Source organism: Cytobacillus sp. Hm23, assembly GCF_051842895.1.
In the GTDB taxonomy this organism is placed as follows: Bacteria; Bacillota; Bacilli; order Bacillales; family SM2101; genus Nanhaiella.
Window position 1 is genome coordinate 1 of sequence record NZ_JBPXRQ010000039.1, and the last position, 47,903, is coordinate 47,903.

A 47,903-nucleotide genomic window follows, 5' to 3' on the forward strand; every position below is an offset into this window, starting at 1 on the left:
ATGATGGACATGGAAGGCAATATCATTGTTTTGTAATTTTACTTCTAAATCTAAAGGCAATACTAGTTGATTCATGATATAATTTTTAAACATAAGGACCCTTCTTTCGGATGAAATTTTGTGTGGTAACTTTATTTTATCAGAAGTGGTCCTTATGTTAATTCAAAAATAAACAAAGCCGTTGAAATTTTACTCGTGTAAAATTTCAACGGCTTTTTCATTTCAGAGGTGGGTTTTGTCCCAGCCCCGCCATTTTGTTGAAGACTCATTTTCAAGATATCTAAAATTAAAGAATTGATGCGCCATATTGCTGAAGAATCAAATGGGGGTATTAACGGTCTTCAAGAAAAGACCCTGTTAGCTAATTAACATTATATTTTGCGAGTTTAAATAACAACCTTAGATATAAATTTCTTAATCCAAACTCGATCCCTTTAGAAATGTGTTTTACTTGAAGTATACTTGGTGCAAAATATCACCAAAATGTTTATTAACTTCAATTACCACTATGATCCTACTTTTAATGATTTATAGTCAAATGTAGATTAACAATTCTTAGTTCTATAATCGCTTTCTTCACATTTAATACAAAAGAAAGTCTTATTATAATTTAAATCATTGTCAAATTTCCTTCTTCTTTCTGAACAATCTCAATCTATTTTTCATTGATGTGGTCATGAACCCTCCCTTGAATGATCTAATTTCATAAGAAGTTAAGAATGCTTTTGGAGCAAATTTATTTATTAATTGCAAAAGTTCTACTTCCCTAGAACGTTGTGAAATAATGTCCAAACGATACCTTATACTCGAGTCTATTCCCTCACCCTCAAATACAGTTACTCCGAATCCTGATGTCCGTAATATATTTACTAGCTTCTCATTTTTATCTAACAAACTGACTTGATAGGTTATATAGCCAAAAGCTAATTTCTGTTCTAAAAATCCTCCTAGTAATAATCCAACACTAAACCCTATAACATATGAACCAATATTGTATATGTTAGTTAAATCATTAAAAACTATTCCTAAACTCACTATATAAATAACTGCTTCCAATAATCCCATTCCTGCAGCTGTTTTTGTTCGATTTTTTACTAGAAAAATAGTTCTCAGTGTGAGAACTGGTACATAAATAATTTGTAGTAAAAAAATCAATAGAGCAGTCAACATTTTTCTTTCCTTCTTTCTTCTTTACTTTATTCATCTTTAAGCTATATCAAAATTCTTATATTCATGCTTCCTTTTGTTCGTTTTCACCAATGCTTGTGTTACTAATTTGATAAAACGTATAGAGGTCCTTTGATATTTCATAAAGGTTATAAATATCCTGACCTAGATTTAAATTATCCAACATAGCTTTACGTGACTCATTAGTAAGTGTTACATAAGGTAACTTTAGTGCAGCTTGATTCGAACGAATATTCATTTTTCGGATTCTTAAAAAAATGTATTCAAAAGATAATTGATAAAATAGTTCATTAAAGAAAGCTTCTTTTGCAGGTTCATTATAACCTTTACCATGAAATGGCTTACCCAACCATGTACCCAAAAATCCACTATTATCTTGAATATCAAAAAGAGAAATTATCCCAATCGGATTTCCCCATTCATCTATAATAGTACGAGATATCAAGTTACCTCGTTCTTCCTCTTCTATTACTTGACGTGTCAAAAATAAAAACTCCTCATACGAGTCTGCTTTTTGACGTACAAAAGGGAAGACATCTGGGTGAACCATCAACTCGAACAATTCTTTACAATCCTGTAGCTCTCGTTTCTTGAGCAACATTACCCCTCCTAGAGGGTAGAATTGACCTGTCTGTGTAGGTCATCCCACCCTCGAAATTTTTTTATGATTCGAAAAAAATTCCGGGGTGGGAATCGAACCCACTAGAACCAGACATAGCTGGTGGCTCACCATTTGCCTTCCCATTGAACGCAAATATTCATTTTTTCTGCTAATATCATACTTCATTTTGATAGTAAAATAAATAGCTAAATTATTATTTTTTTGTTGAGAATAAATTCTAATTTAATCCCCTAACCACTAAATGATCTCAATTAAATTCAATTACTAATTTATTTAAATTTACCAATGTTTCTAATTTTAATTGTTGAATCTATACTGACATCAACTTCTGGATATACTTTATCCCATTCAAGATTTGTCCACTCATCATAAGTAAGACTATTCCTTATTTTTTGTCCTATCCCTAGCGTATCAACATTATTCTCTTGGAGAAATTCTATTACTGCTGTTGTTTCTTTATCCACAATTTTCTTGATTGTTTTCTCTAATTTCTTTTGCTCATTAGTATCCTCTATTTTTAAATCTCCAGTATATTCTTCAAGAGAGCCTGTTACTTTAATGTCAATCTTCACAGAAAACTGATTTTCCCCATCTCTTGTAACATGAATTTTATGTTTGTTTCTAACGTAAGATAAATGTATATGTTGAGCAATATCACCTTTTTTCAAATCTACATCTAATAATCCCTTTTTGAAATTTTCTCTTAAAAAGAATAAGTAAACAGCTCTTTTCTTATCAATTGTTGTTATAAGTTTATCGTCATCAAAAAGCGCAAAACTATCGAAATCAATACCATCTGATGTAGAGATAAACACAGGTAAGTAGGGGTCAATACCATCATCAAAATAAGACCTGGTGAATTGATATAAATTAACAGATGGAAAAACAAATGTCTTGTCGAACTTAGTTAACATTGTATCTAAATATAATCCGATGTTTGGCTCTTTTTCTAATTGTGTTGTGAGTATACTGCTGGATTCCTCTCTAGCCATTGCAAATTTAACTCTTGAGCCAATACTAGGATCACGCAAAGCAGTTTGAACGATTGGAAAGATTCCTTGTTTTGCCAGTTCTTCGCCAAAAACCATTATTTCAAGTTGACCATTTACTATCTCCAAACTTGATTGACCCATATTATCAATTTCAACATCTTTCATAGAATTACCCGTAGCTGATAAAACTTCATAAACACTACCCTTCTCAGTAGCACGAGGATATACTGCAGTTACACTTAAATACGCCTCTTCTTCATCAGATAAATCAAAACCTATTGCATTGATCATCGCAAGATCATCAATTCCATAGCTAGTATAACACCCAGACAAAACGAGAAAACATAATAATAATATGAAAAGATGTTTATACATACTCACACCTCAAAATGATTTAATAATAAAAAAATTACCAAATAATCACTTTATTTTTTAGATAATGCATTAAAGAAATATCAGCAATAATTAGGTTAAATAATCAACATGAAAATTTAGCTTAACTGTGGAACTTCTTAAACGTCATTTTTTCTAGATTTATTTTTAGGCCAAACAGATTTTGGTCTAGTATTGAATATTGATAAGGGGCCTCGAATAATTGTATCCTTCCATCCACTTGGGTTTGTCGGTGAAATAGGCCAAAAATAAGGTGATTTTAAGTTGGTAAGCCCTGTAAGGTGGATAAATAACCAGGCAAGACCTAATACTATACCTAAGTTACCTAGTACTCCAGCTAATATGATAAATCCAAAACGTATAATTCTCACAGAGTTGCTCATTATATAACTTGGGACAACAAAAGATGAAATAGCAGATATAGAGACAGCTATAATTAATATATTACTTGTAATACCTGCATTTACTGATGCTGAACCAATTACAATACCTCCGACAATACCAATCGTTTGACCAATTTTTGTCGGTAACCGAGCACCGGCTTCCCTTAATAATTCAATTGTAAATTCCATTAGTAATGCTTCCATTATTGGAGGAAACGGGACATGGCTTCGTGATTGAATTAGACTTTTTAGAAGAAGATTAGGCACCATTTCATAATGATAGGTAGTTATTGAAACGTATAGTGAAGTAAAAGTTAATGTTACTATTAAAGCCATGAAACGAAGAATTCTTGATGCTGATCCAACTAGCCAACGTTGATTATAATCATCTGATGACTGAAAAAAATCAAAAAAACTTGTAGGTGCACTAAACGCATAAGGACTATTCTCCATCATTCCAACTATTTTTCCTTCAGTTAATTTTGAGGCTACTACATCAGGTAATTCTGTAGTATAAAATTGAGGAAATGGGGAATTTGGAAATTCATCTATAAGCTGGACAAGCATATTAGTATCAAAGATAGCATCTATTTCTATATTCTCTATTTTATCCTCAACGTATTTCACAAGCTCTTCATTAGCAATTCCATCAATATATAATACATAAACTTGTGATTTACCTATTTCTCCTACAGTAAATTTATGTACTTTTAAGTGAGAACTCTTTACTCTCCTTCTGATAAGAGACAGGTTTGTATCAATTTGTTCATTTAAGGCATCATGAGGCCCTGTAATAATTGTCTCTGATTCAGCTGTTTGGATTGCTCGAGATTCTAATTTACTGGCAAAGAAAATATAAACTGCAGTATTATGAAAGAAAACAATATTACCATCCAGTATAGCCTTAACAACTTCTTTACTATCAAAACTAACTTGAAATTGACTTTCTTGAAAAAATGAGAATACTTCTTGAACATCTAATTCCTTTAATCTAGAAATAATTTCACTCCAAAGCATTTGTTTATCAACCATATATTCAAAAAACAGTACCTTCACATTGATAGAAGGATAAGAGTGTTTTGTTATATCAGCACAATTGGTAAACTGTTGGTCAATATGAGAATAGGTGAGTAAAGGGGTATTTTGAGTTAATTCTACCTCATTCTTTTGAGAAGCATAATTGTTATTTGGACCTTTTCTCAACCATTTTTTAAGTATCTTAAACATCATACACCCTCATTATTGAATTCTCTTTAATACATTCCAAATGGACTTTTACACCAACCCCTACGAAGGGTATGTAAACATTTTTTTATTTGTATAATATTCCATTATAGTCAAATTTACACTTCTTATTCTATGCGGAGAATTATAATATCTTTGTCTTTCTTATTTGTTTTTCAGTATCAGAATATAATTTATAAAGTCTTCATTCTGAGTTATGGCTTATTAACTTTAAAACGAAAAAATGACGCATTTCTTATCTAAGAAATGCGCCATATTGTATAAGAACAAAAGCTATTAAAGCTATGCCACAATTATTGAGTTCTATTACCTTTCGTTAAACAAGGACTATCATTTCTTTGTGTAAAACCTCACCTTGTTGATAAAATGAAATACCTTTAAAGTAAAGTATAATCATCTCTTAGATGTAATGAACATATCCTTAGTGTATCTCCTCCAAATCATGTGATCACGTCCCTGGCCCCAATAATCTTTCATTAAATAATCAGGCTCACCAAATTTTTTCTTCCATACCTTCTGTGAATTTATATATCCACTATTCAAACAAAATTCTTTGATTCCCCTATTCAGAAACGTCAGAAATATTTCGTTTAATAGTAAAGTCCCTACACCACGTTTTTGATAGTCTGGATGTACATATATAGTTCCAATCTCATACAAACCTTTCAACACTCTGTCTGTGCAACTATTAATCAGATCACTAGATGGACCGTATTCAATTGTACCGATAACTTTACTGCAGTTTTTATCTAAAGCAATTAAAAAATATCGATTCTTCCCATCACTACCAAAGTCACATTTCAAGTATTCTTCCTTAGTTTTTATTTCATTTTCTATATAATCAAGTAACTCCGATAAACCCTCCCTTGCAAAGGTATCCTTAATGACCATACTAAAAAGTTGATTTAGTTCATTAATGTCCTCACTTCGTGGTCTTCTTATCTCAATGTTGTGCATCGAGATCACTCCTTAACTATCAATTTCTGTTGAAAATTGAAATTATTTCTACATTTAATAATTAACTCAAATCTTTTATTCAGTAAAAAACACTTTTCGTTTTCATGAAAAGCGCCATTTCATATTTTAAAATCATAGTTACCTGGTTGACGATTATTAATATATTTTATCATTTTCCGGGCAGAAGACTCTCACCTCAAGGAATGAGAAGGGCGAAGCCCAATGAGTAGGTTTGAGATGAATGTCGGTTGGCGTCAGCCAAAACTATTGGTAGAATATACTTGTCAGATTGCTCTTTGAAAACTGATGATATGAGATTGTTGTAGGAATTTGTCTGCAACGTAAAATCTTCAACGTTCCATCGCCCACGCTCGCCGAAGTTGCGAAAACCAAGCTAAAGTAGGGAGCGTATGAGTAGACGTACAAGCTTTGCTTTCAGGGTAGGGACTACCCCCGTTGAACCTGCTAAATAACTTGCGGTTACGCTAGTGTTCTCAGGAATCTCCCACTTCAAGCGAAGCTAAATAGTGAGTAGTTCAATACAATGATTTTAATTCAATTAAAAACTATTAACCTTGTTTGGATTATTAGTTTTGGCGCTTATTATATGGAATGCAAACTGTATCGCCTATATTAAAATCAGTACAACTACTAACAGAGGATAAACTATTTACACATATCTCAACAATTTCATATAACATTTGACATTATTCTTTTGTTTCAGCACATACAATAGGGTGATAATCAATGGTTAACAAAAAACTTAATCATTTGTTCATTTACAAATTCAGGTTTTTCTAAGCTCAATAGATGTCCTGCTTCTGGAACAAGCTCAACTTGAATATTTTCCACTAAATTAGATGCTCTTTGATAGGCTTTTCGGACATCACAAATAACTTCTCCTTCTCCTAACAACAATAGAATAGGTATCTTTATTTTTCTTAATTCTTCATCATTTATAACAAAAGGAGGTATCTTACCTTTCATCATACCATGTTTAAATCCTGCATGAAATTGAGATACAAAAAGATCATCCAATGTCTTTTTCTCAACCAACAACCAATTCATGAAATTCTTTACTACAAAGTGATAAGGAAATTTAGCCAAGGTTAAGATTCGTATAATAAATAGAGAATAGATTTGTGCGAAAGTCCCGGCTGGATTCATTAATACCATCTTTTTTATTCTTTGTGGAATGAATAAAGAGAATTGAGCAGATAAAAATCCACCATATGATAACCCTGCCAAATAACATTTTTCTATATGTAAACAATCCAAAACCTGCTCAAACCACATCGTACATTCTTCAATTTTTGATGGATAGTTTTTAGGAATACTTTTATTAAGGTCCCCAAAATAGTCAACTGCGTAAATTTTAAAGTGCTTGCTCAACTCTTGAATATTAGGATACCACATTGTGGAACTGCATCCCATCGCATGTATTAAAACTAGGGGTTCACCATCCTCAATTCCGCACGAAACGATATGTGTTTCACCTTGCTCAGTTGATACATAGTAAGATTCAAAAGGAACCTCCCAAAGTGATAAACTATCTACATAGCTTTTATAGTATTTTTTTTGCTTCAGGTCGGTTTTAAATTTAATATAATCTCTCAAACCGCACACCTCCATCAACAGGTTCAAATCACAAATCATTCCTTTATTCACTAGTTAATACCATATATTTAGTTTATGATAATTTATTTGTCCAGAAAGCTATATTGTTATTATAATAATGTTCAAAAAAATATCATGTATCTTAAGTCACTTATGATGGTGACTCAAGTAATAAATTATCAAGCACGTTATTACTTCATATTTATGGATATTTCCTAGAGAAGGTTGAACTAACGCATATAATGTGAATTAAATGTATAGAAGCCTATAAATTGAAAAGTGGGAAAGGGTGCTAGGTAACTATATACCGCATAATAGATTCCTAATTATATAAAATAAGAAAAGTTCCAATTTTTCATTTCTGAAGAACTGGAACTAATCAACTAAATAATCATTGTGTTACGTTATTAAGCGGATTGTATAATTTCAAGTGGATTATCACTACCTTGTATAGGAACGAATGCTGTATTTTGAGTTGATGCCTATCCTTCTGTTAATTAGAAAAATCATCCATAATACAGGACTCAATTGACTAAATTTCTAATATTTTTACTTACTAAGAGCCACAAGATTTAAATCTCTACGCTCCACGGTAACACCTTGACCATTATTTGGGAGAGGAATTGATTCGGGGTTATCATCATGAAAGACCCTCTTGAACCAAGAGGGTCTACTGTAAAATCTGCTCTATCATTTGATGGATTAGAAAACCTGATGTTGTTTTATCTTCAATTAATTATTTTTTTGTAGTTCTTCGTTTCCATCTTCATTCAAAATCCATTGGTGTTCCTGTGCTGCCTCTTCAATTTCATGGAATGCCCAATGAGTAAGTGGTACATCAGTAAATGTTGGTACCTCAACAGCATATAATGGTCCACGTTTAAATAATCGATTAAGTACCTTCACTACTTGGGCACGTACGTAATCAAAATTTCTCACAAGGTGTAATCTATGGAGAACACTAATCACACTTCTACCAGATAAATGTTCAAATAAACGCTTAAATATTGTCATCTCTACTGCAGGATCTACATTAGAAGTAGGTTCATCTAGTAGAATAATCTCACTATCTTTTATCTTTTTCCGGCAGAAAACTTTCAAACAATGGAAAAACTACCTTTTTGTTCTATTATATCAATTTCTAGTCTTAATGTACTAGGATCAATTTCTAAGTCTCGCAACCTCAAAAGGATCGAATCCTGTATGTTTTATTATGTGCAAATGGGAAAAGATTTTTCTTTAATTAACTCACTCTATCTTGTGTTTACTAAAATTCATTGTTAAATAAACGTTTCAATTTTTTTTTTAATCTTTGTATCATTGAAGTAATTGCATCATATCTTTAGAGTAACGATTTTTTGAAAAGAGGTGCTTTGCTTGGCTATCATTGTTATTGATGTGAAAACTCATTCAGTTATAGCATCATTACCTGTTGGTTTATCTATAGGCAGTTCACCTTTAGCCGTCACACAGGATGGAAAATTAGCTTATGTTGTAAATGAAGCTAATGGAAATCCATTTGATAATACCGTCTCCGTTATAGAAACGACAACAAATTCAATTATTGCGACTATACCAGTTGGGTCTCCAAATAATACCTTTATCACTCCTGATGGAAAACTAGCTTATGTGACTAGTGCTGGTTTTTTTCCCCCAATACCTAATGATACGGTTTCAGTTATCGATATAAAAACTCATTCTGTCATTGCTACTATCCAAGTTAATGAACGTCCATTGGATGTTACCTTCACACCTGATGGAAAATTAGCTTATGTGACTAACCAAGGTACTTTTGGTAGTCCAGGTAACACTGTTTCCGTCATCGATGTAAAAACTCATACAGTAATTGCTACTGTTATTGTTGGGAATGAACCATCATCATCCTCTATAACCCCGGATGGAAAATTAGTTTATATAGTTAATTCAGATGAAAATAGTGTGTCCGTCATTGATACAAAAACTCATTCTGTTGTTGCTACTGTCACAGTCGGATCTAATCCATCTTTTATCAACTTCACTCCAGATGGAAAGTTGGCTTATGTTTTAATTAGAACGGGATCACAACAACCTGGAAATGTATCAGTCATTGATGTAAAAACTCACTCTGTTATTACTACTTTTCAAGTTGGAGAGAACCCAAGTAAAGTTCTTTTTACCCCTGATGGAAAATTGGCTTTTGTAACAAATTTCTTCGATGACTCAGTATCTGTCATTGATACAAAAACTCATTCAGTTATTACCACTACCCTTGTTAGTGGTATTGCAAGTGATATTGATATTACTCCTGATGGAAAAATTGCTTATGTTACGAATTTTAACGCTAATTCAGTTTCTGTCATAGATGTAAAAACTCACTCTGTTATTGGTACAGTTCCCGTTGATATAAGTACCATAGGTTCTGTTATCTTTACACCTGATGGAAAATTAGCCTACGTAGTTGAATCTACAACATAGACTTCTATGTTGTAGAACACAACTATCATTAAGGTTACAAATCCCAAAAAATAATTATTATGTAACTTGATGAACTGCATTGTTAATGGATTAACACATTTCATCAAGGGTTCACACATGTTTTAGAAAGAACCTTCCTTTATATTCGAAACATCGCACAACAAAGCTACTTCTCTTTCTCCGTCGGCATTTCTACCAACTAACAATTTCCCTCCAATGAATCTATAACAAATACAGTACCCTGACCGCTATTGAACGTTATGGCAACCTCTGTAGTTGGAGGGAAAAGTGTTAGTACATTTGCTTGCCAATCTCTAGTACAACAATCACAGGTTGTTGGATTCTGTCCCGCATGGAAAATATATTGTTTGTTTTTTTCATAACTGTCCATCCATTTGCATAGTAAGTATCCATATCGAAAGGCTCTACCGATTGATCGGGGATGTGCGATTTTTGAATACCCTGTTGGGTGGTTCCGTTGCTAGAATCTTTTCCTAATTGGATTTTCAGCCATTTAGCCACAAATAAAGGAGCAAATATTAGATCCAATTGGAATGAAAGACTCGTTTGTTGGTCTTCATCAACTTCAGTCAACTGAGACAGCTTCTGGTTATCATTTGTATTGCTGATAAGATATCCAGCTGGTATGTTCCCGCGATATACGGGCGGTGTGTATGACTGCTCTTTCATAAACCCAATCTTATTTTTAGTAACCACAATGTCCATTGTGGTTACTAAATAAGTCAGCACTTTACAAGGTGATATTTTATTCTTATTATTTATAGAGTAATCTTGAGATTAATTTAATTGGAGACATAAAGATGAGGATACTATTAAACAATTACTCCATTGCATTGCTATATATAACAATCACACCAGCAGTTATATATGTATTTTTCAACCGAATTATTCTTCTGATAACCAGGCAAACAGAATCATTCCCATTTGTACAATTAGCATTATATAACTTATTGTTATTTATTATCATCTGGATAATTGGTAAATCTCTAAGATGGTATAAGAATCACATACTCTCAAATAGTAAACAAGAAAAATTAAAATTCATTAAACTCATACTACTTAGTTCATTAATTATCTTGCTTATAACATTAAGATCAGCTTTCTATTAAATTGAAAGGTATCATTTTCACTTTGGCTAGTGTTGCTAGAGCGGCCTTAAACAAAAATTATCTTTTCTTTGGCGTACAATCATATTTTCAATGCAAAAAATAAAAAAGCCTCCACCCCGAAAAGTAGAGGCTATGTGAGGTTATGCTCATTGAATAATAAGTTATGTAACCCCTTCCCTTTTGGTGTGGGCAGGACTTCAATTCGTGGCAGTCATTCGTGATGTATTTTATATTATGCAATTGGACTTAAATACTTCTGGTCTAAAATTTGTCGTTCGATTGAATCAACACTTTGTTCTAGAGCACGTTCTATTTGTTTATACTTTAATTCATTCTCAGCTTCGGATTCAATAAAGATGGGAATAGACCTTCAATACCTGCTGCATCTTGTTCTTTTTTATTTTCCATCTTGACTTAAAGTGCTCGATAATTCCTTAATTTACTTATTACAATATCTTGTAATTCTTTTTCATTAATCTGTTTAAATAATGTCAATCGTCTAGCTCCCACCTTCCCTTTCATCCCTTTCTATCGCTTTTTACAAAACTTCAGTAAGAAATCACAACCACAGCTACAAACAAATTTAATTCGCCTCCTTTTTTGCTGAACAATGTGTATGTACATAATGGACATTTAGCTTCATAAACCTCACCATCTTTTTTCATATAAACATTCTCCTATCAAACAGAATCTATCTTGTGTTTACTAAAAAATAGAAATTTAATGTAACATTAATATAGAAAAGAAAATTAATCCTACCAAAATTGAACCTATTATTGTATGTCGAAATGTTTCTCTACCATTTTTTATTGCTTTGACTAAATCAACACAAAGGATAAAGAATAGAATTGGTGGTATGAAATAAAATATAGCAAACTGAAAAGTCATCTAATTCCTCCAATATTATTTTTATTTAGTTAAATTTTACTAAATAAAAATAATATTGGTAATCACAACTTACCTTCTGTATTATAAAACAACTTCCTTAATATCCAAATAATACATATTTAATCATATAAACGTGAATCACCACCACAAATCTGTCATACAATTTTAAGACAACAAATTCTAAGGAGTGATCTGTTTTGACTACAGCAGTAATCGATGTAAAAACTCATAGTTTGATTTCTATTCTATCAGTAGGATTTGGAGATCCAGATACAACCACCCCTCCCTTATCATTTTCCCCTGATGGTAAATTGTGTTACATAGTTACTAGAAATATGGACAGTATTTCTGTTATAGATGTGAAAACCCATTCAGTTATTACCACGGTACATGTTGGGAACGCACCCGTATCTATAGCTTTTTCCCCAAACGGGAAATTAATTTATATAGTTAATAGAATAGGTAATTCTGTTTCTGTCGTTGATGCCAAAGATCATTCGGTTATTACTACTTTACAAGTTGGCGATGGACCGCTAGATACTGCTTTTACTCCTAAAGGAGATATTGCGTATATTTCCAATGGCGGAAGTCAATCTGTATCTGTTATTGATACCAAATTTCATTCGGTTATTACTACGATTAACGTTGGTGGTTTTCCACGGTCTATTGCTTTTACTCCGGATGGAAAAGTTGCTTATATTACAAATAGCAACGATACTACTGTATCTGTTATTGACGTGAAAACTCATTCAGTTATAGCTACAATACAAGTTGGTGATGCTCCATTTAAAGTTGATTTTACCCCAGATGGGAAAGTTGCCTATATAAATAATAATAATGAAGTTTCCATTTCTATTATTGATGTAAAAACTCACTCAGTTATAGCTACAGTTCAAGTTAGTGGTAATCCAAATTCATTTTCTTTTACACCTAACGGGAAAATTATTTATGTTGTAAATCAAGTTAGTGATGGAATCATATCTGTAATAGATGTAAAAACTCATTCGATAATTGCTACAATAAGAGTTCTTGATAACCCTAGGTATATTACTTTCACTCCCGATGGAAAACTTGCCTATGTAACCAATTCTGGTGTGATAGGGCAACCTAAACAGATTTCAATCATTGATGTAACGACTCACAGCGTTATAGCTACTATAGAGGTTGATTTATTCAGTGATCCTGGTCCTGTTTCATTTACGCCAGACGGTAAAGTAGCTTACGTAACTGATATCTTTATTTCTTAAAGATTAATTATTTCTATGCCACACAACTATCATTGTGGTTACTAGTCAAAAAATTTTTTTATGTAACCTGATGAAATGCATCTTAATAGATTAAACACATTTCATCACGGGTTCACTGGTTTTAAAATGTACTTTCCCTTATATCTGAAACATCGCACAATGAAGCTACTTCTCTATCTCCACCACCAGTTGAAGCAACTAATAATGTCCCTATTAATGAATCTACAACCACTGTCCTACTCTCACCGTTTTTAAACAGTATTTCAACAACTGTATTTGGAGGGAAAAGTGTTAGGACATTTGCTTGCCAATCTCTAGTACAACAATCACAGGTTGTGACTTCTGTTACAATTTCCCTAATTTCTTCTTTAACTAAAGACTTACAACCACAAGGTGAAGTGGATACCTTATAGTTAGCCATTTGAACACCTCCTAGCAATTAATACTCCATATTATGCTGTGAATATATGGTTGTATAGGGATGTGTGTATTTATCACAGTAGGCTAATGTACAATTTCATTTTCTATGCAAAAACACAAACTCATAAAGTTAAATTGCATACACTGTATTCTATAAGTTGATACCTTATATCCAGCCATTTGGCGCCTCTCGAAAATATCGGGAGGATACATAATTGCTACTAAGTCTTATAAAACTTGTATGTATTACCTAGTACATACATAAATAATTTGCATAACATAATGTACGGCCAACTACACTCATATAAACCTCCCTGGGCATCCCTCCTTTACTAATCGAAACAGGGAGGTTACATATTTTAAACGCTATATGACAAATATCCAATCTCCCAGTTTTATATTTACATAAACATATAGTGTCGTATCTCCTTTTTTTCGAATAATGCCTCTCTACTTCCTCCGCGTCCACCGGTCAAGGATAGAGAGGTTTTATTGTTAATCGATTCCATGCTTATTAAGTCTTATAAAAATGATTTATTTGTCTTAGCACATTAATACAAGCTTACGTAAGAATCTTACATAACATAGAAGTACACCATAACCATCACTCTCTTCCTGTATCCTCCTTTTACGAACAAACAGGGAGTGTTATGGCAATTCCTCTGTATTCTCCTTCCGCTTCTGAGTATGGAGGAATTTTTTCTTTTTCCACAATGCTTATTTGTTCTATAAAATAATTTATCTGACTAGTACATACGCACGTACTTTATACTTAAATTCCGAATAAAGTATTGTGTACGGTGACTCACCATTCCACTTAAGCCTCCCTTTATAGGTATACCCCTTTATATGATCGGATCAGGGGAGGTTACATAATTTCTTTACAAATGTATGAGATGTGTCCAATCTCCTTGATATATTGTTTCATATAGTGAAATACAGGTGCTTTCCTGTAAGTTCAAATATCTCTTTCCCTATCCAGTCAATAGGGAGAGAGTTTACATAATTTTCGATAATCGACTGAATTATTCTTGAGTTTCCTAAAATCTTCATTATCTTTAATGGTAATCAGTCTAAATTCCAATTTTAATTATTGTTCAACAACTCTCCTCATATTATGGTAATAATAATAATTTTGAAGAGGTGATTTGGTGGCTACTGTTGTTATTGATGTGAGCACTCATAGAGTTATCGTTACTTTGTTACCAGCAGGCAAATCAAGTGTTTCTGTAACGCCAGATGGTAAGCTGGCTTATGTTATAAATCTTGATGATGATATTGTATCAGTTATTGATGTGAAAACTCTTAAAGTGGTTGCTACTATTCTGATTGAGCAAGGTCCAATTGATGTCGCCTTCACACCTGATGGAAAACTCGCTTACGTGATTAATAGTGCCTCTGAACAAGGTAATACTGTTACAGTCATCGATGTGAAAACTCATAGCATCATTGCTACTATTATGGTTGGCCTCAACCCAAATGTTGTCGCCTTCACACCTGATGGCAAAATCGCTTACGTGATTAATAATGACTCTGAACAAGGTAATACTGTTACAGTCATCGATGTGAAAACTCATAGCATCATTGCTACTATTATGGTTGGCCTCAACCCAAATGTTGTCGCCTTCACACCTGATGGCAAAATCGCTTACGTGATTAATAGTGACTCGAAACAAGGTAATACTGTTACAGTCATCGATGTGAAAACTCATAGTGTCATTGCTACTGTTATGGTTGGGCAAGCTCCTTTAAATGTCGCCTTCACGCCAGATGGGAAACTCGCTTATGTCACTAATGCATTTAATACCACAGTATCAGTCATCGATGTGAAAACTCATAGCGTCATTACTACTGTTATGGTTGGGCAAGTACCATTTGATGTCACCTTCACGCCAGATGGGAAACTCGCTTATGTCACTAATGCATTTAATGCCACAGTATCAGTCATCGATGTGAAAACTCATAGCGTCATTGCTACTGTTCAAGTTGGGGAAACTCCATTTGATGTCGCCTTCACACCTGATGGGAAACTCGCTTATGTTACTAATGAAGATGATGTTAAAATATCAGTCATCGATGTGAAAACTCATAGTGTGATTGCTACTATCCCTATAGATCTCCAATTAGGAAGGATTGCTTTCACGCCCGATGGAAAATTGGCTTTTGTAGCAGAATTAACATAAACAATCTAATTAATTTTTAGTAACCACAATACAAAATAAGTCTTATAATCTAAAATCATTCATTGTTTCATCCAGAAGATCTTAGCTAATTCCTATATACCATGCCATGATGAATACTTATCCTGCGTATAGAACTTTAAAAATCCCTCTCCTATAACGGAAATGGGATTAATATGTTTTTATATAGTCTGAGTCAGCTAATTAAGCCAGTTCCTACAAGTTATAACCTACTAAATGATTAATCAAAAAGACTTGTTATTCTACAATATCGCCATAAAATGAATAATGGCACATATCTATATTTCAGATATGCGCCATATCTTATTATAAGGTCATCTAGATTGATATTATATCTGGTTGGCCATCTTTTTATAGGCAATTCTTTAGGTAGTCGGGGTAGGACGTATGCGCCAGTGGGACTTGATCCCGTCCACAATACTGTCCACTCCCTATATGTAGAAGCATGTTTGAGGCTGGGTAGGGCATTGACCCTGTTTTTCAGGGTCGTAAACAAAAGAATTGGGTAATCTTTTGTTTAATTCATAAGTGTATGTTGTTTTTCCTGAGCCAAACGCTCCATTTATCCAAATAATCATTTTCACACTTCTTTTTTCCAACTAATAGAATACCGCCAAAACAAATGCCTTCGAATTTTTGCATTTGGTAAAATAGTATCGACTATTTCATGAATATCTTTTAGTAGAATATAAATGTCTTTTTTTATATGCTCTTTCATTGCTTAATCTTCCTTACGCCTTAGAACCGTTTTTTTCAAAAAGCAAAATGACATCCCTAGATTCAAATCTAAAAAGAATAAAGTCCAATCGTACACAACCAAATATACAAATTGAAACATAGCCATTGTCGATAATAAAATTAAATTACCTAAACTTGGACTTGTTAAGTTTGCAAAAAGTCGAGATGTTGACGGTCGTATTATCAATGCGACGATTAGACATAATCCGAGTGGGAAATACTTTGTCTCTCTTTTTGCAGAAGTTAAAGTTCAGTCTTTAGAAAAAACAAACTCAGCCATTGGCGTTGATATGGGACCTTAGCAACTAATTAAGTCTATTATATATAGGAATCTTCCTACTATTTATAATTAATAAAAGATTAATCAAAATTTTGTTATTCCACAATATGGCCCAATTCAGGAATAAGAAAGGACATTACATATTAGTCATAAAATATGTAATGCCCCTTTATTTATTTTATTTAGTTTAGGTCTTGATAACGCCTTATCCAAAGGAGAATACCTTCGCATTTTTTTTTGAACATCGTGACTTAATCTCAATTCTACAATATCCACTGAATAGACTTTAAAACTCTAATTATCTTATAGTATCACTTCTTACATTATCGGTATAAATTTTAATTTAATCTCCTGAAATTGGATCACCAGCACTCGCATCTGCAGGAAATATTACTGTTTGTAGAGTAGCTTGATCGGTCCCCTTATCCCCGTTCCCCAGCTGACCATAATAGTTCCTTCCCCACGCAAGAACAGTTCCATCACTTGTTAGCACCGCTGTGTAAGAATTCCCTGCCGCTACTTGTTCGATAAGGACACCTTCGGGAATTGGCATCACTGTAGGACTAACTAGATTAGTTTCTATATTCCCAGCTCCAAGCTCACCATAAAGGTTCAATCCCCAAGTAAACACTGTTCCATCACTTGCTAATGCCATTGTGCAGCAAACTCCTCCCGCTACTTGTTCAATGGTGGCTCCTCCGGGAATCGGGATTGGGATCGGACTAGCTTCAATAGTTCCCATAGTCCCGTCTCCCAGTTCGCCGTCATCGTTAGATCCCCAAGTAAACACCGTTCCATCACTTGCTATTGCTATTTTGTGAGAGGCTCCTGCCTCTATTTGTTCGATGGTGGCTCCTCCAGGAAATGGGATCGCTGTAGGACTAGCTTGAGTATCCGAACCTACCCAATTTCCTTTACTGATCATTCCCCAAGTAAACACCGTTCCATCACTTGCTAGCGCCATTGATTGGCCAGATCGTGCCGCAATTTGTTCGATGGTGGCTCCTCTCGGGAACGTGATCGTTGTCGGACTAAGTTGATTCGTTCCCCATCCGCTATTCCCGTCTCCCAACTCACCCTGTCTGTTATCTCCCCAAGTAAATACGGTTCCATCACTTGCCAATGCTATTGTGTGACTGCCCCCTGCCGCTACTTGTTTAATGGTGACTCCTCTGGGGAAGGTGATTGCTACCGGACTAAGTTGATTTGTTCCCCATCCGCTATTCCCGTCTCCTAACTGGCCATCTTGGTTATTTCCCCAAGTAAACACCGTTCCATCACTTGCTAACGCTATTGTGTGAGACATTCCTGTAACTACTTGTTTGATGGTAACGTCTCCGGGGAACGTGATCGCTGTAGGACTATCTTGATCAGTCTTACTTCCATCTCCCAGTTGGCCGTTACCGTTATCTCCCCAAGTAAACACTGTTCCATCACTTGCTAACGCTACCGAATGGCTATATCCGAGTGAAATTTGTTTAATATCAGATAATTTATCTCCAGCCCCTATTTTCTTTTTCATCGTATATTCCTCCAAAATATTGATTAATTTCTGTAATTAGTACATTAAAATACTTCCTTCAGAATTCTTTTATGAATTTTTAGCTTTTTGACATAAACGTATATACGTGACCAAGGACTATCATTCCTAACAAAGGCCACTCAAACACATACATAGTGTTTATACCTTCTTGCTTTAGCTAGATTCTAAAAATTAATAGTCAATTTGTCTATCATGACCTTCTTTTTAATAGATTCTTAATCGATTTATATTTAGTTTCATAGCATTTTTCAGATTTTATCACCTATTTCCCCAAAACTAACAATCGAAGAAAGTTTTGCTGTTTCTTTAAAGTTAAATGTTGGTTTATAGTTAACTGTTAATTCTATACCTTTTTGCAGATCTAGTGGTAAAACACATATTCTCTGTACTTGATTAAGATTAATTACCTTATCATAAAATAATCCGCCTTCTTCTTTTAAGGCCTCAACATTATAACTATCACTATTGGCATGCACCTTATGATTTACCTTACAATAAATTAGTTCATCAATAGTTGTTTTAATTAATACAATCTGTCCTTTATAGTAATCAAGGGAATTAGTCATATTCTCCATAATTTCACCTGCCTACATATCAATGTATTTTCATGCTTTAATGTTAGTTTATTTAGAAACCTAAATATCACTTGTGTTTACTAAGAAAGCCTCATTTATGAGGCTTTACAAGGTTAAGTTAATTAGCAACTTCAAAGATTAATACAGAATCAAAAATAATGTAATCAGTTTTACTTCCGTCACTAGTAGTATCAATTGCAAATGTTGCTGAGCCTTCTTCTTCATTTGCTTTACTTTCATACCAATCTATAAAATCATTTACTGTTGTCATTGAGACAACATATTCTTTTTCTAGGCCAGTAACCAATGTTATTGTTAATATTGCTCTATCTTTGTCATCAATACCACTAGCTTCAGGAGTTGCATATGCTTGGTTGGAATATTCACTTTCGCCTATTAAATTTACTGCTGTTATAACATAATAATAAGTTGTATCATTTTCTACGTTTGTGTCTATAAAACTTATATCTTGAACTTCATCCTCTAGTATTTCGTATTCCAAATCTGATGTTGTAGAGCGTCTTACGATATAATAGTCTGCATCTGCAACTTCATCCCATGTAAGAGTTACTTGTGAATCTTCAGCAGTTGCTACTAGGTTGGTCGGATTTGTTATAACTGGTATATCATAATTTGGTGTATAAACTTCTACTGAATTATGATATGTATCCCAACCATCTCCTCCACCAATAGCATAGATTTTCCCGTCTATTGTTGTAACTCCTATTCCATCTCTATTTGTAAGCAAACTCGTCTTTATTTCCCACGTGTCTGTTTCCGGATCATATTCTTCAACAGCATCTAAAGATTCAAAAAAAGATTTCAAGCCTCCAATTGCATAGATTTTCTCATTAACTGTTACAATTTCAAATTGGTATCTATTTGTAGGCATACTCGTTTTTGTTTCCCACGTGTTTGTTTCTGGATCATATTCTTCAACTGTATCTACAGATCCATCGGTAGTAGTATTATAGCCTCCAATTGCGTAAATTTTACTATCTACTGTTACAGCTTCTAATAAGGCTCTATTTGTAGGCATACTCGTTTTTGTTTCCCACGTGTCTGTTTCCGGATCATATACTTCAACAGTAGCTAAAAATTCCTCGGTAGTAGTATTATAGCCTCCAATTGTATAAACTTTACCTTCTACTGTTACAACTTCTAAACCGGCTCTATTTGAAAGCATACTTGTTTTTGTTTTCCACGTGTCTGTTTCCGGATCATATTCTTCAACAGTATCTAAAAATTCCCCTGTAGAAGTATCATAGCCTCCAATTGTATAAATTTTACCATCTACTGTTACAACTTCAAATGACGCTCTATTTGTAGGCATACTCGTTTTTGTTTCCCACGTATCTGTTTCTGGATCATATTTTTCAACGTTATCAAAAACTTTCTCAATAGTATAATCATAACCTCCAATTGTATAAATTTTACCATCTACTGCTACAACTTCAAATGACACTCTATTTGTAGGCATACTGGCTTTTGTTTCCCATGTGTTTGTTTCCGGATCATATTCTTCAACAGTACCTAACACTCCGGTATTATTAAAGCCTCCAATTGCATAAATTTTTCCAGTAACTATTTCGACCCCAAAAGCCATTCTTTCAGTAGGCATTTTAGAAACATTGTCCCAGCTTCCTTCAGCAAAGGCAGGTAGCAATGATACTGATAACGACATTGTTATTGCTATGACTAACGACATAAGTAATTTCTTAGTTAATTTCATTTTATTAAAGATCTCTCCTATAATTTATTTTTGAAACAATAGACTATTCCTATGGTGTGAAATGGGAGTATTCATAGATTTGTTCCCTCTTTCATCAAAGACATTTCATTAATAATTGCAACTAATAGACTCATTATTATCATTTAAATTGATCAATAAAATTGATTTTATGTAAGTATATAAAATACTATTGAATCTTCTGAAATATTTATTGTGCAAAAAGCTATATTGTTTATCATAAGAATGTTTTGAAAATTAAACATGTGGCTTAAGTCATTTATGATTGTGACTTAAGTAATAAATTTTCAAGCTATTTGTCGTATATCGTAGATAAGCTCCTTAAATATAAATCTGTAAAAGTATTTTGAGTCATATCCATCAATTAATATACCATAATATCCCTTTATAAATGTGTATTCTAAAATGAATACTATTAACTACAATGTCCATTGTGATTGATAGTGTTGCTAAAACGCACTCAGAAAAATTATCTTTTCGTTAACGTACTGTCTATAACTAAATGCAAAATAAAAATCCTTACTTGAGTAGCAAGGCATTATTTATCTAATAACGTTATTGTTTTATGTCTTTTTGACTCCTAACTTAATACACCTTTTTGTTGCAATCGCTTTAGAGCATCGTACACAGTGGCTAACGATTTAATTTCAGTCATTCGCCCGATCTCTCTCATGCACGGTGTACGATTATAAAGATTTAGATATTTTTCTATAGCTTTTAACACTTTCTTCTCTTTGTCCAACATTTTTATTTCTGTTTTTGTCATTCCATCTAACATAATTTATGCTCCTTATAACTGCATTTAACTACATTGCAAACGAACATACATTCTTTTCGCTAGCCAAAAAATGAAAAATAAAAAAAGCCCTACTTTAAAAAAGTAAGGATTTGAGGTGTAAGGTGACTAATATACTCTGCCTCGGATATAAAATATGTACTCCCTATCCATTTGGTGTGGGTAGGGAGTGAATTCGTGAAGGCAATCATGGTATGTTTTATCCTATGCAACTCTTACATTTGGTGTTCACTTTTTAAGAGGACTGCCTTAAATTTGGCACCTCTTCCCTAGATATTGTAAGGTTAATCTTTATAAAATTTTTCACTTTAACTTCTCTTATCTATACACTATTATTCATAAGTACATTTTTCATAACTATTTTACCCACTATGAATCTAATTACTTCTATTTACAATTATTTAAGAACGCAAGGACTTTTTTATCACAGAATCGAGCTAATCGCACCAGTTTGTGGAAAAACATTTTCACGTTTTCCTTTATTTCAACTGAATAACAATCGGATCGAGCTCAATTTCGATATGACCTTGTCCAGACATTAGACTTGCGATTTCAACTGGTTGAATGATAAGCTGACTAGCACCTTCTTGTATTGTACCGAATGTTGTCATTCCTTCAAAGGTCTTCCCATTATCAGGTGAAACACCACTACCACCAGTTTCATTCACGTACACATTACCTAGATTATCTGAAACTCGGAATACAGGTGTTACACTTGGCCATTGTTTCAGTAATTCGTCGGTCACAACTTGCTCATAAGCAATAATCGTCGAAACATCTGTGAATTCAACTGATTTCAGTGTGAAGTTTACATTTTTGTCCTGGACAGTATCATTCACGAGCTGAATATCTCCCTCTATACGATCTAATGAAAAGTCGAATGACCAATCCCCCTCAACCTCCAAATCATTAGACATACTATAAAAGGTATGAGGTGACCAAGTAATTTCCACTGTTTCTGGGTATTGTTCATCTTTGAAATGTGGAGTGAATGTTGATAAGCCAACATAGTGTGTATCACTAATCTTAGTAATTTGATAACTACCACCACTACTGGTTGCACTAATGACATTAAAATGGTTTCCCCCACTCATTTTCATCGCTTTTCCAAAATCATGATTTGTTTCAATCGCAAACGACACTGTAATGTTCGTGCCGTCGTATACCGCGTTATCAATCATGACCGAAACGTCATTATCCGTCTGCGTAAGACCAATATCAGTAGAAAAGGTTTCAAAATTTTTGTAATGTTGTTCTTCATCAATAAAATAATTAATTACATTATCCATAAACGGAATTTGTGATGCAAGAGACGGGAATGCAAAACCTGTTGCCGTACTAGCTCCAACAATGATAACAGCTGCAACAGCAATATTACGCCAAATCGGTAATTTTTTGCGTCTTTTTAGTAATTGTTTTTTGACACGTGCCTTTTCTATGTCTGTTACTTCTAATAACTCAAGTTGATCCACATCCATATTTATCCATTCTTTCATACTCATACTAATAGCTCCTTTAACTTGGTATCTGTGGCTAATATTTTCTTACCTCGATACAACCGATTATTGACAGCAGCTTTAGATAGACCTAGATTGTCAGCAATTTCACTATTTGAGAGCTCCAAATAATATTTCATTATAAAAATATCGCGGTCAATTTCTTTTAATTGACTAATCGCTAATAACATTGCGTTTCTTTCTTCTCGTTTCAAGACTAATACGTCTGTTTGTAAAGCACTTGCTTTCTGTTCGATAGGGGCATCCGCTTGTTCATGAGCGATTCGTTTTTCAGCCTGACGATATCGATCGATTGCTTTGTACTTCGTAATTATGCCAATCCATTTTTTAAAGTCGTGTGTATTACCCTGAAACTGATGAGCATTTTGCCATACAGTTAGAAAAACATCATTGATACATTCTTCAACATCTGGTCTCATGTATAAAATTTTGGTGGCAATTGTTTTCACGAGCGGCATATACGCATCAATGATATACTCAAGTGCATCTTCTTTTCGTTTTTTTAATCTAGTGATATAGTTTGTCGATGAACTTTTCATTTTTATTTCTCCTTATTTGATTGAAAAAGCTTTTTCATAATGTACAACGAACTGTTTAAGAGTTTATTCTCAAATAAAGTCCAAAAATGAAAAAAGACACTAACCTTTATTAAAGATTAGCCCCGTTTAGTAGAATAGCGATTGAATTTTAGTAGCAACTTCTTTTGGTTTAACATCAACTGATGATAACTGATTTATTTCAATCCACATAGGTAGATAAGTTCCCCGATTTCTATTCTTATCTGTATACTCTATACCATTCCCTGTACCAAATTTCCCTTCTGTTATCTCAGCAAGGAAAAAATATTGTGTACCATTATACTGAACTTTTGCAAAGCATTCTCTTATATTAACCGTTACACCCAACTCCTCTAGGGCTTCTCTTTTTGCTCCATCCTCAGGTGTCTCTCCACTTTCTATTCCTCCACCAGGGAAAACATAATAAACTGAATCTCCAACAACTCTCTTAATAAGACATACTTTTTTATTATCAATTAAAACTACTGATCCTCTATTTCTCATATTTCCCTCCATGTTAAATACCTTTTAACAATTACATCCTAATTTAATCAAACAAAACGCAATGATATTATATCATCCCGCCATATCGTATTATGAGGTTAGCCAGTAATTTTTCTGGATGAGCTATTTTAAATACTCATTATCCTTAAATTAGTCAAGATAGTCTTTATTATATTCTTGCGCAATTTGTTGAAGATCGTTAACTATGTTTTAAGCTCAGTTCTTCTAGAAAATCCCCTTTTAATAGGACAGCCTTAGATTTCATTGGTTATCCTTTTAATTTCACCAATTTTAAAATTAATTATAAATTGAATCTTATTTTCAGATATATAGCCTTGAAAATACTTCTCAATCTCCCAAGCTAACATCATTGTAGTATGGTCAACATAAAGTAGATTGAAATCTTCTCTATAATCTTTCTCAATAATATTGATTTTCCTCTCATATAATTGTGTTCTATACGAGTCAAAAATAAACTGAATTAATTCGGGTTCGTAAATATCTTGTAATAAGATAGTTATATCTCTCAGTGGTGAGCCGAGAGCCGCCCACTCCCAGTCAATAAAACTAATCTGGCCTTCATAATAAAATATGTTTTCTAAATGAGTATCACCATGCGTTAAAACTAAAGGGCTTTTTACATGATAATTATTTATTTCTAATTGTTCATAGGCATATTTTATTGTTTCTATCCAATCCAATTTTGCCCATTGGTGCTGGATAATTAATTTATTTATTTCATCTATACACCAATTACGCCATTCATAATTCATTTGGTGTATAGGTAACTCGTTCCTTGCTACATCAAGTTTCGAAGTATGTAGGGCTAATAACCTTTGTAAAATTTGTTCAATGAAATCCTTTTTATTATTGAGAGATAAATTTTCAAAAACTACTTTTAGAGGAGATTCAAGATCATACATAAGAATGGCTTGAGGAAAAGAACTCCATATTTCAACTAATTTACTAAATGGCCTAATAAGGTATTCTAACTTTTCATATATATGTACCTCATTATTTCGGTCATGAGCATACTCCTTATATATGTAATTCTTTTTTCTATCCTCTCCATCCAACACTTGAATTCTATAAATATTTCCTGCATATATACCTTCTATTTTTTCTTTATTGAGTAACTTCCATCTTTTTTGAGTTATTCTTTGTTCTAAATGTGTCAAACAAACCTCCCCTTTCTCAAATAAAACTCATAATAGGTGTTGTTCAACAATCCTTGCTATATATATAGTTTATCAAAAATTATTTTAACTTAATTTAATTTTCATAAGATTAATCTTTCAATAATATGTCTCTAAGATAAGTAATGGCGCTTATCTTTAAAATTTGCACCATTTTCTTATTATGAGGTCAACCAGTACATTTCTAGTTGACCTCTGGTATTATTCTTAAGATAGTAGGAATATGCTAACTACATTCTTGCGCCATATTGTTGAATATGGATTTCTAGTTAGTCATTAGTAATAGGTTAGATTAGGGTGAATAGAATAAAAAAAATGGTTCCGTGGAGAACAAAATGGTATAGAGATAACCTTATTATATTCATTATTCAATTCAGCATGAATATTAAAACGTCTTTCCCACTCAAATATAGCTTGAAATTTTTGTATTTTATTTAATTTATTTCCAACAGTTTTTTGATAAAAGTATGGACCTAAATCCGATTCATGTGTGTTTACATAAGTCCATGTGAAATCTGAATCAACTACATAAACATCTTGTTCATTTTTAAAATACTCTATTTTTATTTTTTCTGCCCTTTCTAACAACCACCCATAATTATGATTTTGGTAAAATACGAAACATTTTTCTTTCTTAACCTCAGTAAACGCTGCGTTTGCTTCTTCTCCTTTTTTACAAGACAAATCATTATAACTAAAAACATGCCATAAAAATTAATCAAAATAAATTTCATCATATTTCCTCGATTTACTAATGGTATTCGCAAATGCTTCTTCCCACTGTTTTCGTAAATATGCACCATCATAATCTGTAGCAATTACTCCTTTATCCGTAAAACCCTTAATAAAGTCGTATCTTCCTTTAGTAAATTCAGCATGATATAACAATTCAGTAACTGCTTTTTCAGGTAGTACATCAATAATTGCTTGCAACTGTTCTTTTTCTCTATTCATTATTTCACCTCAATATAACATTTCTATAACACAATATTCTAAAAAATATAGTTCTCCATTAATGTAGTCTGGATACCCTTAACTACATTCTCGCGCCATTTTGTTAAATAAGTACAGAGGTCATTAAACATTAAAGCAATACTCAAGAGCGGGTTCATATTCTAACGATATTACATGCGTCCTTGTGTACATTTTACCAAAAACTTTTTTATTTACGACGTACCCTGTCGTAATTCAGTGCGATGATAGAATCAGAGGAGCAGAAAAAATCCACAGAAACTTGTAAATAACTTTAAAACAAGCGGTGGTAAACATTGTATAACAAATGCACTAAAACAAGTAGAGTACAATAATTATTCAATTACTTAAGAAATGATTGTTGGAATGTTCGGGACTATCTTTTTCATCTATCAATATTCCTAAATGACTACTGATATTTGGAAAAACAAAGCCATTTGAGTTAGATAATTAACTTACTGAAAGACTTAAAATAGATATTAAATGTAAATCTAAGCGTCAATATAAATCTGTATTTAATGAAACATACAATATATTGGATAATAAAGAACCGGATAAGTATCAAGAGATAAACTTTAATAAGTGTATGCAAATAACTTCCTCAGCCATATGTTCAACGATAAGAGAAACCTGTATTAATATGTTAAATCCATCTACTAAAATATATGGTTTAAATAGTATAACTTCAGGTTTGAAAGGTATAAATAAATTTAGTAAAGAGATAATGAAGGAGGACAAATTCGACGAAAAGTTAGAAATATTAGGAATGCCAAATTATTTAATGATCAATGAGGCTGGTGGTACTGGTGGAAGTATTTTTAGAAAGGTGTATGGCAATTTTTTAATTCAGGCAAATGAAATAGTTAACAGCAAAGAAATGAACCTTTAGGTACTAAGTATCTTGCAAATTCAGATAAATGGGATACATTAGCAAATTTATTATGGAATTTATCTGAAACAATTGATAGAGAATTGTTTCCCCATATGTCTGAGCTAATAAAATCAATATGCAAGGATGAATTATAGCATTAACAGACTTATATCAATTAACTAACAAATTATGATTAAGAAGGAGCATAAAATGGATAAAATAGATTATAAAAAGGTATATAGTATGGTATACAAAGCATCAGCTAAAAAAGCAGCAGTTGTAGATATACCCACTTTACAGTTTATAGCAATTAGGGGGGAAGGCGCACCAGGAAGCGACTTGTTTATTCAATCAATTCAAGCTTTATATGGTATTGCCTATACAATTTCAATGAGTCACGCAAATGATGACTTACAAATACCAAATTTTAACCGTTTTGTTTGTCCGCCACTAGAAGGACATTGGAGTACAATAAATGGAGCAGAATACGATGGTGTGGATCAAAGTGTTTTTGAATGGGAACTTAGAATAATGATGCCAGAATTTGTTTCTCAAAAGTATTTTGAAAAAGCAAGAAGTATTGTATCAGCTAAAAAGAATAATCCTAAATTTGATGAAGTAGCTTTAATCACTAGAGAATCTAAAAAGCATTGTGTAATGATGCACATTGGATCGTTTGATACGGAAATCGAAACATTTAAAATAATGGAAACATATATTAAGGAAAATGGGTATACACGTAAATCAAGAGATCACGAAGAAATTTATTTAAGTGATTTCAGAAGAGTAAGCAGTGATAAACTAAAAACTGTTCTAGCTTTTGAAGTTGGAGGGTAGTTTTCTCGATAATTTAACAATAGATAAATAGATTTTTCACTTAAAACCAAGAAATATACAGTGGGAGTGAAATCTATGAACCTCTAATTTGGTACATTAAAGACATTTAGTTATATGATATACATTAAGTACACTTAGGAAATGGTTGTCAGAAATTTGAAAAGAAACATTTTTTTGCATCCCAATCATTTGGGGATTGGTATAATAATTATAGAATGATTTTATAGAAATTTATTCTTTCCATAAATTGTTGGTTTTGAAAAAAGTTTGATCAAAAACCTCACCTAAACTCACATTCTATAGCTAACAAAAAGAATTCATTTTGAAAAAAAGATTGATCAAAATTGATTCTAAATTTATATCGACTATTTAATAATATATAAAAGTTTATCATTCTGTTGTCTATCTTCTACAAATGTGCCATGTTGTTGAGTAACATGAGGTGATTTAACATGTTTTACATTTAATCTCTCATTCTTTTATCTTCTGAACATCCCCCATCCCCCTATCAAACACAATCTATCTTGTGTTTACTAAAATCAGCTTTTTTATTGTATTATAAACCTACACACATCTCTAACTCTCTGCATCTTATAAAGTATATAGTTTTATATGAAGTGGAGGTGAAATATTGTCATATATATATTCCAAATCTAAATGTGGTTGTAATTCCAAGAAAAAATGCGTGTCATTTACAAAAACTTTTACTAATTTAAACCCAATCACTATTAATCAAGGTGCAATCGCAACACCTTATCCATCAAACATCAGCGTTACTGGCTTAAAAGGGACAATTACTAAAGTCACTGTTACAATTATTGAATTAAGCCATTCAAATCCAAATGATATACAAATCCTTCTATTATCCCCTAGTGGTTCTACAATATTTCTTATGAACGATATAGGATTGGCTATCCCAATTAGTAACGTTACACTTACGCTTACTGATGATGCAGAGGATATTATCCCTACTCCAATTGTTTCTGGTACTTTTAAACCAACAATAGACCCAGATAATCCCCCACCGCCAGCTCCTCATAGTCCACAATTAAGTATTTTTAATTCTGAGGACCCGAATGGTATATGGTCTTTATTTATTTTCGATAATAATGGATTGGGTCAAGGTGATATTGCAGGTGGATGGCAAATCACAATAACAACGGAAATGTGTGTTTAAAGGATTGCCCTTGTTAAGACCTTATAAAGGGCAATCCTTTTTTTAGTAAACACAACTATCATTGTGTTTAGTAAACGATTTACTACTATGTAATAACCACAGTTAGTTTCTCTTTTTTTATTAACTGTGGTTTTCTTTACTATAAGGACGGATTTCCTAATGTAGCTATGTCACATAAAAGAATCATCGCAGGGCCATCATTGACTGTTCCAATTAATACTGTTCCCCTTAACTCTTGAATAATAAATTCATTTGTTGCAAAAGCAAATTCACCATTTTTAAGTTCTATTAAAACAGATGAACCCGGAGGAAAGATACTTAATAAATTTGCTTGTAAATCCCTCGTACAACAATCACAGGTTGTGACTTCTGATACAATTTCCTTTACCTCTTCTTTAACTAAAGACTTACAACCACAAGGTGATGTGGATACCTTATAGCTAGCCATTTGAACACCTCCTAGCAATTAATACTCCATATTATGCTTGTGAATATATGATTGTATAGGGATGTGTGTATTTATCACAGTAGGCTGATGTACAATTTTATTTTCTTGGCAAAAACAACAAACTTACAAAGTTAAATTGCATACACTGTATTCTATAAGTTACACCTTATATCCAGCCATTTGGCGCCTCTCGAAAATATCGGGAGGATACATAATTGCTATTATGTTTCATTAATTTTACAATCTAATTTTTTGCTATATAATAAATGGTAAGGATTTCTATAACATAAAAAACACATGTTTGGAGCGATTAATATTGGAAATCTTAGCATTTATTGTATTTCCTATACTTTCGGTGATACTTGTGGTCATCATTTACTTGATAGGAGAGTTTTTCAGAAAGAAACGATCCGTTTAAGCTAAGTTTCTTCATGTGAACGCCCTCCATTCTTGGGGCGTTTTTTGCTTTAGTAACCACAATGCTCATTATGTTTATTAACCAATCGTAACATTTCTGGTTGACCTATTATAAATAGGTATTAATCTTAAGGTAGTCGGGGTAGAACGCTACTCGATCCCGTCGGCAATACGGTTCACCTCCTACTTGTAGAAACATGTTTGAGGCTGGTTGGAGCATAAACCCCGTACAACAAGCGAAGCTATGAAACTACAAGTTATGTTAGGGGGCTACCGGCAAATATATTATAGAAAGTGATACATTATGGATCCAGTCATTGGCCTGGATGTCGCTAAAGGAGAAAGCCAAGTTCAAGCGTATTTAGAAAGGAAAAATCCATACAAAAAAAGCTTTAAGTTTCGGCATACTAGAATGGGCTTACATGATTTTCACTTGTTTTATCTAGAAGTTGAGAAAAAAGTAGGAAAACCACCTTGCGCGATATTCGATTCAACTGGACACTATCACGAGCCTGTTTTACAGTTTTTAGAACACCATGATGTTACCTATTATTTAATTAATACAGTAATTTCATACAAATCTAAGAAAGTTAGTTTACGAAAAGTCAAAACTGATGCGATCGATGCTTACCATCTGTGTGAGTTATATTAAAAGGAAGACCTAGAAGCATATCAAAGGAAAAGTATTCAAACATAGACTCTACATAATCTTAGTAGACAACATGATTTCCTCACGGGAACCTACGTACAGACCAAATTGCAATTTCATACGATCTTAGATCAGGTTTTCCCTGAATATAAAGGAGTATTTGGAGACTTATTTTCAAAGGTTTCTTTAAATACCCTACTTGCTTTTACTACACCTAACGACATAAAAGGAATGAATGTAAGTGAAATTGCAGATAAAATCCATCAATTATGTAGAAATCGGACTGAATCATGGGCAGAAAAAGCTGAGGGTTTGAAGGCTGCCACAAGAAAGAACCCATATACACAAATGTTATATGACAGTCATTTGGATACTTTTAAAGATGTATATTAACCTTCTTTTAGAATATTAAAAAACACCTATCTCAGTTAGAGGCAGAGATAGATGTCACAGCTAAAGAATTTGAAGAATATGATATTATTCGCTCAATTCCTGAAATAGAAGGTAAGATTGCAGCCACAATCATCTCCGAAATTGAAGAAATTGAACGATATAATAACCCTAAGAAACCTGTAGCTTTTGCAGAAATTGACCCTAGTGCCCATGAGTCTGACCTATTTACTAATTACCTTACAGTTCTTCTACCCATATTGAGGTTATCGTGTCATTTCCTATGATAAAATGTTTTAATTCTTCCGCTTCTAAGTATGTCACACTTCTTACAGTGACACTTGCTCCTGAAAAAGTATCTTGATAGAATGTTACTCTGTAAGAACCATTGATATAAAAAGAGCTAGCTTCATTATTGAAATCAAAATCTTTTAAATCATATAGACCTGGACCAAATCTATAATGGTCTCCTTCAAAATCATAATCTTCAAATAAATGAAGTCCTCCGTCGTTCTTAGGAAGTTTGTAAATCGTGATAGACGATGCATTATCATTGTCTATTTTATAATCTGAGATATCATCTACACTACTATCAAAATATGACATGGTATTTGTCCAATCATCATCTTCATAAAGCACTACTGCGTAGTCACCAACAATTCTTAATGAGCTTAATACATCATTAAAGTCATAATCATCATCTAAATTATATTCTCCAGGAGATGAAAAATATAATACATCTCCTTCAAAATCATAATCTTCATAGAGATAGACTCCAGGCAAAGGTGCTGCTTCTGACCCTGGATCTGCCCCTTCTGCTTGCATAAATCCTCCTAGAAATAAAACCATAGAAAAAGCTAATAATAGATTTAAAATTCCTTTTTTCATCATCTTTCTTCATCTCCTTATTCATAAATTCATGTAGCTCTCATTTTAATTGAAAATAACTTAACTCCTTAAACTAATTCATTTAACTTATGTAAGCTGTTTATATGCTACGATATTTCATATCCAATTGGAAAGTCCCTAAAAGAGGCTTGACACTTCATTCATATACAATAGCTCTATCAAAACTTCATTATTCGACAATTTTTGATACTTAGCATAAATATATTTATATTTCATTGTTAAAACTTATTATTACTATTGTTAAATAATAAAGTAATAAAATTGGGGTAGGCGGAGAAAAAAGCTAAGTTAAGGTGGTACCAAAAAGGAGATATAAAAACATATATATTTTCTTTTAGGAAAGATTTGATTATTTTTCATTTTGGTAAGCAAGCTGAAAAAATGACTCAAATAAGAAGGATTCCTAGAATTAAAAAACTACAAAACAATTAATTAATAACCTGTTATTCAACAATATGGCCTAAATAAAAAAACCTAATCTTTATTCAGATTAGCACCATATTGCTAAATAAGACTACAAACAAATGGAAAACCATAAAGAGGTATCCAATAATTCGAGTTGCTTTAAAAACTTATGGTCTCATTATAATAACTTCAGCTGCTACCACAAATTGTGTATTTTCAGGTGCAACATAAATCCATACTTTAACTTTGCTTCCGATTGTCAGTTCAGAAGCATCAACTAAATTTCTTTGATTTCCTGTTTGAGTGTAAATTTTTGTTTCACTAGTGATCTCAAAGTCACGCAACCCATCATCGTCACGGTCATAGGAATTATAATATGTTTTCAAAAAATCATTAAAAACATTCTCATCTAATTGAATATCTTTAACTGTAAGAATATATTGTCGATTTAACTTTTCTTTATATGGAACATCACTACTCTTCACAAATGAAAAAATTTCAGCGTCGTAACCATAAATATCGACATCTTTTTCAGGTAAATGTTCTTTAGAACAACCGACTAATAGAATAAAGAAAAAAAACGCAAACAATTTTGTCATTAGTTATCTCCTTCTTTCCAGAGGACGAAGTAAAGCAGACCCGTCCTACATTTCTATTTTTTCTCTGTAGTTACAGACCAGTTTTTTTCCCTACGATCAATAGTATGTACCCAGTACGTATGATCTGAATTGCCTTTATACAATACTATGTTTATTTACGTAAGTATGTAACTTTACCGGAAAAATCACCTATTGGAGTTGATACCCAAAATCCAGCAGTTCTTAATGTCCTCCTCTTTAAATAAGGATAATTTTCAATTGTTTAATAATCACTACCTTATAACTTAATATCAATTATTTTAAATTGTTATCATTCAGACAATCCTTAATACAATGTATCTCCCTAAAATAAATAAGACGGCTTATCTATATTTCAAATAAACGCCAGATTGTGGAAAATCCTATGAAATCTATTTCTTATTATTGTTCATCTTTTTTCTACGTGTTCTAATTCATCTAACATGTTGTCTGTCACAAAGACACAAATAGAAATCTCATAATCTCCTTTTACATATAAGCTTGTTATTTCAAAGCTCAAAGTAAGTTTCGGAGTCATCTTTAGTTGTAAATATAGGAAAGGACAAACTTACACAATAATAATAGAACCTTGTAAAGGGAAGGATAAAGGTAGCAAAATTATTCATCTTGCCAAATACAAAAAAACTAATATTTGAAAAGGAGTTACAATTAATGGATCCATTTTCTCAAACAAAAGATAATCATTTAGCTTTAACACAATATTATCGATGGTATCAGGTGTATGAGATGCCTTTTAATAAGGCCCGTATTGATAATCAATTAGATATTTTAGCAAGTGATATCGAAATCTCCGCACAATCAGGGACTTCTACAGGGAAAGAAAATATAGAAGAACGATTGATGATGTATGAAGGGTGGCAAAATGCTCATCATGTTAATCATACCCAAGTAAATCGTTTGGATAACAATTACTTGTCATTAGAAGCAGATATACTTTATCAAAACATACGTCCCGATAAAAGTCGCTATAGCTATACAATTCATTATTCCACTGTCTTAAGGCTCAGAGACAATGATCTCCCTCTGTTCACAAAAGTTAAAATAGAGCCTATAGAAACTATTGAGGATCCACAATTTTCATCTGCTTATGGGGAAAATCGAGCAAAATCATTTATGCATTATTGGTTATATTTAATAGAAACAGTAAATGTTAATAAAAATAAATTTGATGAACTTTTAGCTAATGAATTTGAATTAGATTTAAGTTCGACTTCAAAGATTGTGAATAACAATCAATTTAAGGAATGGTTAGAATCAATTGAACAACAAGTGAAAAGTAGTGCCCACTATCCAAAAAATTTCTCTGTACGGGAAAATACCGATCAAACACTACATGTTTCTGTTGATTTTGACTGGGAAGGTATATCAGCCGATGACACCCCTTTGATTGCAGAGACCCATCATGAGTGGATACTTGATAATAACCCAGATGAACGTTTTCCGCGTTTAAAAAGCATGAAGGTTACTCCAAAAACGCCTTTTCAAACCAAAGAATAAATAGTTCTGGTGCAAATAAAATATGAATAAAGAAATCGATCCACTATTTTTTCCTCAGGGCCATATAGGAGGAAAAATAAGAAAAAGGTCAGACGATCACGCAATTGATTTTCTCACCTTTTTTATATTTGTGGCTCAAATGTCCTACAATCTTTTTCTATATATTTAACAACAATCTCTGATGCGCTACATTTTTCCCTTGTTGATTACAAACACAGTTCATAGAAAAGAATAAACGATACTGCCTGACAATAAAAGGTTATATTCTTATATCTAAAATTAAAGAGATCATTCTTACATCATGCAATCCTGCCAAGCCAATTAGAAATGTAAGGTCTAATACGCTTAATAACGTTGACAACCGATAATCTATTGGTTACTGATAAAGATTGATTCAATTTTTGTCATACAAACTGATGCGACAAGCCCCTTGTCTGTAAATTATGAAATTGCACGTATTACAGGGAATACTACAAAAATATTGAATACACTGTGAGCGAAAATCGGAGTGGGCAATATACATTTACCCCTTACAATACTGTCTGTGATGATCCAGAAATAGGATGCCATAAGTATCGTTTATTTGCCTCATCTCTTCCTCAACGAGGAACACTTATTATACTTGCAGGTGCATAAATGTAACTACTTTTCAAAAAGGTATGTAAACATTAAAAATGAGGCTGTGCAATAAAGCCGCAGTCTCTATGTCATCATGACATGTAATACACCTTATGTCTTCCTAAGTTGTTAGTGTATTCAACATAAAAAATAGTTATTGGATAATTTTCTATTATGTTGCTTTAATTAATCTAACTGACTAGCATAAAATACAGTAGAGTGTTTTATTCAACCTACTTCTCCCTAATAGTTTTTATCCCTTCATGAACGGTTCAGGCAGCTTATATATCCTTCTATAGGTCAAATTTCAGTTTTCTTGGTTATACATAAGATAAATCTAGATTTTCCAGATTATAGGAGTTTGTAAGAATACAATTTATTAAATTTGGTATCTCATTTTTTAACTACCCCACATATATTAAAGTAACAAATCAAATAAATAAGGTGATTCTCATGGTATTGGCTTATGTCCTAAATAACACTTCTCCCTCTGGTAATGGTGCCGTATCGGTCATTGATGTGAAAACTCACCAGGTAATTGCAACGATTCCGGTTGGTGAAAGTTCATTAGATTTGTCTATAACGCCAGATGGTAAATTGGCTTATGTCCTAAATAATAGATCTCCAAATCTTGGATCGGTAACGGTTATAGATATAAAAACGCATAGCGTGATTGCAACGATTCCGGTTGGTGAGGAGCCATTTGGTATGTCCTTCACGCCAGATGGTAAATTGGCTTATATCTTAAATAGTACTTCTCCTTTAGGTAATGGTACCGTATCAGTCGTTGATGTGAAAACTCACCAGGTAATTGCAACCGTTCAGGTTGGTGAGGATTCAGTTGCTGTGTCTTTCACACCAGATGGAAAATTGGCTTATATCTTAAATAACACTTCTCCTTTAGGTAATGGCACCGTATCGGTCGTTGATGTGAAAACTCACGGGGTTATTGCAACGATACCAGTTGGTGAGAATTCATTTGGTGTGTCATTTATACCAAATGGAAAATTGGCTTATATCTTTAATGAACTTCCTTCTCCAAATAATAGCACCATATCGGTCGTTGATGTGAAAACTCACAGCGTGATTGCAACTGTTCCAATTGGTGAGACTTCAAATGCTGTGTCCTTCACACCAGATGGAAAATTGGCTTATGTTGTAAATATTGGATTTCCTCAAAATAACGGCACTGTATCAGTCATTGATGTGAAAACGCACCAGGTGATTGCAACGGTGCAGGTTGGTGAGAGATCACTTGCCGTATCATTCACCCCTAATTGATCGAATCAAATATATGAAGATTCATCTTAAAATACAAGATTTGCGATATCATTTGTCACTGCAATTGAAAGTGATACTCATTGGTGTAAATTTTATATTTTTATTTTCCATGGAACTAGGCAAACGTTCCCAGTCCCTAATATCATTTTACATAACGTAATCAATTTAGGAAATAGTAGTCACGTGCTAATTGAACAGGCTTAACATGGATATTCAAAATAAACTGACGTTTAAAACATCAGCTTATGGAGATGGAAATCTTGCAGCTTCAAAGTTTGTTCCCTCATCTGTATTCAGAATATTCCCATCTACTGAACTTCTAAAAGTTACTGTTACATTATCTCCAGTTTGCAATTGAACTATTGTGCATAAGCTACTAGGATGCTACACAATTATTCCACCAATATAAGCACTACTAATTTGAGCTACTCGAGAAAGATTAACGAGAATTTACATATTAGTCGAATGGTCTATAGCAGTGTCGTCAGGTAGAAATAGTACATTTGCACAAATAGAGTAAACACCAGATTGACTTGGGGTAAACGTCGAAGAACCAGGAGCACACTCATTATTTAGATCAAATATTTCACTAGGATAATTCACCCTAAAAGATACGGTACCATTTATAATTTGGGAAGCAATATTATTTTCAGCTTTAAATGCTGATTGAGGATCCGATAATCCAGGTGTACCCATTGGTCATTGTAGTCCTTGCTGTCCCTGTTTATCAGGTTGTCACTGCTGTCCTTGTGGTGGTGGTGGAACGACTCTACATTTACAATCTTTTTCTTTCATTATTATTTTCACCTTCTATAATTGTTTTTACTTTATATCTATGGATAGTATCTATAAGAAGGTTATTAATTTTTTTAAACAAAAAAGGACTGGTGCTAGCCCTTAGTAACCTAAATAATCATTTTGTTTCATTATAAAAATAATTGATTTTGATCAATCATTATTGTATTGGGACTGCCGCCCTCTAAAGAAATGAATTCTCTATTTCCAGTTGATATTATTCCCTGCTCTTGCATTATTATCATCATACACATCCAACATACCATAGTCATTACAAATAAATAGGTATTCATATGATCACTACTCTCTATAAATTTTTGTAGTACATATTATTCATAACTCTATTTATTTCTTGGACTAGCATCCCTATAACTTGCCCATTTTCTATTATTTAGAGAAATTATCCTTAATACACGACGTATTCGACTCAATTTCTATTAATTCTACTACTTCTATATACAATTGCCCGTATTTCTTTCAATAAGAACATGTTACATGGTCTCCTGTCAGTTACAAGAATACATAAACGAGCATTTACTAATTAAATAGAGGTGGCATTATCACCTAACAATACCACTGAAAGGAATGAAAAATTATGTCTAATTGTAATTGCAAAGGTAAAGACAACGAAATATTTTGCAATTGTCAATTTGGCAATGTAACATTGTCAGATGGTAATCAGGCAACACCATTTATACCTCTCATTTTAACAACTGATACAATAAGCGTTACAGAAAAAAATTGGGTTGCTAAGGTTGACACGATGGTTGACTTACAAGTAGGAGGCAGCCCTCCTGTTGATGTGAATTATGTAGTCGAACGATTAACAGGTGGAGTCGCCACTACATTATGTAGTTACAGAGTGTTTGATCAAAGAGGTGGAAATCATACATTAACCCCAAACAACACAGTCTGTGATCATCCACCCATCGGCTGTCATATGTACCGTCTTTCAATTTTAGATGCAGGAACAAACGGTGCGGCAACACTCGATAGTACTTGCCAATGCATCAACGTCACCACTTCTCAAAAAGGAGACGAAAGTAAATAAGAATTCTGTTACAACTACAGTAAACTCAAAAAATCCCTACTCATTGAGTAAGGGATTTTGCTATTATGTCTTCATTTCAATGTACGGTATATTATATTAACTTCTTTAAAGATGTGTGAGATTTTCTAAAAAATAGACCGAGTAACCACTTTATCACTTGTGTTTACCAAGTCAAGTTGATTAAATTATCGATTTCAAATAACCCTTGAAAATCTTATCTTTATTATTATATTCTTAGTAAATAATGTGTTTAGAGGTGATTAAAATAGATATATGCCCAGTTGGTGGATATGATGAGTTATTAGAGCCAGCATATATAATGGATAAATACCCATCATATGAAATTTGTCCTTCTTGTGGATTTCAATACGGTTATTCAGATGGTAATGATGGATATTCATTTGAAGACTACCGTAAAAAGTGGATAGAAGAAGGATGTAATTGGTATTCTAAAGCAAGAAAGCAGCCTGATAATTGGAATCCCAAAAACCAATTAAAGAGGATAGTAAAATAATTGTTTTGTAACCATAATGTATATTGTGATTGATAGTGTTGCAAGAACACTCTAAGACGAAATTATCTTTTTTTATTAGATATGTATAGATAAATACTAATAAAAACCCCACCCAGTAGAGTAGGGTAATCAAAGTCAGTTATGCGTTACCATCTTCAGCACCTAAGATTGCTTCGACAATTTCATTCAAATCACTTTCATTAACCTCTCCATCTTTGTTAACATCTGTATCTTCATCACTTACCTCTTCACTTGGTACTTCAGTGTCATAAGAAGATGTTCAATGAAATGTTACTAGAGGAAGGGTTAGCCCAGTTGCTTATATTTATCCAGCAAACATTAAATATGTTGATCAGTTTTATGGAATTCAAAGTAAAGCTCAAAAACCAAATGTAGGAATTTGGAGTTTAGAAAACTATGTTCAGGAATATGGGTTTAATAATAGTATGTCTCAAAGTGAAGAATTAGCTGTAAATATTGATAAGAATGTGGGTATTGAAGAAACTACAGCTAATCTAAAATTTGATCCATCTGGACATAATCGTGATTGTAGAGATTTTGAAAATCAAGATGAAGCACAATTATTTTTTATAGCTTCTGGTGGACCTGATCAAGATCAACATCAATTGGATGGTAATGATAATGACGGCATAGTGTGTGAAAGTCTACCTTAGTTATCCAAACTCAAGTAGTATCGATTGGATTCTTTCTGTGTTATTTGGAGTTGCAATTATAATACAGCGTCTGTTAATTATAGAACTTGTTCAAACCAACATTTATTTCATATTCAGAAATTCCCCTTCTTTATCATCCATATTAATTAAAGATGTAAAGTTTTGCAGATAAAACCTTATAACTATAACCCTCACTTTACCTTATGGACAGTGAGGGTTTTTCTGTTCTGTGCAACATTTCTTTTATGGCTTGGGCGACAAAACTAATTGAACGTAAATAACAGTTGAGGATTGTAGTATAAAATGCTTTGACATAGGTAATTTGACATCTTGTTAACAGCTTTTATGTCTTTATTATTCTGAGTTACTACTAAGTATTAATCAAGATTATATGTATAAAAAAATAATCTCATGAAGCATGTAGAAAAATATGATTGTTTTGATACACGTTGAGATACAAATCTTTATTAGGAGTATATTATTTCGGGTCTGCCTTTTGTTAAAGTGAATGTTTGGGCTGTTGATACTGTATAAATGAGGATAAGATTTAGAATATCAAAGAATGAACCGAGTACAGACTTTGAAGAATTGAAGGAGTATTATTTTGCGGGAGGAATCAGAGGAATCCATAGTATTATATAAGAAAAATCATAATAAGAATTTTTAATCATTCTTATTATGATTTTTCTTATACTTCTCAACAGTCTTCATCGTTTCAATTCTCTGCCTCTTTGATTCGGCAAGTATTTCTTCAGATGATTTTACTTTTAAACGCGTTGGTTTGCTCCTAGGACGGAATTGAATCACATTACTTTTCGAATGTCATATATACTCCCCCCTTCCTAAAAATGATTGTATACACACTCAAATAAGTAATTCAATATAAAAATGATCAATAACATTGTAATACGTCATTGATCATAAGAATTTATATTAGTAAGTCTTTTAGAAACTATCTTTCTCTCATGAGACTCATCATCCCAATAGCCTTCGCCTTCATCTAGAAGGAAGTTACCATATTAAATAGCTTTTATTCTTTATAAAGATCTCACGTCTGTTTTTAATATTGAGTACATATATAAATCATCAAATTTACCACACGTATACTCATAACTTCTAAGCAACCCTTCTCTAATAAACCCTTGCCGTTCTACTAGTTTTTGTGATGGAAGATTTGCAGGTTCTATTAAAGCCTCAATTCTTTCTAACTGAAAATGACGATACCCATAATTAATAACACCCTCTAACGCTTCACTAGCTATACCTTTCCCCCAGAAATCTTTGCTTAATTCAAATCCAACTTCAGCTCTGAAATGTTTAGATTTCATGTTTAGAAAACCACAACTTCCTATCACCTTATTATTACCTTTTAAAGTGATTCCCCACCTTATACCTGTGCCTTCTTCTATAATGGAATCATACCACTCTATCTCATCCCAAACGTCAGATAATGATTGAAATGGTGTTAAACCCATATGTTTCACAACTTCTTCATCTGATAAATATGCAAGCATTTCATTCGCATCATTTTTTGTCACTTTTCTTAAGATTAATCTATCTGTTTCAATAATCGGAAATTTCTCATCCATTCGTTTACCCTCTCTCTTTAAACAAATACGATCACTGATGGATATAATCATGTCTTTATTTCTGAAATAATAATTTTATTGTATTTAAAAGAATATTTTATTTAAATAAATTGGAATAGGATAGGTGGTTTTTGTAAAATCATTATGATCTATTTTCATCATTTACTTCAATTTGTAAATTCTGATGCAAAGGAAAGAAGTATGTATAAAGCTAGTTGATCGTATAAATCTTTACAAATGTGTAAATACATATTTTCTAGCATACAACATGAAAAGAAGTATTCTATACCACTCGTTTTCATATAATCCTCAAGTTTAAGGAAGATATTGCTCCTCTATCATGATGACTTCATGATTATTTATATATAAGTAAAAGAGTCTCTCATATGGTTCAATGACCATGTTAAGATCTTCAGTGTAGTTTTTATCGATACCGTCAGCTATATATAGCAATAGATCTGAACTAAGCCGATAACTAATTTGCTCAACTTGCTTATTTTGTATATAAAAACCATTTGGTAAGAAGACTTCCTCTCTAGAAACATTCCCATCATCCATTGCGGCTTGTATGGCTTTTTCTCCACTTAAATAGTTAACAGGATCGATAGTAATATATTTATCAAGATTTTCAGAGTCCAAGTCAGTTATAAACCCAGTAATAATCTTAATACTAGGAAGTTTTGTTATTAAATGCTCTAATTGCTCTAATTTTTGGTTATCAAGTAGGTACGTATCTTTAACTCCCATTTTGATTTCTTCTTCTTTAGAGTCGATCAAGTCAGACACTTGTTCTGCACTGACTTTTTCATTTAGCCGCTCCTCCAACAGAGCAACTTGTTCTTTAAGTTTAGTTATTTCTACTTGCTCTTTTGAATGTATGTCATTTTTACAACCAACTAAAACGAATAATACAACTATAGGTAGGATTCTTGTCCACATGGCACATTTCCCCCGAATATCATTATAGTTTAAGGCTGTTTTTGCATTGGTGTTATTTTTTCGCACGAAAAAATAAACACTTTTACAACTAGACGTCGTGCATCTTCTCTTCTGTAAAACGACATTTTTCTCTATTAGTTTTGGAATTATAGCAACAACGTATATGAAAAGGTCCTAGTTTAATCATCTTTGTCCTTCCCTTGTTCTACTAACGGCTCATACATCATAATAGCATGGTTTTCAGTAATATATTCGTCTTTATAAACTTCTCCATTCTTATTGTAAACTTTCCTATGTAATAAATTGTGTCTGACGTATTTGCCAAAAGTGGACATTGTAATAAAATGGTCCTTTTCATAAATTTTATATGAATGTACAGGCTCATTTTCCGAACGCCACTCACCAACTAAATAATCTTTAGTTAAATATAAATGAAGTTGATAGTTTTGTGTTGTTTCATTTCTTATTTGTAAGTCAATATAATTAAAAAAGCAAGTAGCTCCACTACCGAATGGTTGTGTCCTATTAGAATCTGGAAAAACGTCATAACTATGACGGTGCCTCTCAATGACAGTTAATGGGGTATAGAGTGTCATCCAGTAGATTAAATTTGACAATTGGCATAACCCTCCACCTATACCTACTTTATACGTGCCATGAGACAAAACCATCCCATTAACATACCCCTTACCCTTAGTAGGTTTCCCTATTAATTTCCAATATGAAAATGTTTCACCAGGTTTTACAACGATACCGTTTACATTTTTTATAGCCAAACGAATGTTGTGAACTTTATTTTGTTGTAGCCACATATCAACATTTTTCAACTTGCGTAACAGTGGTGTTTGATGTTTATATATAATAACAGGAAGCTTACCATTGTCTTTTTCATTTGCAAAACTTGTATCATTAAAATACCACTTTAAATAGCGCTTAGAAATATAATATACCTTACCTAAGCTTGTTCTCAATTCTGAACGCTGAACGGGTTGTTTCATATTCACTTCATTCCCCCACTATGAAATAAATACAACCGGAGCCTTTGATAAGTTCTTTCTTTTGTAAATAATTTTTCTCAACTATTGTTTAAATAAATTAATTGGATTAGCTAGCTCTTAATGAAATTATTATCTTCTAAATAGCACAACATTTGCCACGATCACGAGAATATGCTTGTTAAGCTCCTAATAAGATAACCCACAATTAATTTATTTCTTCATGTTCTCCTTTATAAGGTTGATAACTCTTTCAATTGAGTTAACATTATTTGATCTTTCCATCTTTGCTATATATTGATGTCGATCTTTATAAACGTTTTTTATTGCAGCTTGTAATGTTTCACTTGAAAGATTTTCTTCAAAAAGAACTTTACTAAAGCCTTGGTCTTCAAATGATTTGGCATTTAACAATTGATCCCCTCGACTTGCTTCCTTTGTTAATGGAATAAGCAGCATTGGCTTTTTCAATGCTAGTAGTTCAAAAATAACATTTGAACCTGCTCTTGATATAACGATGTCAGCCATCGATAAAAGATCAGGTAATTCTTCTTTCACATATTCAAACTGCTTGTAGGAACGATCATTTTTCAACTTATCTACTTGTCCCTTTCCACAAATATGTACGATTTGAAATTGTGGTAACAGTTTGTCAAGACTTGCTCTTACAACTTCATTAATTCGCCTAGAACCAAGACTTCCACCCACAACTAACAGTGTAGGTTTATTTTTCGTAAAGCCCGTGATTATCCTTCCTTGGACAGGATTACCTTCAAATATTTCTTTACGAACAATCGCTCCAACGTGTTCAACCTTATGCGTAGGTAAATGATCCCTTGTTTCTGGAAATGTCGTACATACCTTTGTTGTAAAGGGGAGTGAAAGTTTGTTTGCTAAGCCTGGTGTTAAATCTGATTCATGAGTGATTATAGGTACTTTGTTTAGTTTTGCACCAATAATAACAGGCACGGAAACAAAACCACCTTTTGAAAAGACGACATTAGGTTTCCTTCTTTTTATTATTGAATAAGCTTGAAATACTCCCTTTACGACTTTGAAAGGGTCTTTAAGATTATTCCAATCAAAGTAACGACGCAACTTTCCTGTTGAGATGCTATGATAATTTACTTCCCGAATACTATCAGTAAGTTCTTTTTCAATCCCATTAATTGAACCGATATAATCAATTTCCCAACCTTCTTTTATAAAATAAGGAATCAGTGCCAGGTTTACTGTTACATGCCCTGCTGATCCTCCTCCTGTAAACAAAATTCTATTCGTCATTTTTATTCACCCTCATTATTTGCTTATCATGATGTCAAATCATAAACAAATGTTACCATATCGACTTACTCTTGTGGAAGAATAAACTTAAAAAACCATATTGAAATTGTTATAAAAAATGATATACTTATTTTAATTATTGTTATTCCTAAAACTTTTTATGAATGTAGTTCATATTATAGAGCAATAGGAGTAAGAATAAGCATTACATAGTGGAAGATATCCACACAGGAGGAAAAAATGGCACAAGGTAAAGTTAAGTGGTTTAATTCAGAAAAAGGTTTTGGATTTATCGAAGTTGAAGGCGGAGACGACGTATTCGTACACTTTTCTGCAATTCAAGGTGAAGGATTCAAAACACTAGAAGAAGGTCAAGAAGTTTCTTTCGATATCGAAGAAGGTAACCGTGGCCCTCAAGCTTCAAACGTTCAAAAATTTTAAGCTCTAACATGTATTAAACCGTCTAATACTTTAGGCGGTTTTTTACATTTACAATCTTGTGAACTTTAATAAAGACTTTTTTAAAAATCTCCAAAACAAACTTCTTTTACATTTTCGTGTTTTGGTAATTTAAATATCTTCGCGTTTTTTACCTTATCAATGCGAAAACAACCTTAAACAATGGAATAATGCCTACAATTGTTGCAGGCATTATGTTCACAATACAGCTTTATCAGGATCAGCTGTCTTCTTTGTTGGTAACTTAAATAAAAAACCTTCCGTATAAGGTGTTGGCTCGTTGTTTTCATATTCCTTCACTGTCTTAGCTAAATAATCCCTTGCTTCTTGCTCAGTACGCTTTCTTGTGACAATTTCATGCATAATATTTAACGCAGCATAATTCATCGCCTCATTATCACACCTCGCTGTCACTTCACCTTTTGTGCGATCTAATATGATACTCCCATCAAATCTTGCGATATTATCGTATAAATGTATCGGTACTCTATATGAAATGGTTTGTTCAATGAAATCAACATGTTTTTTAGGAAAATTGTGCAGTACGGTTTCTTTATATATTACTGTGCGTTTCCATGGTTCATTGTTATACCAAATCATCATTCTTGGTGTTGCCTCATCTGGAAGGCCATATTTTTTCATGAACTTCAAAACTTGATTTTTTGGACCATCGTTCCAGTTTTGTATCACTTGTTGTACATACATTTGCATTGGCGTTCTTACCCTATTCATTCTGTCCGGTAACTGAAGGTTTGTTTGTTGCGTGTAATAATTGCCTCCAGGCTGATAGTACATTTGGTTTCTACCTCCTCCTATATCTCGTATTTAGTGTATGCGTTCGCCCCTTTTTCGCTACTACCTAATTTCTCTGGTTTTTATTAGGTGGAAGGATATTTTCAAAATTATTTTATATACTCGCTGAATAAAAAGAAAAAAATTGGTTAATGTAATCAATAACAGGAAAAATTTATATTGTATAAAACACGATACTAATACAAAGGTGACTATGATGGAGCTAAAAGAAAATATGCAATTTGAAATTACGACAAAGTTTGTTCCCAATTTCTATAATTCAAAAAAATTAAAAGTTGTAAAAATTAATTCTTCTAATGTAAGAATTGAAATGGAGAATGCAAAATATGGCGGTGTTTTTCCGCTTGATTTATTCCAATCATTAATTCGTAATGGGGCATTATTACTTGACGATGGTAGAGAATCTGAAGAGGATACAGCCTAAAATAATTAGTAAGCTTCCAAACATTAAGAGCATATCTTAAGTTCTGCTCAATACTAAATAAAGTACTAAAAGACATCACAAAATATTATTCGACTGAATAACATAAAAACTCGGCTAGTTGAGCCGAGTTTGTTACTACTAAAATTTATTAACGTCTATGTCCCAAAATAATTCAGTACCGAACCATTTTTTGAATTCTTCTTTTTTTTCTTTCGTTTCATTATACCTTTTGATCATACCTTCTGTTTGTGTACGGTGGGCCTTCAAGGCATTTACTTTAATATCAAATACGTCATTTACATCGGCAGTGAAAGTTGGGTTGCCAAGTACCTCAAAACGATTTTTTGATATTGCATGACCTAATACTCTCGGTCTATTGTCACCCTTTATTTTTTTTGCAGCTTTAACTGTAGCTAAACCACATGCATCATGGTCAGGATGAACACCATGACCAGGATAGTGGGTAATGATCATTGACGGGTTCACATCATCTATCACAGCTTTTATACTATTAACTAGTTTTGCCTCATCTTCGAATTCTAGCGTTTTATCCCTAAATCCTAACATACGCAAATCGTTAATTCCTAGTACTGAACAAGCTTCTTGTAGTTCAGTTTTTCTTAACATTCGGAGCGACTCTCTATTTGCGATTGGCGGACTCCCCATGTTCCTACCCATTTCTCCTAGTGTAGCGCAAGCATATGTAACAGGAATTCCTTTTTTAGAATATTGTGCTATTAAGCCACCCACACCAAAAGCTTCGTCATCTGGATGTGGTAATACTACAAGTACGTGTCGTTCCATCTCTTTCTACCTCCTTACTCATTAAATGGTTGTTTACTAAGCTGTAATGATATCGCTAAACGACCTTCCTTATCATGCCCAGCAAGCAATACTTGGAATTGGTCATTAATCTCCCAATCAGTAATTCCTTCAGCATAAACCCAGCCTTTTTCTATTTTTAGTCCTATACGATACGGTCCGAGGCCTGTAATTTTTGCTTGTGAGAAACAAATTGGCACGTTTCTTATAAAAGCGGCAACTGTCATATTTTTTTCATCAAAATGATTAGCATAGGCACCAGTAGTTGTTTCTAAATGTACGAATAACTTTTCGTTCAAGAGTTTATCGAGAACCTCTTGGACATTCTCCTTTTCAATTGGCTTCATAGTATCTCACTCCAATAAAAATGTAATAGTGATAAAGAAACATTTAAATACATGGGACTATCAATTAATTTCGTGTGTATAAAAATAAATTAACTAATGAAAGGCACGTTTGGAACAAGAATTTTCGAATTTATTGTACATTTCAAATGGCTGTTTTCGCATTATTGTTGTTTTTCGTATTAAGAGTAAACACGTGCACAAATATAGATCGTGGCACCTTTACTTCTGTAAAACAATGACTAACAATATAAAACCGTTTTTTTTTATAGTACTAATTTGATAACAATAGCAACAATGTTTACGAAAAGAGCCTTTCAAATAAACTCCACGATAGCCCTCAACGTTAGTCCCACGCAAAAAATGAAATCATTACATAAACTATAGTATATTCACTGGATTGAAACAACTAGTAAGCCTTACATCATAAATAAATTCAATAGAGGGGAGATTCAAACAATATGTGTCAACATATATACAACAGATGTTGTTCATATAGAGGAAGACCTGTGGAAGTTCGTTTAAGAGGTGGAGGAGTTCATCGAGGTATTGTAGACAGTGTAACACCCTCACACGTATATATTAGACCAATGGGCCCGGGACCGAGACGTTTTGGCGGGTATGGTCTAGGGTATGTTGGAGGATATGGTGGATACGGTGGGTTCGGTGGAGCTGCTGCAGTTGCAGCTGTTGCGATAGTCGGTATAGTTGCAATAACAGCACTCGCATTCGCATTTTTCTGGTAATTACTTTGTTTTCAACTCTCAGTTGAATTCATCGAGGCTGGGACAAAACCCAACTCTGATATGAAAAAGCCGGTGAAATTTTACGACGAGTAAAATTTCACCGGCTTTGATTATTTTTGAATTAAAATAAGGACTACTTCTGATAAAATAAA

The 47,903-nt window shown here is 32.9% G+C and carries 50 protein-coding genes and 3 pseudogenes; 20 read left to right on the plus strand and 33 right to left on the minus strand.

From position 1 onward, the window contains the following. Positions 1 to 621: 621 nt before the first annotated feature. The 7 genes from ACSVDA_RS19355 to ACSVDA_RS19385 form a co-directional block, all read right to left on the minus strand. Positions 622 to 1,170: a DUF2179 domain-containing protein gene (locus ACSVDA_RS19355; protein WP_485885311.1), complete on the minus strand. Its 549-nt coding sequence runs from the start codon at positions 1,168 to 1,170 to the stop codon at positions 622 to 624. A gap of 61 nt (positions 1,171 to 1,231) precedes the next feature. Next, entirely contained in the window at positions 1,232 to 1,786 is a 555-nt protein-coding gene (locus ACSVDA_RS19360; RefSeq protein ID WP_485885313.1) for a GNAT family N-acetyltransferase, read from the minus strand. Positions 1,787 to 2,079: 293 nt separating this feature from the next. Beyond that, positions 2,080 to 3,177 (minus strand): Ger(x)C family spore germination protein, encoded by a 1,098-nt coding sequence (locus ACSVDA_RS19365; RefSeq protein ID WP_485885315.1) that lies wholly within the window; start codon positions 3,175 to 3,177, stop codon positions 2,080 to 2,082. Positions 3,178 to 3,314: 137 nt separating this feature from the next. Further along, the gene (locus ACSVDA_RS19370) at positions 3,315 to 4,805 is read right to left on the minus strand and encodes a spore germination protein (protein WP_485885317.1); all 1,491 of its coding nucleotides are present in this window, start codon (positions 4,803 to 4,805) and stop codon (positions 3,315 to 3,317) included. 411 nt (positions 4,806 to 5,216) lie between these two features. Then, complete coding sequence (locus ACSVDA_RS19375; protein ID WP_485885319.1) at positions 5,217 to 5,780, minus strand: GNAT family N-acetyltransferase; 564 nt, start codon at positions 5,778 to 5,780, stop codon at positions 5,217 to 5,219. A gap of 744 nt (positions 5,781 to 6,524) precedes the next feature. Then, on the minus strand, positions 6,525 to 7,397 hold the full coding sequence (locus tag ACSVDA_RS19380; protein WP_485885321.1) for an alpha/beta fold hydrolase: 873 nt from the start codon (positions 7,395 to 7,397) through the stop codon (positions 6,525 to 6,527). 732 nt (positions 7,398 to 8,129) lie between these two features. Beyond that, on the minus strand, positions 8,130 to 8,498 hold the full coding sequence (locus ACSVDA_RS19385) for a hypothetical protein (RefSeq protein WP_485885323.1): 369 nt from the start codon (positions 8,496 to 8,498) through the stop codon (positions 8,130 to 8,132). Between the two features lie 276 nt (positions 8,499 to 8,774). Between ACSVDA_RS19385 and ACSVDA_RS19390 the strand changes: the two genes are divergently transcribed. Then, entirely contained in the window at positions 8,775 to 9,851 is a 1,077-nt protein-coding gene (locus ACSVDA_RS19390; RefSeq protein WP_485885325.1) for a cytochrome D1 domain-containing protein, read from the plus strand. Positions 9,852 to 10,142: 291 nt separating this feature from the next. On the opposite strand, the gene ACSVDA_RS19395 is transcribed toward ACSVDA_RS19390, so the two are convergent. Beyond that, the gene (locus ACSVDA_RS19395) at positions 10,143 to 10,577 is read right to left on the minus strand and encodes a hypothetical protein (RefSeq protein WP_485885327.1); all 435 of its coding nucleotides are present in this window, start codon (positions 10,575 to 10,577) and stop codon (positions 10,143 to 10,145) included. 1,489 nt (positions 10,578 to 12,066) lie between these two features. Here ACSVDA_RS19395 and ACSVDA_RS19400 point away from each other — a divergent pair. Continuing rightward, complete coding sequence (locus ACSVDA_RS19400) at positions 12,067 to 13,116, plus strand: beta-propeller fold lactonase family protein (protein WP_485885329.1); 1,050 nt, start codon at positions 12,067 to 12,069, stop codon at positions 13,114 to 13,116. Positions 13,117 to 13,237: 121 nt separating this feature from the next. Here ACSVDA_RS19400 and ACSVDA_RS19405 read toward each other — a convergent pair whose 3' ends face one another. Further along, positions 13,238 to 13,537, minus strand: coding sequence for a hypothetical protein (locus tag ACSVDA_RS19405; RefSeq protein ID WP_485885331.1), 300 nt, complete (start codon positions 13,535 to 13,537; stop codon positions 13,238 to 13,240). Positions 13,538 to 14,687: 1,150 nt separating this feature from the next. On the opposite strand from ACSVDA_RS19405, the gene ACSVDA_RS19410 reads away from it, so the two are divergent. Further along, complete coding sequence (locus ACSVDA_RS19410; protein WP_485885332.1) at positions 14,688 to 15,719, plus strand: YVTN family beta-propeller repeat protein; 1,032 nt, start codon at positions 14,688 to 14,690, stop codon at positions 15,717 to 15,719. A gap of 488 nt (positions 15,720 to 16,207) precedes the next feature. Here ACSVDA_RS19410 and ACSVDA_RS19415 read toward each other — a convergent pair. Together ACSVDA_RS19415 and ACSVDA_RS19420 are read right to left on the minus strand one after the other, a co-directional pair. After that, positions 16,208 to 16,315, minus strand: a pseudogene (locus ACSVDA_RS19415) (tunicamycin resistance protein); the annotation flags it as partial. A 2-nt stretch (positions 16,316 to 16,317) separates the two neighbouring features. Continuing rightward, positions 16,318 to 16,455 carry a hypothetical protein gene (locus ACSVDA_RS19420; protein ID WP_485885334.1) on the minus strand — a complete coding sequence of 46 codons (138 nt, stop codon included), beginning with the start codon at positions 16,453 to 16,455 and terminating at the stop codon, positions 16,318 to 16,320. A 25-nt stretch (positions 16,456 to 16,480) separates the two neighbouring features. On the opposite strand from ACSVDA_RS19420, the pseudogene ACSVDA_RS19425 reads away from it, so the two are divergent. Then, positions 16,481 to 16,771 (plus strand): annotated as a pseudogene (locus ACSVDA_RS19425) (IS200/IS605 family element RNA-guided endonuclease TnpB); the annotation flags it as partial. Positions 16,772 to 17,098: 327 nt separating this feature from the next. Here the strand turns inward: ACSVDA_RS19425 and ACSVDA_RS19430 are convergent. The 10 genes and pseudogenes from ACSVDA_RS19430 to ACSVDA_RS19475 form a co-directional block, all read right to left on the minus strand. Further along, positions 17,099 to 18,277, minus strand: coding sequence for an RCC1 domain-containing protein (locus ACSVDA_RS19430; RefSeq protein WP_485885336.1), 1,179 nt, complete (start codon positions 18,275 to 18,277; stop codon positions 17,099 to 17,101). Between the two features lie 269 nt (positions 18,278 to 18,546). Continuing rightward, positions 18,547 to 18,873, minus strand: coding sequence for a hypothetical protein (locus ACSVDA_RS19435; protein WP_485885338.1), 327 nt, complete (start codon positions 18,871 to 18,873; stop codon positions 18,547 to 18,549). Positions 18,874 to 18,991: 118 nt separating this feature from the next. Then, complete coding sequence (locus ACSVDA_RS19440) at positions 18,992 to 20,605, minus strand: Kelch repeat-containing protein (protein ID WP_485885340.1); 1,614 nt, start codon at positions 20,603 to 20,605, stop codon at positions 18,992 to 18,994. 598 nt (positions 20,606 to 21,203) lie between these two features. Beyond that, positions 21,204 to 21,401, minus strand: coding sequence for a LexA family protein (locus tag ACSVDA_RS19445; protein ID WP_485885342.1), 198 nt, complete (start codon positions 21,399 to 21,401; stop codon positions 21,204 to 21,206). A 497-nt stretch (positions 21,402 to 21,898) separates the two neighbouring features. Beyond that, the gene (locus tag ACSVDA_RS19450) at positions 21,899 to 22,921 is read right to left on the minus strand and encodes a DUF4179 domain-containing protein (protein ID WP_485885344.1); all 1,023 of its coding nucleotides are present in this window, start codon (positions 22,919 to 22,921) and stop codon (positions 21,899 to 21,901) included. Continuing rightward, positions 22,918 to 23,475: a sigma-70 family RNA polymerase sigma factor gene (locus ACSVDA_RS19455; protein WP_485885346.1), complete on the minus strand. Its 558-nt coding sequence runs from the start codon at positions 23,473 to 23,475 to the stop codon at positions 22,918 to 22,920. Before ACSVDA_RS19455 ends, ACSVDA_RS19450 begins: the two co-directional genes overlap by 4 nt. Before the next feature lie 126 nt (positions 23,476 to 23,601). Further along, positions 23,602 to 23,997, minus strand: coding sequence for an NUDIX hydrolase (locus ACSVDA_RS19460; RefSeq protein ID WP_485885347.1), 396 nt, complete (start codon positions 23,995 to 23,997; stop codon positions 23,602 to 23,604). A gap of 254 nt (positions 23,998 to 24,251) precedes the next feature. Next, positions 24,252 to 25,175, minus strand: a complete 924-nt coding sequence (locus ACSVDA_RS19465) for a phosphotransferase family protein (protein WP_485885349.1) — start codon at positions 25,173 to 25,175, stop codon at positions 24,252 to 24,254. A 294-nt stretch (positions 25,176 to 25,469) separates the two neighbouring features. Then, positions 25,470 to 25,895, minus strand: a pseudogene (locus tag ACSVDA_RS19470) (DUF4275 family protein); the annotation flags it as partial. 12 nt (positions 25,896 to 25,907) lie between these two features. Further along, positions 25,908 to 26,147, minus strand: a complete 240-nt coding sequence (locus ACSVDA_RS19475) for a hypothetical protein (RefSeq protein ID WP_485885351.1) — start codon at positions 26,145 to 26,147, stop codon at positions 25,908 to 25,910. A 553-nt stretch (positions 26,148 to 26,700) separates the two neighbouring features. On the opposite strand from ACSVDA_RS19475, the gene ACSVDA_RS19480 reads away from it, so the two are divergent. The 3 genes from ACSVDA_RS19480 (at position 26,701) to ACSVDA_RS19490 (ending at position 29,050) form a co-directional block, all read left to right on the plus strand. Then, positions 26,701 to 27,054 (plus strand): DUF4872 domain-containing protein, encoded by a 354-nt coding sequence (locus ACSVDA_RS19480; RefSeq protein WP_485885353.1) that lies wholly within the window; start codon positions 26,701 to 26,703, stop codon positions 27,052 to 27,054. Positions 27,055 to 27,246: 192 nt separating this feature from the next. Further along, entirely contained in the window at positions 27,247 to 27,873 is a 627-nt protein-coding gene (locus ACSVDA_RS19485; RefSeq protein WP_485885355.1) for a GyrI-like domain-containing protein, read from the plus strand. 685 nt (positions 27,874 to 28,558) lie between these two features. Beyond that, complete coding sequence (locus tag ACSVDA_RS19490) at positions 28,559 to 29,050, plus strand: hypothetical protein (protein WP_485885357.1); 492 nt, start codon at positions 28,559 to 28,561, stop codon at positions 29,048 to 29,050. A 139-nt stretch (positions 29,051 to 29,189) separates the two neighbouring features. Here ACSVDA_RS19490 and ACSVDA_RS19495 read toward each other — a convergent pair whose 3' ends face one another. After that, on the minus strand, positions 29,190 to 29,498 hold the full coding sequence (locus tag ACSVDA_RS19495) for a hypothetical protein (protein WP_485885359.1): 309 nt from the start codon (positions 29,496 to 29,498) through the stop codon (positions 29,190 to 29,192). 721 nt (positions 29,499 to 30,219) lie between these two features. Between ACSVDA_RS19495 and ACSVDA_RS19500 the strand changes: the two genes are divergently transcribed. The 3 genes from ACSVDA_RS19500 to ACSVDA_RS19510 all read left to right on the plus strand — a co-directional run bounded on the left by ACSVDA_RS19500 (position 30,220) and on the right by ACSVDA_RS19510 (position 31,241). Next, positions 30,220 to 30,567, plus strand: a complete 348-nt coding sequence (locus ACSVDA_RS19500) for an IS110 family transposase (RefSeq protein ID WP_485885361.1) — start codon at positions 30,220 to 30,222, stop codon at positions 30,565 to 30,567. Positions 30,568 to 30,672: 105 nt separating this feature from the next. Beyond that, complete coding sequence (locus ACSVDA_RS19505; protein WP_485885363.1) at positions 30,673 to 30,957, plus strand: hypothetical protein; 285 nt, start codon at positions 30,673 to 30,675, stop codon at positions 30,955 to 30,957. Positions 30,958 to 31,043: 86 nt separating this feature from the next. Next, positions 31,044 to 31,241 (plus strand): transposase, encoded by a 198-nt coding sequence (locus ACSVDA_RS19510; RefSeq protein ID WP_485885405.1) that lies wholly within the window; start codon positions 31,044 to 31,046, stop codon positions 31,239 to 31,241. On the opposite strand, the gene ACSVDA_RS19515 is transcribed toward ACSVDA_RS19510, so the two are convergent. Together ACSVDA_RS19515 and ACSVDA_RS19520 are read right to left on the minus strand one after the other, a co-directional pair. Next, complete coding sequence (locus ACSVDA_RS19515) at positions 31,195 to 31,845, minus strand: peptidase inhibitor family I36 protein (RefSeq protein WP_485885365.1); 651 nt, start codon at positions 31,843 to 31,845, stop codon at positions 31,195 to 31,197. The genes ACSVDA_RS19510 and ACSVDA_RS19515 overlap by 47 nt on opposite strands. A gap of 590 nt (positions 31,846 to 32,435) precedes the next feature. Continuing rightward, a complete protein-coding gene (locus ACSVDA_RS19520; protein ID WP_485885367.1) occupies positions 32,436 to 32,867 on the minus strand; it encodes a hypothetical protein in 432 nt (143 codons plus the stop codon). 690 nt (positions 32,868 to 33,557) lie between these two features. Here ACSVDA_RS19520 and ACSVDA_RS19525 point away from each other — a divergent pair. The 4 genes from ACSVDA_RS19525 to ACSVDA_RS19540 all read left to right on the plus strand — a co-directional run bounded on the left by ACSVDA_RS19525 (position 33,558) and on the right by ACSVDA_RS19540 (position 36,660). Then, on the plus strand, positions 33,558 to 34,403 hold the full coding sequence (locus tag ACSVDA_RS19525) for a hypothetical protein (RefSeq protein ID WP_485885369.1): 846 nt from the start codon (positions 33,558 to 33,560) through the stop codon (positions 34,401 to 34,403). Positions 34,404 to 34,895: 492 nt separating this feature from the next. After that, entirely contained in the window at positions 34,896 to 35,039 is a 144-nt protein-coding gene (locus tag ACSVDA_RS19530) for a hypothetical protein (RefSeq protein WP_485885371.1), read from the plus strand. Between the two features lie 435 nt (positions 35,040 to 35,474). Next, positions 35,475 to 36,302: a beta-propeller fold lactonase family protein gene (locus ACSVDA_RS19535; RefSeq protein ID WP_485885373.1), complete on the plus strand. Its 828-nt coding sequence runs from the start codon at positions 35,475 to 35,477 to the stop codon at positions 36,300 to 36,302. Between the two features lie 205 nt (positions 36,303 to 36,507). Then, complete coding sequence (locus ACSVDA_RS19540) at positions 36,508 to 36,660, plus strand: hypothetical protein (protein WP_485885375.1); 153 nt, start codon at positions 36,508 to 36,510, stop codon at positions 36,658 to 36,660. Positions 36,661 to 36,752: 92 nt separating this feature from the next. Here ACSVDA_RS19540 and ACSVDA_RS19545 read toward each other — a convergent pair whose 3' ends face one another. Beyond that, on the minus strand, positions 36,753 to 36,998 hold the full coding sequence (locus ACSVDA_RS19545; RefSeq protein WP_485885377.1) for a hypothetical protein: 246 nt from the start codon (positions 36,996 to 36,998) through the stop codon (positions 36,753 to 36,755). 694 nt (positions 36,999 to 37,692) lie between these two features. On the opposite strand from ACSVDA_RS19545, the gene ACSVDA_RS19550 reads away from it, so the two are divergent. The 3 genes from ACSVDA_RS19550 (at position 37,693) to ACSVDA_RS19560 (ending at position 39,336) form a co-directional block, all read left to right on the plus strand. Further along, positions 37,693 to 38,148 carry a hypothetical protein gene (locus ACSVDA_RS19550; RefSeq protein WP_485885379.1) on the plus strand — a complete coding sequence of 152 codons (456 nt, stop codon included), beginning with the start codon at positions 37,693 to 37,695 and terminating at the stop codon, positions 38,146 to 38,148. 256 nt (positions 38,149 to 38,404) lie between these two features. Beyond that, positions 38,405 to 38,662: a hypothetical protein gene (locus ACSVDA_RS19555; protein ID WP_485885381.1), complete on the plus strand. Its 258-nt coding sequence runs from the start codon at positions 38,405 to 38,407 to the stop codon at positions 38,660 to 38,662. Positions 38,663 to 39,108: 446 nt separating this feature from the next. Next, positions 39,109 to 39,336 carry a hypothetical protein gene (locus ACSVDA_RS19560; RefSeq protein ID WP_485885383.1) on the plus strand — a complete coding sequence of 76 codons (228 nt, stop codon included), beginning with the start codon at positions 39,109 to 39,111 and terminating at the stop codon, positions 39,334 to 39,336. Between the two features lie 663 nt (positions 39,337 to 39,999). Here the strand turns inward: ACSVDA_RS19560 and ACSVDA_RS19565 are convergent. The 5 genes from ACSVDA_RS19565 to ACSVDA_RS19585 form a co-directional block, all read right to left on the minus strand. Next, positions 40,000 to 40,143: a hypothetical protein gene (locus ACSVDA_RS19565; protein WP_485885385.1), complete on the minus strand. Its 144-nt coding sequence runs from the start codon at positions 40,141 to 40,143 to the stop codon at positions 40,000 to 40,002. A gap of 230 nt (positions 40,144 to 40,373) precedes the next feature. Continuing rightward, positions 40,374 to 40,925, minus strand: coding sequence for a GNAT family N-acetyltransferase (locus ACSVDA_RS19570; protein ID WP_485885387.1), 552 nt, complete (start codon positions 40,923 to 40,925; stop codon positions 40,374 to 40,376). A gap of 315 nt (positions 40,926 to 41,240) precedes the next feature. Further along, positions 41,241 to 41,864 (minus strand): hypothetical protein, encoded by a 624-nt coding sequence (locus ACSVDA_RS19575; protein WP_485885389.1) that lies wholly within the window; start codon positions 41,862 to 41,864, stop codon positions 41,241 to 41,243. Between the two features lie 179 nt (positions 41,865 to 42,043). Continuing rightward, positions 42,044 to 42,862, minus strand: coding sequence for a VanW family protein (locus tag ACSVDA_RS19580; RefSeq protein ID WP_485885407.1), 819 nt, complete (start codon positions 42,860 to 42,862; stop codon positions 42,044 to 42,046). Positions 42,863 to 43,072: 210 nt separating this feature from the next. Beyond that, a complete protein-coding gene (locus ACSVDA_RS19585; protein WP_485885391.1) occupies positions 43,073 to 44,143 on the minus strand; it encodes an undecaprenyldiphospho-muramoylpentapeptide beta-N-acetylglucosaminyltransferase in 1,071 nt (356 codons plus the stop codon). Positions 44,144 to 44,383: 240 nt separating this feature from the next. Between ACSVDA_RS19585 and cspD the strand changes: the two genes are divergently transcribed. Continuing rightward, a complete protein-coding gene (gene cspD / locus ACSVDA_RS19590) occupies positions 44,384 to 44,584 on the plus strand; it encodes a cold-shock protein CspD (protein WP_485885393.1) in 201 nt (66 codons plus the stop codon). A gap of 216 nt (positions 44,585 to 44,800) precedes the next feature. Here cspD and ACSVDA_RS19595 read toward each other — a convergent pair whose 3' ends face one another. Further along, a complete protein-coding gene (locus tag ACSVDA_RS19595) occupies positions 44,801 to 45,397 on the minus strand; it encodes a hypothetical protein (protein ID WP_485885395.1) in 597 nt (198 codons plus the stop codon). A gap of 232 nt (positions 45,398 to 45,629) precedes the next feature. Between ACSVDA_RS19595 and ACSVDA_RS19600 the strand changes: the two genes are divergently transcribed. Continuing rightward, positions 45,630 to 45,839: a hypothetical protein gene (locus tag ACSVDA_RS19600; RefSeq protein WP_485885397.1), complete on the plus strand. Its 210-nt coding sequence runs from the start codon at positions 45,630 to 45,632 to the stop codon at positions 45,837 to 45,839. A gap of 138 nt (positions 45,840 to 45,977) precedes the next feature. Here ACSVDA_RS19600 and bshB2 read toward each other — a convergent pair whose 3' ends face one another. Then, positions 45,978 to 46,643: a bacillithiol biosynthesis deacetylase BshB2 gene (gene bshB2 / locus ACSVDA_RS19605; protein ID WP_485885399.1), complete on the minus strand. Its 666-nt coding sequence runs from the start codon at positions 46,641 to 46,643 to the stop codon at positions 45,978 to 45,980. A gap of 14 nt (positions 46,644 to 46,657) precedes the next feature. Next, complete coding sequence (locus tag ACSVDA_RS19610) at positions 46,658 to 47,008, minus strand: YojF family protein (protein WP_485885401.1); 351 nt, start codon at positions 47,006 to 47,008, stop codon at positions 46,658 to 46,660. 506 nt (positions 47,009 to 47,514) lie between these two features. On the opposite strand from ACSVDA_RS19610, the gene ACSVDA_RS19615 reads away from it, so the two are divergent. Beyond that, positions 47,515 to 47,751, plus strand: coding sequence for a hypothetical protein (locus tag ACSVDA_RS19615; protein WP_485885403.1), 237 nt, complete (start codon positions 47,515 to 47,517; stop codon positions 47,749 to 47,751). The last annotated feature ends 152 nt before the right edge of the window (positions 47,752 to 47,903 follow it).

Coding starts and splice junctions, on each gene's coding strand:
- ACSVDA_RS19355 (WP_485885311.1), bottom strand. CDS start 1,170: ATGTTGACTGCTCTATTGATTTTTTTACTACAAATTATTTATGTACCA.
- ACSVDA_RS19365 (WP_485885315.1), bottom strand. CDS start 3,177: ATGTATAAACATCTTTTCATATTATTATTATGTTTTCTCGTTTTGTCT.
- ACSVDA_RS19370 (WP_485885317.1), bottom strand. CDS start 4,805: ATGTTTAAGATACTTAAAAAATGGTTGAGAAAAGGTCCAAATAACAAT.
- ACSVDA_RS19375 (WP_485885319.1), bottom strand. CDS start 5,780: ATGCACAACATTGAGATAAGAAGACCACGAAGTGAGGACATTAATGAA.
- ACSVDA_RS19395 (WP_485885327.1), bottom strand. CDS start 10,577: ATGGACATTGTGGTTACTAAAAATAAGATTGGGTTTATGAAAGAGCAG.
- ACSVDA_RS19405 (WP_485885331.1), bottom strand. CDS start 13,537: ATGGCTAACTATAAGGTATCCACTTCACCTTGTGGTTGTAAGTCTTTA.
- ACSVDA_RS19420 (WP_485885334.1), bottom strand. CDS start 16,455: ATGAAAGAGCATATAAAAAAAGACATTTATATTCTACTAAAAGATATT.
- ACSVDA_RS19430 (WP_485885336.1), bottom strand. CDS start 18,277: ATGAAAAAGAAAATAGGGGCTGGAGATAAATTATCTGATATTAAACAA.
- ACSVDA_RS19435 (WP_485885338.1), bottom strand. CDS start 18,873: ATGGAGAATATGACTAATTCCCTTGATTACTATAAAGGACAGATTGTA.
- ACSVDA_RS19440 (WP_485885340.1), bottom strand. CDS start 20,605: ATGAAATTAACTAAGAAATTACTTATGTCGTTAGTCATAGCAATAACA.
- ACSVDA_RS19445 (WP_485885342.1), bottom strand. CDS start 21,401: ATGTTAGATGGAATGACAAAAACAGAAATAAAAATGTTGGACAAAGAG.
- ACSVDA_RS19450 (WP_485885344.1), bottom strand. CDS start 22,921: ATGAGTATGAAAGAATGGATAAATATGGATGTGGATCAACTTGAGTTA.
- ACSVDA_RS19455 (WP_485885346.1), bottom strand. CDS start 23,475: ATGAAAAGTTCATCGACAAACTATATCACTAGATTAAAAAAACGAAAA.
- ACSVDA_RS19460 (WP_485885347.1), bottom strand. CDS start 23,997: ATGAGAAATAGAGGATCAGTAGTTTTAATTGATAATAAAAAAGTATGT.
- ACSVDA_RS19475 (WP_485885351.1), bottom strand. CDS start 26,147: ATGAATAGAGAAAAAGAACAGTTGCAAGCAATTATTGATGTACTACCT.
- ACSVDA_RS19485 (WP_485885355.1), top strand. CDS start 27,247: ATGGATAAAATAGATTATAAAAAGGTATATAGTATGGTATACAAAGCA.
- ACSVDA_RS19495 (WP_485885359.1), bottom strand. CDS start 29,498: ATGGCTAGCTATAAGGTATCCACATCACCTTGTGGTTGTAAGTCTTTA.
- ACSVDA_RS19500 (WP_485885361.1), top strand. CDS start 30,220: ATGGATCCAGTCATTGGCCTGGATGTCGCTAAAGGAGAAAGCCAAGTT.
- ACSVDA_RS19515 (WP_485885365.1), bottom strand. CDS start 31,845: ATGATGAAAAAAGGAATTTTAAATCTATTATTAGCTTTTTCTATGGTT.
- ACSVDA_RS19520 (WP_485885367.1), bottom strand. CDS start 32,867: ATGACAAAATTGTTTGCGTTTTTTTTCTTTATTCTATTAGTCGGTTGT.
- ACSVDA_RS19525 (WP_485885369.1), top strand. CDS start 33,558: ATGGATCCATTTTCTCAAACAAAAGATAATCATTTAGCTTTAACACAA.
- ACSVDA_RS19535 (WP_485885373.1), top strand. CDS start 35,475: ATGGTATTGGCTTATGTCCTAAATAACACTTCTCCCTCTGGTAATGGT.
- ACSVDA_RS19540 (WP_485885375.1), top strand. CDS start 36,508: ATGGATATTCAAAATAAACTGACGTTTAAAACATCAGCTTATGGAGAT.
- ACSVDA_RS19545 (WP_485885377.1), bottom strand. CDS start 36,998: ATGGGTACACCTGGATTATCGGATCCTCAATCAGCATTTAAAGCTGAA.
- ACSVDA_RS19550 (WP_485885379.1), top strand. CDS start 37,693: ATGTCTAATTGTAATTGCAAAGGTAAAGACAACGAAATATTTTGCAAT.
- ACSVDA_RS19560 (WP_485885383.1), top strand. CDS start 39,109: ATGTCTCAAAGTGAAGAATTAGCTGTAAATATTGATAAGAATGTGGGT.
- ACSVDA_RS19570 (WP_485885387.1), bottom strand. CDS start 40,925: ATGGATGAGAAATTTCCGATTATTGAAACAGATAGATTAATCTTAAGA.
- ACSVDA_RS19575 (WP_485885389.1), bottom strand. CDS start 41,864: ATGTGGACAAGAATCCTACCTATAGTTGTATTATTCGTTTTAGTTGGT.
- ACSVDA_RS19580 (WP_485885407.1), bottom strand. CDS start 42,862: ATGAAACAACCCGTTCAGCGTTCAGAATTGAGAACAAGCTTAGGTAAG.
- ACSVDA_RS19585 (WP_485885391.1), bottom strand. CDS start 44,143: ATGACGAATAGAATTTTGTTTACAGGAGGAGGATCAGCAGGGCATGTA.
- cspD (WP_485885393.1), top strand. CDS start 44,384: ATGGCACAAGGTAAAGTTAAGTGGTTTAATTCAGAAAAAGGTTTTGGA.
- ACSVDA_RS19595 (WP_485885395.1), bottom strand. CDS start 45,397: ATGTACTATCAGCCTGGAGGCAATTATTACACGCAACAAACAAACCTT.
- ACSVDA_RS19600 (WP_485885397.1), top strand. CDS start 45,630: ATGCAATTTGAAATTACGACAAAGTTTGTTCCCAATTTCTATAATTCA.
- bshB2 (WP_485885399.1), bottom strand. CDS start 46,643: ATGGAACGACACGTACTTGTAGTATTACCACATCCAGATGACGAAGCT.
- ACSVDA_RS19610 (WP_485885401.1), bottom strand. CDS start 47,008: ATGAAGCCAATTGAAAAGGAGAATGTCCAAGAGGTTCTCGATAAACTC.